Below are 55,834 nucleotides of genomic sequence, written 5' to 3'. Positions count from 1 at the left end.
GCTGACCTCGGCCCTGCAGCGCGGCTCGGTGACCACGGCGACGGCCGGCATGGTCATCGGGGAGACGATCGGCCCGGCCGCGGTGGGGGTGGTGTGGCTCGGGGACCGCACCCGGGAGGGGCTGGCCTGGCTCGCGGTGCTCGGGTTCGCGGTGGCCGTGGCGGGGGCGCTGGCGCTGGGACGGTTCGGGGAGGCGCCGGTCACCGCCGAGGAGGAGTGAGCGGCCGACGCGGTTGTCGAGGCGGGCGTCTCCGCCGCGTCCCCCATGGAGACGAAGTCCCGTCCCTGCCCGCGCAGACCGCCCGGGCGGGCGACCCGGGCGACCTGGCGGCACGACGGCGACGTGAGGCAGGGCCGGCCGTGCCACCGGGAGGGGCTGCTCCGTCGCCCTGTCCGGTGCCCGGCGTCTACCGGTGCGTGCGGAGTCCGTCGAGGACGAGCGCGAGCATGCGGGGAGCCCGGTCTTCAGGGGTGGACGCAGCGCGCCAGAGGGCGCCGGTCAGTTGGAGAAAGTCGCCGGGATCGGCGTCCTCGCGGATGGTGCCGTCTTCTTTGCCGGCGTCGAGGAGTTGTGTGAGGGCGGCGATGACGGGGCCGTAGCTCTGCTCGGTGATCGCCTGGTGCGCGCCGGCGCTGAGGGCGTCACCGAGGCCGTGCTTTCTGCGCATGGCCTCGACGAGGTCGGTCGTCCAGCGGCGGAGCGCCTCAAGTGGCGGCATCCGGGCCAACAGGTCGGGCACGGTGCCGGTGATGCGCGTCATCTCTTCCTGGTAGACGGCCAGGACCAGCGCCTCGCGGGTGGGGAAGTTGCGGTACAGGGTGCCCGCGCCGACGCCTGCGCGCTGGGCGACCCGGTTCATCGAGACACCGCCGTCCTCGGCGAACGCCTCGCGGGCGGCCGCGACGATGCGTGCCCGGTTCTCGCGGGCATCTGAACGGACCACAGGACCTCACTTGCTAAGTGGAGAGTTCTCCACTACGTTATCCGGAGAGTTCTCCACTTATTTTAGAGGGGCATCATGCAGTACATCAAGCTCGGCACGACAGGGATGGACGTGTCACCGATCGCGATCGGCGCGATGACCTACGGCGAGCCCGGCCGCGGACACCCCGTCTGGTCGAAGGGCGAACAGGACGCGCGACCGCTCATCCGGCACGCGGTGGAGGCGGGGATCAACTTCTTCGACACCGCGAACATGTACTCGAACGGTTCCAGCGAGGAGATCCTCGGCCGGGCGCTCAGGGACTTCGCCGACCGTGACGCCGTGGTGATCGCGACGAAGCTGCGCCACCCCATGCGGCTGGGACCGAACGGACGGGGGCTGTCGCGCAAGGCGATCATGACGGAGGTCGACCATTCGCTGCGCCGTCTCGGTACCGACTACATCGACCTCTACCAGATCCACCGCAACGACAACTCCACCCCGTGGGAGGAGACGCTTGAGGCGCTCAGCGACCTCGTGAAGGCCGGCAAGGTGCGCTACCTCGGTGCCTCGTCCATGCACGCGTGGGAGTTCGCGAAGGCCCTGCACCTGCAGAGGCACAACGGCTGGGCGCGGTTCGTGTCCATGCAGGACCACTACAACCTCCTCGCCCGCGAGGAGGAGCGCGAGATGATCCCGCTGTGCCTGGACGAGGGCATCGGCACGGTCGTCTGGTCGCCGTTGGCCCGCGGCCGCCTCACCCGCGCGTGGAACGACGCCCGTTCGACGGCGCGCTCCGAGACGGACGGCGCGTATGCGGACCTGCTCTACGCCCCCGAGCAGGAGGCGTCCAACCGCGCGATCATCGACGCGGTCGGGCGGGTGGCGGACGCTCACGGCGTCAGCCGTGCGCAGGTCGCACTCGCCTGGCTGCGACGCCGGCCGGTCGTCACCGCGCCGCTGGTCGGCGCCGGCTCGATCCGGCAGATCGACGAGGCCGTGGCCTCCCTCGATGTCGAACTCACCGACGACGAGATGCGCGCCCTTGAGGCCCCCTACACCCCGCGGCACGACTGGCAGGGCGTCTCGGACGAAGCCGAGATGGAAGCCATCCGCGAGCGCGTTCCCGGAATGGCTCTGGCATGAACCCGGTACTGGTCACCGGAGGGACGGGATTCATCGGGAGCTGGTGCGTCCTCGCCCTGCTCGACGCCGGGCACCCCGTGCGCACCACAGTCCGCGACCTGCGGCGCGAACCGGCACTGCGCTCCTGGCTGCAGGCGGCCGCGCCGTTCGACGACGACCGGCTCACGGTCGTACGCGCCGACCTCGAACGCCCCGACGGCTGGGACGATGCCGTCGCCGGCTGCGACTTCGTCCTTCACGTCGCCTCGCCGACCCTGCGTCACATGCCGGCCGGCGACGAGCTGGTGGTCCCGGCCCGGGAAGGCGTCCTGCGGGTGCTGCGCGCCGCCCACCGCGCCGGCGTGCGGCGGGCCGTCCTGACCAGCGCCTTCGGCGCCATCGGGATCGGGCACCCCCGGCGCACGACCCCTTTCACCGAGGAGGACTGGACCGACCTCGACAGCGACATCCCGCCCTACCAGCGGTCCAAGACGCTCGCCGAGCGCGCCGCCTGGCAGTTCGTCGAAGGCGAAGGCGCTGGTCTGGAACTGGCCGCGGTTCATCCCGTGGGGGTCCTTGGACCACTGCTCGGCCCGGACGACCCCCCATCCCTGCGTCTCGTGCGCAGAATGCTCGAAGGACGGGTTCCCGCGTGCCCTCCCTTCGGGATGGGCTTCGTCGACGTGCGCGACGTCGCGGATCTGCACCTGCGCGCGATGACCGATCCGGCGGCCGCCGGCGAGCGCTTCCTCGCCATCGCCGGGCACAGCCTGCGCGTCGTCGAGATCGCGCGCATTCTGCGGGACCGCCTGGGTGAGCGCGCCGCGAACGCCCCGACCCGTGAACTGCCCGTATGGCTCGCGCGCACGCTGGGCGTCGTCAACCCGGAACTGCGGCTGCTGCGGCACCAGCTCGGCCGGGATCTCGACGCCACCAGCGCCAAGGCGGAACGGCTTCTCGGGTGGCGGGCGCGTCCCGTCGAGGACACCATCGCGGAGACCGCCGAGAGCCTCCTCGCCCACGGCATCGGGACCTGACCGGCTCGTGCCGTCGGTCCCGCGACCACGCCGGCGTCCGGTCCGGGGGCGCCCGCCTGCCCGGCGGGTGAGCGGGACGGGAGGCTCCGGTCCGGCACGGCAACCCGCTCCGCCCTGCGCCGTCGGGCTACCCGGCGCGAGGCGTGGGGGCAGGCCCCCCAGGAGGTGAGGGCGCGCCCCGGCCGCAGCGCTCACCCCATCGCGGTCGTGATCCCGTCCCACAGGCGGGACCTCGCCTCCAGGGCGACCAGGACGGTCTCGGTGGCCTCGTGCCAGCGCCGGTCGTCCGTGCCGCACAGGTCGGCCACCATCTGGAGGGCCATGGGGGTGTGTTCCTCGCCGTCGACCTCGATGTGGCGGGCGAGGTAGTCCCGGAAGAGCGGGAAGCGGTCGGTGCCCTCCTCCCTGATGACCTGGTCGAACATGTCCGGGATCAGGTCCTCGCGGGAGAAGGCGAAGGCGGCGGCCCGGCAGTGCAGCGGGCGGTCGGCGATGATGCCGAAGGTCGTGCGCACGAACGCGGCCGCCGGCACCGGGACCTGGGCCACGCGCAGGGCCGCCGGCACGTCGTGGCCCTCGGCGAGGAGCGCGACGAAGGTGTCGACGGGGGCGGTGTCGGCGGCCGCCTCGGTCATGGCCGCGCGGTACAGCTCGAAGTGGCTGGTGAAGCCGCCGTTCAGCTCGTCGCTCTCCTCGACCAGCGTGATGTCGTTGATGAGTCGGCGGGCGACGGCGGAGCCGCGCGGGACCCAGGGGACGTCCACACAGGTCAGCTCCCGCTGGAGCGACTTCAGCAGGGACATGAAGTCCCAGACGGCGAACACGTGGTGGGCCATGAAAATGGCCAGGTGCTCCCGGTCGGATATCCGCTGGTAAAGCGGGTGTGCAGTCACTTCTTTTCGCGCCGGTTCGATCACGGAACGCGCCTGATCGATTGCCTGTCGACCCTCTTCGGTCAAATTCCAGACGTACCTCGACATGGCGGCCTCCTTCGTTCTTGGACGGCGATCGTGCGCCCTTCGCGACCGACCCGGCAACCACTTTCCGGAATTACGCGCCGGTTACCGGAAGTAGTGGGCGGCAGACCACAGCAAGCGCACAGAAAGCGCTATAAAGAGCCACGATACGGACAACAAAAAAGGTCGTTGAATCTTTGAACGCGAGTTGTGTCCATTCCGTAAAGCACACCGTGACCAGTAATCCCGTCACCGTCACCGTGGCCTATCACGTGATGCCGGGTCGCGAGGCCGACTTCCACTCCTGGGGGTGGGCCATGCTGGGCGCGAGCGCCCGCCGGCCGGGGTTCCTCGGCGGCGGCGTCCTAGTCGACCAGGAGGCGGAATGGCATGTCGTGTATCGGTTCGCCACCGAGAACTCTGCGCTGGACTGGGAGAACTCCCCAGATCGCGGCCAGTGGGAGAGCCGCGCCGACGGCATCGCCCGGCCCACCGGGCGCCGTAGCGTACGGGGGTCGAAGGAGTGGTTCGACTCGCTGGCCGGGCCGCCGCCCGCACCGCCGCCACCCACCCCGCCGGCGAAATGGAAACTGTGGTTCATCAACATGAGCGCGGTGTTTCCGCCGGTCCTGCTCTTCAATATCATCGTGATTCCCCATCTCGGCGGCCTCAATCCGCTTATCCGCACCCTGGTGCTCTGCCTCTGCGTGACAGCGCTTGTCACGTGGATTCTCATGCCGCGACTTCAGCGTTTCTTCAAGAAATGGCTGTATCCCCCGCTCCAGGCCCTGCGCGGGCGGCACAAACGACGGGCCGCGTAGGCCCGGGAACGACCCGAGGGAGGTGGGCGGGTGAAGACCCTGCTCATCGACAATTACGACTCGTACACCTACAACCTGTTCCAGTTGATCTCTGAGGTCAACGGCGAGGAACCGGTGGTGATCCGCAATGACGAGCCGGCGCTGCCCGCTCTCGCGGAGTTCGACAACGTGGTGGTGTCGCCGGGGCCCGGACATCCCGGCGACGGCCGTGACTTCGGCGTCAGCGCCCGCGTGATCGCCGAGGCCACGGTCCCCGTCCTCGGCGTGTGCCTGGGCCACCAGGGCATCGCGCTCGGGGAGCGGGCCCGGGTGGCGCCCGCCCCGCAGCCGAGGCACGGGCACCTGACCAGGGTGCGGCACGACGGGCGGGACCTCTTCGAGGGGCTGACCCAGAACTTCACCGCCGTCCGCTACCACTCCCTCGCGGTGCACGAGCCGCTGCCCGCCGTCCTGGAGGCCACCGCCTGGGCCGAGGACGGCGTTCTGATGGGGCTGCGGCACCGCGAACGGCCGCTGTGGGGCGTGCAGTTCCACCCGGAGTCGGTGCTCACCGAGTTCGGCCACCGCATGCTGGTGAACTTCCGCAACCTCACCGCCCGCCGGGCCCGCAGAGCGCGGAGCAAGAACACCGCGGTCCCGCCGGCCGAGGCGGCGATCCCCCGGCCGAGGGCTGCGGCGAGCGCGGTGGGCACCCCAGGCGCCGCAGGCGCGGCAGGGGCCGAGCTCCCGGCTGTCGCCTCCCGTGCGAGGCACTCTGCCCGGGCGACCATCCCCCGCCCCCGCCACGCCGAAGGGCCCGCCCACCGTCTGCACACCCGGCAGATCGCCGGCGCCGTCGACACGGAGGCCGCCTTCAGCCGCCTCTTCGCCGCCTCGCCCCGCGCGTTCTGGCTGGACAGCTCGCTCGTCGAGGAGGGCCGCTCACGCTTCTCCTTCCTGGGCGACGACAGCGGCCCGCTCGCCGAGTTCGTGCGCTACGACGTCACGGCCGGACGGTGTGTGGTCGAGCGGGCCGGACGGCCGGCACGGAAGGTGTCCGCGAGCGTCTTCGACTACCTGAAGCGGCAGTTGAGCAGCCGCCGGGTGGACGCGGACGGGCTGCCCTTCGACTTCACCGGCGGCTACGTCGGCTACTTCGGCTACGAGGCCAAGGCCGACTGCGGCTCCCCGAACACGCACCGGGCCGAGACACCGGACGCCTGCTGGCTGTTCGCGGACCGGCTGATCGCGGTGGACCACGAGGAGGACGTCACCTACGCGGTCTGCCTCGCGGAGGACACCCCGCAGGCCGCGCAGGCGGCCGAGGAGTGGCTCACGGACACCCTGGCCCAGCTCAGCTTCCTGGCGCCCGCCCCCCGGCCGGCCCCGCCCGCCGCCGGGGAACCGGACCTGGAGGCCGCCGAACCCTGGCTGGTGCGCGACCGGGCCGCCTACCTCGCCGACATCGAGGCCTGCGGGCGGGAGCTGCGGGCCGGCACCAGCTACGAGGTCTGCCTGACCAACGCGGCCCGGCTGCCCGCCCCGCCCGACCCGTACGCCTTCTACCGGGAGCTGCGGCGCGTCAACCCGGCGCCGTACGCGGCCTTCCTGCGCTTCGGCGACCTGGACGTGGCCGGGTCCTCGCCGGAGCGGTTCCTGCGGATCACCCGCGACGGGGTGGCCGAGGCCAAGCCCATCAAGGGGACCGCGCCGCGCGGGGCGACCCCGTTCGAGGACGCGCGGCTGCGGGACGCGCTCGCGGCGGACGCCAAGACCCGCGCCGAGAACCTGATGATCGTCGACCTGCTCCGCAACGACCTGGGGCGGGTCTGCCGTACCGGAACGGTCCGGGTCCCGCGCCTCATGGTCACCGAGTCGTACGCCACCGTGCACCAGCTGGTCTCCACCGTGACCGGACGGCTGCGGGCCGGGACCGACGCCGTGGACTGCGTGCGCGCCTGCTTCCCCGGCGGGTCGATGACCGGCGCCCCGAAGCTGCGCACCATGGAGATCATCGACACGCTGGAGACCGAGGCCCGGGGCGTGTACTCGGGGGCACTCGGCTACCTCGGGTGCAGCGGGGGCGCGGACCTCAGCATCGTCATCCGTACGGCCGTGATGGCGGGCGGCCGGATGCAGCTGGGCGCGGGCGGCGCGATCGTCCTGGACTCCGACCCGGCCGCCGAGTACGACGAGATGCTGCTGAAGACGGCCGCGCAGATGCGGGCGCTGCGGGAGCACACGGCGTCGGCCGCGGCGGACGCCGTGCAGGAGGCCGCCCGATGACGCTGCCGCTGTCCCGCACGGACACCGTGAACCTCGCCGCCCGGCTGGCCGATCTCGCCGACCGGCAGGGCTGGCAGGGTCGCCCCGCCTTCCACCAGGGCCATCGCGCCTGGACCCATGGCGAGGTGCACGACCTCGGGGCGCGGGCCGCCACCGTCCTCGCCGCACAGGGCGTGGCCCCAGGCGACCGGGTGGTGCTCGCGCTGCCCGACTCGATCGCCTGGGTGGTCGCCTTTCTCGCGATCGCCCGGCTGGGGGCCGTGGCCGTCCTGGTCAACCCCGAACTGCCCGCCGCCGACCACGCGTTCATGGCCGCCGACACGCAGGCGGTGCTCTGCCTGACCGGACCCGGCCTGGAGGACCGCTTCGCCCGGCACGCCCGGCTCGGCGCCGACCAGCTCCTCGCGCTCGCCCCGGCCGCCGAACCGGCGCCCGCGCACCCGGTCGACGCGGACGGCCCGCTGTACGTGCAGTACACCTCGGGCACCACGGGCCGCCCCAAGGGTGTCGTCCACACGCACACGCACCCGGCCGCGTACCACGACCTGATCGGGCGGCGGCTGCTCGGCGTCACGCAGGACGACGTCACCCTGTCGGTGTCCAAGCTGTACTTCGCCTACGGCTTCGGGAACGCCTTCGTCTTCCCGCTGTTCTCGGGGTCCAGCGCGGTCCTGGTGGACCGGCGTCCGGCCCCCGCCGCCGTGGACGAGCTGGTCGCCCGGCACCGGGTGACCCTGCTGTACTCGGTGCCGTCCGCGTACGCGGCGCTGGTCGCCGACCGGGGCACCGGGCACCAGGCGTGCTTCGCCTCGGTACGGGCCGCCGTGTCGGCCGGCGAGGGGCTGCCGGCCGGGCTGGGCGACCGGGTCACGGAGCTGCTGGGCGCCCCGCTCCTTGAGCAGATCGGCTCCACCGAGGCCGGGCACGCGTTCTGCGCCAACAGCCTCGGCCACAACCGTCCCGGCACCGTCGGCCGTCCCGTCCCCGGCTTCGAGGTGGAGCTGCGCGACCGCGACGGGCGCCCGGTGCCGGACGGCCACGAGGGCGAGCTGTGGGTACGCGGCCCCACGCTGACGCCCGGCTACCTCAACCGGCCCGAGGAGACCGCGCGGACCCTGGTCGGCGGCTGGCTGGCCACCCACGACCGGGCGGTCCGCGAAGCCGACGGCGCCTACCGGCATCTGGGCCGCACCGACGACATGGAGATGGTCGGCGGGATCACCGTCTCCCCGCTGGAGGTGGAGGCCGTGCTGCGCACCCATCCGGCGGTGCGCGAGGTCGCGGTGGCCGTGGTCCCGGACGGGACCGGCGGCGGACGGCTGCGGGCCTTCGTCGTCCCCGCCGTCGCCCCGGCGCCGGACGGGCTCCAGGAGGAGCTGCTGCGGCTGGCCCGGGAACGGCTGGCGGCCTTCAAGGTCCCGCGCAGCGTCAGCCTCCTGCCCTCGCTGCCCCGCACCCCGACCGGGAAGCTCCGCCGCCATCTGGTCCGCCAGGGCGCCTGGTGACCCGGGCCCCGACTGAAAGGAACGTCCCCATGCAGGAGTCCCTCATCGGCGAGCGCGGGTTCTACCTCGGCCCGCTGTTCCGGCGGGCGGCCGACCGGCACGGCGGGGTGTTCGTCACCCTGGACCGGCCCCTGGACACCCATCCCGGCCTCGGCGTCCGCCTGAGCTACCCGGAACTCGCCGACGCGGTCGAGGAGTTGTCGGCGCGGCTGTGGGCGGCCGGGGTGCGGCCCGCCGAGCAGGTCGTCGTCCACAAGACCGACAACGTCGACATCGTGCTGCTGACCTGCGCGGTCTCCCGGATCGGCGCGGTGCCCGTGCTGCTCTCGCCCACGCTGGCCGCAGACGTGGTCGGCAAGCTGCTCGCCAGACTCCAGCAGCCGTGGCTGGTCACGGACGCGGCGAAACTGGCCGGCCTGGAGGCCAGGGGCCTGGTCCGGCAGACCCTGACCGTCGACAGCGTGCCCGGCGTGGTGTCCCTGGCGGAGCACACCGGCGCCGAGGTGCCGCCGGCGATCCGGCTGCATCCGCGCGAACCCGCCCTGATCACTCACAGTTCCGGCACCACGGGTGTCCCCAAGCTCGCCGTGCACTGCCCGCAGACCATGTGGAACCGGCTGGTCCCGCAGCAGGCGATGGGCTGGCCCACCCGCGGCGAGGTCGCGGCGCTGCACATGTCCTTCGTGCACTCCCGCTTCTACCACCTGCTCGGCGTCCTGCTGCACTACGGCAGCCCGCTGCTCCTGATCACCGACCCGGAGCCGGCGAAGGTCGGCCCGATGCTGGCCCGGCACCGCCCCGGCATCGTCGAGACCCACCCCAACACCTTCGTGCTGTGGGAGGAGCTGGCCGACGCGCCCGGCGCCCCGCTGTCGCGGGTGAAGTCGTACGGCTCGACGTTCGACGCCATCCATCCGCGCACGGTACGACGGCTGCTGGACGCCTCGAAGCGCCGAAGCCCGTGGCTGCTCCAGCTGTACGGGCAGAGCGAGACCGGGCCGGTCGCCTTCCAGTGGTTCACCCGGCGGAGCGTGTCCCGTGCGGACGGGCGGCGGGTCGGGATCGGCATCCCGGGCTTCACCCGCGTCCGTGTCACCGGCCCGGACGGGCAGCCGGCCGCACCCGGCACACCGGGCCGGATCGAGGCCCGCACCCGGGGCCGCATCCTCACCTACCTCGGCGCCCGCGACCAGTACGAGCGGCAGCTGGACGGCGAGTGGTGGCAGATGGGCGACATGGGCTACCGGAGCCGGACGGGCACGCTGCACCTGATCGACCGGGAGATCGACCGGATCGACTCGGTGCACAGCAACCTGGAGGTCGAGGACACCCTGATGGACCGGCTGGAGGAACTGCGTGAGGTGGTCATCGTGCCGGGCGCGGACCGGGAGCCGGTCCCGGTGGTGTGCGTCCGCGGGGAGCGCCCACTGGACCCGGAGCGCTGGCGGGCGGCGACCGCCGACCTGCCGGCGATGGCGGAGCCGAGGCAGTGGCGGTTCGAGGAGCTGCCGATGACGGCGACCTGGAAGGTCAAGCGGGTGGAGATCACCCGGATGCTGGCGGCGGGTGTGCGCGCGTGACCCCGGTCGTGGTGGTCGGCGCCGGGCCGGTGGGCCTGTCGGCGGCGCTCGCGCTGCGCGCGCACGGGCTGCCGGTGATGCTTCTTGAGGCCGACCCCGAGGACCGCGAACGGCCGGGCAGCCGGGCCCTGTTCGTGCACCGTGAGACCCTCGCGCTCCTCGACGGGATGCGGCCGGGGCTGGCCGGGGCGATCACCTCGTACGGCCGTACCTGGCACACCAGACGGACCTTGTACCGGGGCCGGGAGGTGTACTCACGCACCTTCCCGGCCCCGTCCGGCCGGCCGCCCTTCACCAGCCTGCGCCAGGTGGACACCGAACGGTTCCTGCGGGACGCGTGCGCGGAGGCGGGCGTGGAGTTCGTGTGGAACGCGCGCGTGATCGGCGTCCGTACCACCGCCTCGGAGGCCGCGCTGAGCTGTGCGGACGGCCGGGAGCTGACGTGCGGGTACGTGATCGCGGCGGACGGCGCCCGGTCCGCGGTCCGGGCCGGGCTCGGCATCCCCATGGAGGGCACGCACGGCGAGGGCTACCACGTGGTCGTCGACGTGGCGGACCGGCCGGGCGCCGAACTGCCCCTCGAACGGGTCTTCCACTACGAGCACCCCGGTGTCGGCGGCCGCAGCGTCATGCGGGTGCCGTTCACCGGGGGCTTCCAGGTGGACCTCCAGTGCCACGCCGACGACCCGGCCGAGGAGTACGGCACCGAGGAGGCGGTCCGCCGCTGGCTGCCCGGGGTGGTGGGCGAGGGGTACGGGGACCGGATCCTGTGGGTGTCCACCTACCGCTTCCTGCGTAAGGTCGCGGCCTCCTTCACCGACCCGCACCGGCGGGTGCTGCTCGTCGGGGAGGCCGCACATCTCTTCCCGCCGTTCGGGGCACGGGGCATGAACAGCGGGATCGCCGACGCGGCAGCGGCGGCAGAGGCGGTCGCGGCAGCGGCGGCAGAGGCGGTCGCGGCAGCGACGGGAGAGGCGGACGCGGTGGACGGGTTCGCTGAGGTACGGCGGGCCGCCGCGCTCTTCAACAGCGAGGCGGCCGGGGTGGCCCTGGACCATCTGCGGCCCCGGCGCCGGATCGTACGGCTGCGGCAGCGCGCGGCGGCGGCGCTGGCGCCGGTCGTGCCGTCCTGCGGATCCTGGCTGGAGCACGCCCCGTACGGTCCGCGGCACGGGGCACCGGCGCTGGCGGGCCGGAAATACTGAGCCGTGGCGTAGAAGGAGGAGAAAGAGGAGTCATGGCACAGCCGGTGGTGACGGAAGGCGTGCTCGCGTGGTCGCCGGCCGCCGGGCTGCGGCCCGTCGAGGACGCGACGGCCGGTGAGCCGCTGCTCGTGGCGGACTCCTGGCTGGTGCGGGACGGCAGGGTGCGCGGCCTCGACCGGCACCGGGACCGCTTCGTACGGTCGTGTGCCGAGTGCGACGGGCCGCCGGAGCACCGGCTGCTGGAGTTCTGGCGGGACATGACGGCCGCGCTGCCCCGCACCGGCGAGTGGTTCCCCCGCGTCGAACTCACCCCCCACCAGGTCAGGTTGCGGCTGCGGCACGCCCCGCCGCTCGGCTCCGCGGTCGAGGTGTGGGCGGTCGGCCAGCCGGACCCGCGTGCCGTGCCCCGGCGCAAGGGACCCGACCTGGACACCCTGGCCCGGCTGCGCGCCCGGGCGGTCGAGGCGGGGGCCCAGGAAGCGGTGCTGGTGGGACCGTCCGGGGTGGTGCGGGAAGGGGCCACCACGAGCGTGCTCTGGTGGGAGGACGACACGCTGTGCCTGCCGCCGCCCCGGCTGCCGGTGCTGCCCGGCGTGACCCTCGCGCTGATCCAGGAGCGCGCGGAGCGGCTCGGCATCCGCGTCGCCCACCGGGAGCGCACCCTGGCCGAGCTGGCGGACCGGGAGGTGTGGCTGGTGAACGCGCTGCACGGGATCAGACCGGTGACGAGGTGGGTGGGAGGGCCGAGGGGGGTCGGCGCGGCGGTACGGGCACCGGAGTGGCGGGAGTGGCTGGACGAAGAGGCACCTGATCTGCTGGAAGGACTGGAAAGAAGCGGCTGAACAGCGCCCCGTAAGGGGCGCGGGGCTGTATTCGACATGCGGCTCCGCCGCGTGGGTGCGACCAGCCCCCGCCGACCGCAGCCGAAACACACAAAAAACCGGCCCGGCGATAATTCACCGAGCCGGATATCGGGCTGTTTTTTATTCGGCTCGCTTGGGCTGATAAGCCCCCGGCACCATCCGCGTCGCAATGGCGGTCCGGTTGTAGGCGTTGATGACGGTGACCGCCCAGATGAGTGCGGCGAGCTGCGGCTCGTCGAACACCTCGGCGGCCCCGGCGTACACCCCGTCCGGTACATGACCGTCGGCCACCAGGGTGACCGCCTCGGCCAACGCCAGTGCGGCACGCTCCCGTTCGGTGAAGAAGGGGGTCTCCCGCCAGGCGTTCAGCGCGTAGATCCGCTGCTCGGTCTCGCCCTGGGCACGGGCGTCCTTGGTGTGCATGTCGAGGCAGAACGCGCAGCCGTTCAGCTGGGAGGCGCGAATTCTGACCAGTTCGAGGATTTCCGGTTCGACCTTGGCGTCCTGGGCCGCGGCGACGGCGGCGGCATGCAGGGAAGCCATCGCCGACGATACATCCGGAGTGATTTTCTTGAGGGCGACGCGGGAAATCTGATCACCATTGCTCATGCGGGAGACTCTAGCCTCCGGAATTGAATGACGGGGGCCTTTTCCGGGGAATTCAGGCGACGTCGGTCACAGCCGGGTCGGACAGCACCGCGCACAGGATGTCCAGCGCCCCCGACCAGGCGTGGTCGGGCGGAGTGCCGTAGCCGAGGACGAGGGCGTCCGGGGGTGCGGTGGCCGCGTCGGGGTGGCGGTGGCGCGGGGTGAGGCCGTCGAGGGCGAGGCCGCGGGCCGCGGCGGCCCGGATCACCCGGCGCTGGGTGCCGGGCGGCAGCCGCAGCACGACGTGCAGGCCCGCCGCGATCCCGGTGACCCGGATCGCCGGGGCGCGCTCGGCGAGGGCCCGGACCAGGGCGTCCCGGCGCCGCCGGTAGCGGGAGCGGGCCGCGCGGACGTGCCGGTCGTAGCCGCCGGAGGCGATGAACTCGGCCAGCGTCAACTGGTCCGGCGCCCCGCAGGTGTCCACGCCCCCCTTGACCGCCGTCACCTGACGGGCCACGGAGGGCGGAAGCACCATCCAGGCCAGCCGCAGCCCGGGGGCCAGGGACTTGCTCGCGGTGCCCAGGTAGACCACCTCGTCGGGGGCGAGGCCCTGGAGGGCTCCGACGGGCCGGCGGTCGTAGCGGAACTCGCCGTCGTAGTCGTCCTCCAGGACCAGGCCGCCGGTGCGCCGCGCCCAGTCCACCACCGCCGCCCGCCGGTCGTGGTGCAGCGGCATGCCCATCGGGAACTGGTGCGACGGGGTCAGCAGCACCGCGGCCGGGCCTCGGCCCAGCTCCCTGGTGTCCGTGCCGAGTTCGTCGAAGGGCAGCGGGACCTGGCGGAGACCGGCCGCGGTCAGCGACTGCCAGTGCTCGTCGAGGCCGTACGACTCCACGGCGACCGTGTCCGCCCCGCGGGCCCGCAGCATGCGACCGAGCAGGCTCAGGCCGTGTGCGAAGCCCGCGCAGATCACGATCCGTTCCGGGTCGGCGCGCACCCCCCGGGCACGGGCGAGGTAGGCGGCGAGCGCGCCGCGCAGTTCGGCGCGGCCGCGCGGATCGCCGTACCCGAAGGCCTCGTTGGGGGCGGCGGTGAGGGCGCGGCGGGCGGCCTTGAGCCACTCGGCGCGCGGGAACGCGGAGATGTCGGGGAAACCGGCGCGCAGGTCGTAGGCGGGCCGGTCGGCGGCTCTGCCCGCGGGGGTCCGGGCCTGCCGCACCGGCGGCAGGCCCGTCGCGACCTGGGTGCCGGAGCCCTGCCGTGCGGTGAGCCAGCCCTCGGCGACCAGGTCGGCGTAGGCGTCGGCGACGGTGTTGCGGGCGATGGCCAGGTCGGCGGCGAGGGAGCGCGAGGAGGGCAGCCGGGTGCCGGGGAGCAGCCGGCCGCTGCGCACGGCCTCGCGCAGGGCGTCGGTCAGGCCCCGGCGCAGACCCGGACCGGCCGCCGGTTCCAGGTGGAGGTCGATGCCCAGAGCGGGCCGCGCGGGCCGAACCGGTTGAGTGGCCCATGCTTTCTCCATGGAAATGGACCATACTCCTGGGCTGCCTGGCACCTAGTGTCGGCACCATGGCCAATCAGGAAAACGCCGAGTACGCCCCCGAGCACACCCCCCGCCTCTCCTGGGCGCAGCACGCGCCCGAGGTCTACAAGGCGATGGTCAGGCTGGACGGAGCCGCCCGTAAGGGCCTGGACGCCAAGCTGTTCGAGCTGGTGAAGATCCGCGCCTCGCAGCTCAACCACTGTGCGTACTGCCTCGACATGCACACCAAGGACGCGCTCGCGGCGGGCGAGAGCATCGCGCGCATCGTTCAGCTCAGCGCGTGGGAGGAGTCGAAGCACTTCTACACCGAGCAGGAGCTCGCCGCGATCGAGCTGACCGAGGCCGTCACCGTGCTGACCGACGGCTTCGTGCCCGACGAGGTCTACGAGCGGGCCGCGAAGCACTTCGACGAGGTGCAGCTGACGCAGCTGATCGCCTCGATCATCGTGATCAACTCCTGGAACCGGTTCGCCGTGACGACCCGTATGGTCCCCGGGCACTACACGCCGGGACAGCACGGGTGAGCAAGGCCGAGGTCTTCCGGGCGCTGCACCACGGGCGCCCGCCCGGCGACCCCCTGGTCCTGCCCGGTCCGTGGGACGCGGCGAGCGCCCGGGCCCTGGTGGCGGCCGGGTTCCCGGCGCTGGCGACGCCCAGCGCCGGGATCGCGGCGAGTCTGGGGCACGCGGACGGCCAGACCCCGGCGGCGGAGATGTTCGCGGCCCTCGCCCGGATCACCCGGGCCGTGGAGGTGCCGGTGTCGGCGGACGTGGAGGACGGTTATGGGCTGGCACCGAAGGAACTGGTCGAGCGCCTGCTGGAGACCGGTGCGGTCGGCTGCAACCTGGAGGACTCCAGCGGGGGCGCCCTCAAGGACCCGCACCGGCACGCCGAGTGGCTCGCCGAGGTCCGCTCGGCCGCCGGCGACCGGCTGTTCCTCAACGCCCGCGTCGACACCTTCGCACGCGGGGTCACCGACCCCGACCGGGCGATCGAGCGGGCCGCGCTGTACGTCGCGGCCGGCGCCGACTGCGTGTACCCGATCGACGCCCCGACCGCCGTACTCCCCCTCCTGCGCTCCGGCATCGAGGGCCCGCTGAACATGTACGCCCGCGTGGACGGCGACGGCCCCTCGCCCGCCGGACTCGGCGAACTCGGGGCCACCCGCGTCACGTTCGGACCCGGCCTGCTGCGGCTCGCCCTGCGGTCACTGCACGCGACCCCGCGCTGAGCGGGTCCGGCGAGGTCCCGAGCGCCCCCGAAGGGGCGCGGGAACTGCGCGACCAGCCACGACGGCGCCGCGGTCGGCACATCGCGGCCCTCCAGCGGAGCGCTCAGGCGTAGGGCGCGCTGCTCGTCCCGGGGCGGAAGCGCCGGTACAGCACCGCGCCGGCCGCCAGCGAGGCGAGGCTCACGGCGGCCGGTGCCCAGGGGCTGGCCGCGCCGGTGTGGGCGAGCGTCCCGGTCGTCCGCTGCCGCACGACGGTGGTCCGCCTCGGGTGCGCCTTGGCCGGGTGCTGCGGCTCGTGGTGGACCCGCGGCGTGGACGGTCCGGGTGTGTCGGGCTGGTCGTCCGAGCCGTTGCTCGACTCGTTGCCGAAGACGGGGTTGAGGACACCCACCAGGTTCGCGCTGTTGCCGCTGAGGTTCACGGGCACGTCGACCGGGATCTGGACGAGGTCGCCCGAGAGGATTCCCGGCGAGTCGTGGGTGCTTCCGTCGGCCGTGGCCCGGCCCGACGTTGTGGAGCCCGCCTTCCCCGGCGCCTTGTGCCCCTCGTTGGAGCACTTGTTGCCCATCGCGGGGTTGAGCAGCCCGACCACGTCCACGGTGTTCCCGCACACGTTGACCGGGATGTCCACCGGCAACTGGATGGTGTTGCCGGATGCCAGTCCGGGCGAACCGCTCGCGGAGCCGTCCGCAGCGGAGTCGGCATGGGCCGTCCCCGCGACGGCCATCGCGCCAGAGGCGACGGCCATGGCGATCACACTGTTCCGGGTAACCCGTTTCATGGGGTACCTGCCCTTCCAGACGCGTCGCGGGCTGTCACCCGGACTCGGTGAAACTTTGGGAAATGGCTGAGTGGAGAAGCGAAGCGGACTGCCAGGTCACAGGGCCTGGTTGTTGCAGCCCATGTCCGAGCCGAGGTGGCTCTGCTGCGCGCCCGGGTTTCCTTCGCCGTTCAGCAGGTTGCCCGCCAGACCGGTGAGGGCGCTGATGTTGCCGAGCACCTCGATGTTCATGTCGTGCGAGCGGCACTCGGTGCCCTGGGTGACGTCGATGTCGTGGCCCGGCTCACCGTGTGCGAAGGCGGTGCTGGCGCCGATCGAGCCGACGCTGCCGAGGACGGCGGCGCCCACGAGGATCGCTTTGTGGAACTTGCGCATGGGTTCTCCATTGGTCGAGCGGACGGGGATCCGCTACGGAGCGAGTGGACGGTGGCGGGACGGCGTCAGCCGAGGCGGGGAAGCCCCAGTTGGCCGACGGGAGGCGCCGCGACCTGCCCGAGGCCGACCGGTGCGAGCCCCGGCACGGCCGGCGCTCCGAGTACGGGGTTGATGAGCGGGTTCACCTGCGGGTTCACCTGGGGGTTCACCTGCGGGGTGACACGCGTCGGGCCTTCCGGGGCGTAGCCCTGGGGGACGGCCAGCTGCGGGGCGACCTGCGGCATGACCTGGGGCATGACCTGCGGTACGACCTGCGGCGGGGCGGGCTGCGGCTGGGGCTGGGGGTACTGCTGGGGCGCCGGTGCGTACTGCTGCTGCGGGTACGCGGGGGCGGCCTGCGGCTGGGCGTACTGCTGGGGCGGCGGCGCCTGCTGGTACTGCGGCGGCGCGGCCTGCTGCTGCGGGTACACGGGACCCGTGTTGGCCTGGGCCGATCCCTGCGACGTGGCCGAGGCGGCGGCGTAGCCGGTCTGCTGGGGCGGCGGCGCCTGCTGGTACTGCGGCGGCGGGGCCTGCTGCTGGTACTGCGGCGGCGCGGCCTGCTGCTGCGGGTAGGCGGGGACGGTGGCCTGGGCCGAGCCCTGGGTCTGACCGGCGGCGTAGGGGGCCTGCTGGGGGTACTGCTGGGGCGGCGGCGCCTGCTGGTACTGCGGAGGCGGCGGGGCCTGCTGCTGGTACTGCGGCGGCGCGGCCTGCTGCTGCGGGTAGGCGGGGACGGTGGCCTGGGCCGAGCCCTGGGTCTGACCGGCGGCGTAGGGGGCCTGCTGCGGAGCAGGCGCCTGGGGATACGGCTGGTCCGGAGCCGGCACCGGGGCCGCACCGCCGTATCCGACGGGAGCGTCGGCATAGCTGACGCCCGCGCCGATGGCGGACAGACCACCGGCCGCCGCCAGAACGAGCGCGGCCTTGTGAAGCTTGCGCATGAAACCCTCGGCCCTTCGATACCTGGAGATGAGAAAGCCCATTGCGTTCAGTGCGGTCGCGAGCGCATATGGTGCGGTGATGGCACTGCACTTTCAGCAGCGGTACTCCTGAGCGGCACGCGAACTTCGCATCGGAGCCGGCAGCGATTTGCCCATTCTCTTCAGGTCCTCGGCCACCGCCCTCTCCCCACCGGAACGAGGATTACCCGGCCGTGGTCACGGGAGATCTGGGTCGCATCACCCAATTGCCGTCACCGGGCCGGGCATTGCCGCTCATATGCCTTTTGGCAAACGGGTGACGCGGTACCGCGCCCGTATCCGGGTCCGCACGCCTCTCGTTCCCCACGGGGTGAGGGCGAAGGGGCATCCCAGCCGCCCCGGGGCAGTGACAAAGCGATAACCGCGCTGTCTCATCAGTCATTTCATCAGGTTCCGCACACAGATCAAATGAAGGGCCGAGGATTCCATGCGCAAGTTTCGCCAGGTCGCGCTCATCGTCGCAGCAGCCGGCGGTCTGACCGCTGTCGGTGCCGGCCCCAGCTCCGCCGCCCCTGTCTCCTACGGGACCGCGCCGACCCCGGTTTCGCAGCCGGATGCCCAGGCCGCCGCGGCCACCTCCGCCCAGGCGACCGCGCAGACGTACGGCACGCCGGCCCCGCAACAGGCCCCGCAGCGCGGCACCGAGGTCGCCCCGCAGCTCAACCCCCAGCTGAACCCGCAGATCAGCCCTCAGATCTCGCCCCAGGCCCCGCAGTCGGTGCAGGGCGGTCCGGTGGAGCAGAACAACCTGTTCCGCCCGTACCAGGAGTGCAGCCCGCAGTCCCTGCTCGACGCGAACGTCCCGGTCGCCCTGCTCGCGGCCTCCCAGACCCGGGGCGTCGACTGCACGCAGGCCAACAGCCAGTCGAACGCGCTCGCCAGCGCACAGCGCCTGGGCTGACGGCCGGAAGTCGCGGCCCGGCACGGGCCTTTCGGGGACCGCGGGCGACGGACCTCCGCCCGTTCGACCCTTCGGGTGTTTCTGCGGCGTATCGCAGAAAACAGCGCGTCGCTGCCAGATTTGCCCTATTAGGTACTAATCTCCCGTAATTGTAAAAAGTCGATCTACCGCAGATCGCAACCCCCCACTCCACGGAGATGACATGCGCAAGCTTCGCAACGCTGCCGTTCTGGTCGCCGCTCTCAGCAGCATCGGCCTGGTCAGCGGCACGGCCTACGCCGGCGGCGAGGGCGACGGCCACGGGCACGGCGACAAGTTCAACATCACCCAGAGCTCGCACTGCAAGTCGCACGACCTGAACCTCGACGTCCTCGGCGAGGTCGGCCTGCTCAACGGCGTGCTGGGCAGCGCCCTCAACGGTGAGGGCAACCCGGGCGCCCAGGCCACCAATCTCGGTTCGACGATGGGCTGCAACAACAGCGCCTTCTGAGGCCGGTAACAACAGCCTTTCGAGGCCCCGTCCGACGCCACCGCGCCGGGCAGTGAATGGTCCCGGCGCCCGGCGCCGGGACCATTCGTGTGTGTCGGCAGGGTGCCAAGACAGCGAAATACAGCGGTGTTCGGCGCGTCGCACGACCATCTCGGGTATTTCGTATCAGCCTTTATGACACAGATCGCGATTTCCCGCAGATCGCATCCACCTCATTCATCGGAGATGACATGCACAAGCTCCGCACCGCCGCCGTTCTCGTCACCGCATTCGGGAGCTTCGGGCTCCTCGGCGCCGGCGCCGCCCACGCCGACCAGGGCTGGGGCAAGAAGGGCGACGAATTCAACATCCAGCAGAGCAGCAGCTGTAAGTCGCACGACCTGAACCTCGACATTCTCGGCGAGGTCGGCATCCTCAACGGCCTGGGTGGCAACCTGCTGAACGGCGAGGGCAACTCGGGTGCGCAGCAGTCGTCCCTGGGGTCGAGCATGGGCTGCAGCAACAGCGCGTTCGGCAAGTAGGGCAGAAACGACAGTCCCCGGTTTCCCGGCCAACGGCCGGGAAACCGGGGACTGTCGTTTCTGCGGCCCTCAGAACTCGATGTGCGGCCTCTTGAAGCCCTTGGGCAACTCCGCCTTGTTGGAGCAGTCCACGACCTCCCCGGCGCTGGTGGATCCCTCACCGGCCACCTGGTCGTCCGGGAACATCACGCGCGGACGGTCGGAGGTCGAGCAGTCCTGTGCCTGCCTGACGACATGCGTACCGTTCTTGTCGATACGTGACTCGCTCTTGTGAACGCAGACGGTGCCGCCCTGGGCGGTGGTCCTGCAGTCGCCCGGGGCCGGGTCCGCGTACGCGTGCCCGGCGCCGACACAGAGCGCGGCGAGACTTCCGACGAGCCCCGAAACGGCGGCGATCTTCCGTGCATTGAACATGAGTTGTCTTCCTCTGCGAAGGGCGAAACAAAGCAGCCCGGACGCACACCTCGACAGAGTCGGGGGGCGTCCGGGCTGCCTTCGCCATGGTTGTCACTCAGCACACCGGCGAGCGGACAGAAGCGGTGCCGGTGCGAGGTACCGAGTTCCTGCGGGGTGCGTTGTTACTCGCCACCCTGGTTCTCTTCGTAACCGCCCCGCTCGGGGCCGGAGTTCCCCTGCTCCTGCGGCTGCGCCTCGGGCTGCTCCTGCGGCTGGGCCTGCGGAGTGGCGTAGTAGCCCCCACCGACGGCCAGGGCGTTGGCCGTCGAGTTGGCCACGGCGGTGATCTGCGGAGGCGCGTCCTCGCCACCGGCGGCGGAGCTGACCCCGGCGCCGAGGAAGGAGAGCCCCGCAACCGTCGCCGCTACGAGTGCGACGCGCTGAAACTTACGCATGATTGACCCTTTCTGGTCCAGGCGGAACCGCCCGGCTCGACTACTTAATGTGAGCATATACACACAGTCCGTAGCTAACCGAGGATCTACACCCGCCGAGTTGCGCGTCAGCCCCGTCTGCCGTAAAGGCGCTACCGGTCGCCGACCGGAAGGATCCGGCTCATGACACCGAACGGGCCGCCGGGCGAGTCCGGCTCGTCACCCTTCTCCGGAGGCGCCACCCCGACGGTCGCGGGGGAACAGGTCACCTCGGGCCCGAGCCGCTCCGTCCCCTGCCCCAGAACGGCGGGCAGTTGCACGGGCTGCACCGGCTTGCAGGTCTCCTGGTGCGGCATGACACCACCCTCGGGAACCTCGCCCTTGATCCGCTGGGTGCAGGTGAGGTTGCCCATGAGATCGTCGGCGCACGCTCCCGGACCCGCCGCGGCGTACGCCGGGACCAGGCCGGCACAGGCCACGGCGAGGCCGCCGACGAGTCCCGAGACGGCCGCGATCTTCTTCCCGCTGATCTTCCCGATGAACATCCGATGCGCTTTCCTTTGCGAGGACATCCGCCGAACTCAGCCGGTGAAAGCCTGGTTGTACTGGCCGCAGGTGGTATCGAGGGTGTCGGCGAGGCCGAGCACGCCGATCGGGACGTCGTTCTCGGACACCGTCTGCGGGCTGCACTCCTGGTAGGGGCGGTAGTGGTTGGACACCTGCGGCCCACTGTCGTAGGCGTCGGCCACGGCGGGGGAGGCGCCGACGGCGGACAGACCGCCGGCGGCCGCCACTGCTGCGATCACGACCTGCTGAAGCTTGCGCATGGAACCCTCGGTCCTTTGCTCATACAGCGAATTGGTTGCCTAGCGTGATTGCCTGAACACTAGCAGTAGCCGGACAAGGGGTTCCACAACGGACATCCATCTTGAGGGTGACATAGCAACACATAATCACCTTATGGATGGGGCGAGTTGGGTCAGGAGAGCGCCAACTCCGCGGGCCGCGGGCGATCGGGGGCGGGCACGGAGAGGATCAGGTCCCGCAGTCGCTCGACGTACCGCCGCACGTTCTTGTAGGCGATGTCGGTGTCCGGGTAGCGGCAGGCGAACCACAGCCCTTCGTGCAGCCGGTTGACCCAGGCGCACACCTGGTCGCCGTACGACACCCGGAGCAGCCCGTACGCCTTCTGCTCGGCCCAGTCCGCCGCGCCGGGGATGAGACGGGCGTCCACGTACGAGATGATCGAGTACATGTCGGGCGAGGTCGGACGGAAGTCCGAGCCGAGGAGCCGCAGTACGCGGGCGAGCGGGATGCGCGCCAGCGACCGGTTGGCCCGCAGCTCGGCGCGGACCGTGTCGAGCGCGCCCTCCAGGTCCCGCGCCGCGGGCACCTCGATGGGTGCGCCGCCGACGTACCAGCCCACGGAGTCCGACCACGCGGACTTCAGCCGGGTGTGGAAGGGCACGACGGTGCGGTAGACCGGCTGGCCGCCCAGTTCGTGGACGATCAGACTGGTGGCGGCCAGGATGCCCACCAGACTGCCGCCGTAGGGGCGGCAGTACGCCTCGAACGCGGCGGCGGCGTCCGCGTCGACGAGCGGCTCGCACACCAGCTTCTGGGCGGGCAGCACCCCGCCGGGCTCCAGCCCGAGGGCGACGGGGAACTCCGGGAGCCGGCCGCCGCACCGGGCGATGAACTCCCGCCAGCGCGTGACGATCGCGTGGGTGTCGTCGATGCCGTCCGCGTTGGCCCGCTCCTGCTCGCAGAAGTCGACGTAACTCCCCACGGACGGACCGGTGACGGGACTTCCCGCGACGGCCGCCGCGTACAGTCCGTGGATCTCCTCCGGGAGCCGGTGGATCGAGTAGGCGTCGACGTTGGTGTGGTCGAAGGCCACGTACACGCTGGTGGAGTCCTCGCGTACGACCGCCGTGTAGATGAGGTTCGGCCAGCCGAGCGCGTCCGCCGCGGTGTCGAACCGATCCTGCAGGTACCGGGTGAGCGCCCTCGCGTCGGTGAACTCGCCGACCACCTCGCGGTGCAGGGACACGTCGTTCTCGGCGAGCGTGAACCGCTGCATGTCGTCACCGGCCCACCGGAAGCCGCTGCGCAGCGTCTCGTGCCGCAGCGTCCAGCCGCGCAACGCCCCTTCCAGCGCGTCGAGATCGACCGGTCCCGGCAGGTCGAACGCCGCGCCGAGCCAGGTCGGTACGAACAGTCCGTCCTCCCGCACCGACCGGGCTGTTCTGATGTGCGACTCCTGGATGTACGCCGGCGGCCGCGGATCCGGCGGCAGTGCTGCCGCGGCCGCGATGGTCACCGGGCTGAACCTCCACTCGACGAGCCGTCCGGGTCGGATCTCACAGCGCTGGATGTCAGAAATACGCACGGTGGCTCTCCTTCGCAGAAGACACCAGCTTCGTCATCAGCAGCAAGCCGTACGCGCGCGATGATCGCTGTGTCGCCGTGATTTCAGCGGGATGTGCGACATGTCGAACGGACAAGCGCACCGCCTCACTCGTATCTGTAGACCCCGCTCACGTCCTCCAGTTCGGCCGGCGTGACGTTCCACGGCGGCAGTTGCTCGTGCCGGGCCACGATCCGGCCACGCTGCGGGTCGCCCGCGCCGGGGGGCTGAGCGGGAAGGTACGTGTGGCCGGGGTGCCGTTGCTGCCAGCGGGTCCACAGCAGGTCGACGAAGGAGTGATGCAGCCAGAAGACCGGGTCGTTGACGGACGCGGCGCTGACCATCACCCCGCCGACCCAGTGGTGGACCCGGTTGTGGTTCTGCCAGGAGACGCTGCCCCGGCCGCTCCCCCAGCCCTCCAGTTTGTTGCGGTACCCGCGGGTGACGGCCGAGTTCCAGGGCCAGCTGTCGTACACCGGGTCGGCCAGCGCGAACTCGACGTCGCGCCCGGTGGGCAGCTGGATCGGAGCGCGGGCACGGCCGAGATCGCGGGTGAGGAACTGCACGTCGGTCACGTTCTCGGTGATCTTCCAGTGGCCCGCCCGGTAGGCGAACGGGCCCGTCATCACCTGCCGGTCCGAGCGCCGTCCGTTGCCGCCGAGCAGATCATCGGTCCACGGCAGGGAGTTGGGCGCCCGGTCACGGGTCCAGTCCCAGTACGGCACCGTCACCGACGCGTCCACCCTGCGCAGCGCCCGCTCCAGTTCGAGCAGCAGCCTGCGGTGCCAGGGCAGGAAGGAGGGCGCCATGTGGGCGGTGCGCAACCGGTGTTCCCGGTCGGCGGAGTTGTGCGCGATGTGGATCCGTACGAACTCGTCGTACTCACCGCGGCGTTTGACCTCCAGCAGAGCTTCGACGAACCGGCGCCGCTCGGCTCGGGTCAGCTTGTTGACGTTCTTGCGCGTGTAGACCACGTGCGCCTCCCTCGGGCATCGGCCGGAGGGGTAACCTCCGGACATACCTTCGGGTCACCGCCCTACGGCCGGACCGGTGACGGGACACCGCGCCCGGCGACCGGATCAGGACAGCCACCGCTTCCACACCTCGGGGTGGCCGTCCACCCACTTCTTCGCGGCTTCCTCGGGGCTCAGCTTCTGGTCGGCGATCATCAGGGAGACCTGGTCCTGGTCCTCGGTCGTCCACCGGAACTTCTTCAGGAAGGCCGCCGCCCTGCCGCCGCTGTGCGCGAAGTCCGTGTTGAGGTACTTCTGCAGTGGGGTGTGCGGATAGGCGCAGGCGACCTTGGCCGCGTCGGCGTCGCAGCCCTCCTTGTACGCCGGCAGCCGCACCTCGGTCATCGGCACCTTCTTGAACAGCCACTGCGGCGCGTACCAGTACGTGAGGAAGGGCTTCTTCTCCTTGGCGAACTGCTTGATCTGGGTGATCTGGGCGGCCTCGGAACCGGCGAAGACGACCTGGTAGTCCAGCTTCAGGTTGCTCACCAGCGCCTTGTCGTTGGTGACGTACGACGGTGAGCCGTCCAGCAGCTGCCCCTTCCCGCCGCTCTCCGCGGTGCGGAAGAGGGAGGCGTACTTGTTCAGGTTCTTCCAGTTCGTGATGTCCGGATGCTGCTTGACGAGATAGGTCGGCACGAACCACCCGATGTGCCCGGTGACCCCGAGGCCCCCGCCCCGGCTGATGGTCCTCTTCTCCTCCACATACCGCTTCTCCTGATCCGGGTGCCCCCAGTCCTCCAGGATCGCGTCGACGCGTCCCTGGCTGAGCGCGTCCCAGGCCGGAACCTCGTCGACCTGCACGGTGTCGACCCGGTATCCCAGCTCGTGCTCCAGCAGGTACTGGGCGACGGCGACGTTGGACTGCGCGCCGACCCAGGACTGCACGGACAGGGTCACGGTCTTGGCCCCCTGCGCGTCGGCGAACGGCGAGGCCTGCTTGGTCATGTCGGCGGCACCGCAGCCGGTGGCGAGGACGAGCATGGAGGCGGCGGCGACGAGTGTCGTACGGCGCATGGTCACGCTCCCTCCCGCGTGCGGCGTTCCGTGGGCTGGGTGACCCGGTCGAGCATCAGCCCCAGGCAGACGATCGCGGCGCCGGCGACCAGCCCGGTGGCCAGGTCGCCCTGGGCGAGGCCGAAGGCGACGTCGTAGCCGAGGGCGCCACCGCCCACCAGTCCGCCGATGATGACGACGGCGAGGACGAGGACCACGCCCTGGTTGAGGGCGAGCAGCAGCGCGGGCCGGGCGAGCGGGAGCTGGACCTGCCACAGCTGCTGGCGCCCGGTCGCACCGAGCGAGCGAGCGGACTCCAGGGCGGCCGGGTCCACCTGGCGCAGCCCCTGCGCGGTGATCCGCACGACGGCCGGCAGCGCGTAGACCACGGCGGCGGCGACGGCGGGTGCGCGGCCCACGCCGAACAGGGCGACCACCGGGATCAGGTACACGAACTGCGGCATGGTCTGGAAGACGTCCAGCACGGGACGCAGGGCGCGCTCGACCCGGTCGCTGCGGGCGGCGGCGACACCGGTCGCGAAGCCCAGCACGAGGGTGACGGCGACGGCCGCCAGCACCTGGGACAGCGTGTCCAGCGACGGCTCCCACACCCCCAGCACCCCGATCGCGGCCATCGCGAGAACGGCGGTGAGCGCGGTGCGCCAGGTGCCGATCAGCCAGGCCAGGGCGGCGACCACGAGCAGCACCGCCCACCAGGGCAGCCACTGCAGGCCGTCCCGGAGCGGGTCGAGGACCCAGGTGGTGAAGTGCCCCGCCCAGTCCGCCGTGCCGCCGACCACCGGCACACCCGAGTACAGATGGGCGGTCATCCAGTCCACGGCGCGGTTGACCGGTTCGGCGAAGTTCAGCGTCCAGGCGGTGGGCCAGTCGAGGTGGCCGAGGAGACGGGCGGCGAGCGCGACGGCGACGGTGGCGCCGAGGCCGTACAGGAGGCCGACGGGGGGCTTCCGGGTGTCGCCGCGCTCGCCCGCCGCCGCGGTGATGCGGTCCAGGACGACCGCGAGGAGCACGATCGGGATACCGGCGGCGAGGGCCGCGCCGACATCCACCGAGGCGAGCGCCTGGTAGACGCGGTCGCCGAGGCCGCCGGCGCCGATGACGGACGCGATGACCGCCATCGACAGCGCCATCATGATCGTCTGGTTGAGGCCGAGGAGGAGCTCCCTGCGGGCCAGCGGGATCCGCGCGGTCAGCAGCCGCTGCCGACCAGTGGCTCCGAGCGACTGCACGGCCTCCAGGACTTCGGGGTCGGCGCCGCGCAGGCCGAGGGCGGTGAGCCGGGCCATGGGCGGGGCGGCGTAGACGACGGTGGCGAGGACGGCCGCGGGGACGCCGATGCCGAAGACCAGGACGACGGGGAGGAGGTAGGCGAAGGCGGGCAGCACCTGCATGGTGTCCAGGACCGGGCGCAGGGCGCGGTGCAGCCGGTCGGAGAGTCCGGCTCCCAGGCCGAGGACGAGTCCGACGGCGACGGACGTGAGGACGGCCACGACCATCAGCGCGAGGGTCTGCATCGTCGGCACCCACATCCCGAGGGCGCCGCAGGCGAGGAACGCGACGGCCGTACCGGCGGCGAGCCTGACCCCGGCGACGCGGTGGGCGACGGCGGCGGCGAGCACGGTGACGCCGGGCCAGCCGGCGGCGAGGAGGGTGAGGTAGACGGCGCGGACGGTGAGGACGACGGCGTTGCTGATGTAGCCGAAGAAGTACAGGAAGAGGGGGTGGGTGTCGCGGTTGTCGATGACCCAGTTACTGGCGGAGGTGAGGGGCCCGGAGAGACTGACGGTGAGGTCGTGCGGCCAGGCGGCGGACGCCCAGTGGGAGTGGGCGAGGGGGGCGAGGACGGCGGCGATCACTGCCAGGACCAGGAGCTTGCGTACGGCTCGGCCGGCAGGGAGGCCCACTCGGCGAGGACTCGGGACACTGATCGTCGCCATCAGACGCCCTCCGGGTCGGTGCGGGGCGCAGGGGGTGTCACTCGCCCGCGCTCACGGGGCTCCGCCGCGCCCACCTGTGCCGCCCCAGCGGCAGGACTGCCCGCGGCAGAGGAGGCAGCGCCGCCATCGGCCGCGGCGCGCGCGGCGGGCTGGGCGGAGCCGTCATCGGCCGCGGCTGGGGCGTCCTGGCTGCCTGCGGCCGGGGGGCGTTCCAGCAGGGGCTGCGGGTCCCCACCCAGGGGCGCGGGGCGAGACATGGTGCGGCTCCGCCGCGTGGGCACGACCGGCCCCGGCTCGGCCGCAGCCGAAGTACTGCCCGCAGCGGAACCCTCAACTCCGGAACTGGCCGAGTGAGGCTGCGCATCCCCACCCAGGGGCGCGGGGAACGGCGCGACCGGCCCACCACCGGCCGCAGCCGAAGAACTGCCCGCACCCGCCTTCGCCACGACGCCGAGCAACGTGTCGGCGTCGACCACGCCGAGACAGCGGCCTTCCTCCACGACCCGTGCCGGGACACCGGTGCCCGCGACGACGTCGATCGCCTCGGCGACCGTCGCCTCCGGCCCGACCGCGGGGCCGTCGCCCTCCCCGGTCTCCCCCGCCTCAGCGGCCCGCATCGCCGTGCGGACCGTCATCACCTGTTCGCGCGGCACGTCCCGGACGAACTCGCGGACGTAGTCGTCGGCCGGGGAGCCGACGATCTCCTCCGGGGTGCCCAGCTGGACCACCCGGCCGTCGCGCATGAGGGCGATGCGGTCGCCCAGCTTCAGCGCCTCGCTCAGGTCGTGCGTGATGAAGACCATCGTGCGGCCCTCCTCCCGGTGCAGGCGGATCACCTCCTCCTGCATGTCCCGCCGGATCAGCGGGTCGAGCGCGCTGAACGGCTCGTCGAACAGGAGCACCTCGGGGTCGACGGCCAACGCCCGGGCGAGGCCGACCCGTTGCCGCTGCCCACCCGACAGCTGGCCGGGCCGGCGCTGCTCCATGCCGTCGAGGCCGACCTTGGCGACGACCTCGGCGGCCCGCTCGCGCCGCTCGGGCCTGCCGACGCCCTGGATCTCCAGGCCGTACGCCACGTTGTCGAGGACGGTCCGGTGCGGAAGGAGCCCGAAGTGCTGGAAGACCATCGCGGCGCGGTGCCGGCGCAGTTCCCGCAGCCGGCCCCTGTCCATCGCACGGACGTCCTCGCCGTCGATGGCGATCCGGCCGGCCGTCGGCTCGATGAGCCGGGTCAGGCAGCGCACCAGGGTGGACTTCCCGGAGCCGGACAGTCCCATCACCACGAAGACCTCGCCCTTGCGCACGTCGAAGGAGACGTCACGGACGGCGGCGGTGCAGCCGGTGCGGGCGCGGAGTTCGGCCGGGGAGAGACCGGTCAGCTCGGGGTCGGCCGGGACGCGGTCGGCCTTGGGGCCGAAGACCTTCCACAGGCCGTCGACGGAGAAGACAGGGGTCGTACCGCTCATCACGCACCGCCCTTCAGCAGGTCCACGGCTTTCTCGCCGACCATCAGCACCCCGATCATCGGGTTCACGGCCGGCATGGCCGGGAAGACGGAGGCGTCCGCGATGCGGATGCCGTCGAGGCCGCGGATACGCAACTCGGGGTCGACGACGGCCAGTCGGTCGTCGACCGCGCCCATCCTGCAGGTGCCGGCCGGGTGGTAGACCGTGTGGGCGGCCTTACGGGCGTACTCGCTCAGCTCGGCGTCGCCGACGATCTCCGGGCCGGGGCACACCTCGCGCTTCAGCCAGCCCGCCAGCGGCTCGGTCCGTGCGATCTCGCGGGCGAGGCGGATGCCGTCGACGAGGGTGCGGCCGTCGTAGTCGTCCTCGTCGGTGAAGTAGCGGAAGTCGAGCGCGGGCTTCACGGACGGGTCGGCGCTGGTCAGGTAGAGGCGGCCGCGGCTGCGGGGCTTGGGGATGTTCGGGGTCATCGAGACGCCGTGCGCGGGCCGTTCGTAGCCCAGTCGCTCGGGGTTGTCGGTGAACGGGACCTGGTAGAAGTGGAACATCAGGTCCGGGCCCGCGTGTCCGGGGTCGCGGCGGACGAACAGGCCGGCGTCGGAGTCCATCGCGGAGTTCTCCGGGATGGGGCCGTTCGTCTCCCAGACGATCACCGACTCGGGGTGGTCGAGGAGGTTCTCGCCGACGCCCGGGAGGTCGTGCACGACCGGGATGCCGAGCGCTTCGAGGTCCTCGGCCGGGCCGATGCCGGAGTGCAGGAGCAGCCGCGGGGAGTCGACGGCGCCCGCGCACAGGACGACCTCGGCGCGGGCCCGTATCAGCAGCTCCTCGCCGTCCTTGGTGCGGACGTGCACCCCTTCGGCGCGGCCGCCGTTCAGTTCCAGCCGGTACGCCCAGGTCTCAAGGAGGACGCGGAGGTTGGGGCGCTCGTCCAGCACCGGGTGGAGGTAGGCCACCGACGCGCTGGACCGCTTGTTGGTCTCGGGGTGGTAGGCGAGGTCGAAGAAGCCGACGCCCTCGGTGAACGGCCGGCGGTTGAAGCCCTCCACGCGCGGGACGCCCAGCGCCTCCTGGGCCGCGTCGACGAAGTCGCGGGCGATGGCGTTCCGGTCCTTCTCGTCGACCGGGACGATGTTGTTGAGGAGGCGGGCGTAGTAGGCCTCCATCGGCACCGCGCCCCAGCCCTTGGCTCCCGCCTCCTCCCACTCGTCCCAGTCGGAGGGCAGCGGCTTGAAGGCGATGAGGGTGTTGTGGCTGGAACAGCCGCCCAGCACCCGGGCGCGGCTGTGCCGGATGTGGGAGTTGCCGCGCGGCTGCTCGGTGGTCGGGTAGTCGTAGTCCAGTTCGCCGCCGAGCAGGCCCATCCAGCGGCGCAGCGTGAGGACGTCGTCGCGGCCTACGTCGCTGGGGCCGCCCTCGATGACGGCGACCGTGACGTCCGGGTTCTCGGTGAGGCGGGAGGCGATGACGGAACCGGCGGTTCCGCCGCCTATGACGACGTAGTCGAATTCCTGGGGATGCGGGGTGTGATCGGCCATGAGGTGGTTACTCCTGGGGATGGGAGAACGGGGGAGCCGGTTCGCCGGCCGGGCGTTGTGGGAGCTCAGCCGGCGAACCAGCGCATCGGCTTCGGCGCGAGGTTCTGGTAGACGTGCTTGGTCTCGCGGTACTCGGCGAGCCCGGCGGGCCCCAGCTCGCGGCCGGTCCCGCTCCTTCCGAAGCCGCCCCACTCCGCCTGCGGGAGGTAGGGGTGGTAGTCGTTGATCCAGACGGTGCCGTGCCGCAGCCGCCCCGCGACCCGGCGGGCCTTCCCGGCGTCGGTGCTCCACACGGCGCCCGCGAGGCCGTACTCGGTGTCGTTGGCGAGGGCCACCGCCTCGTCCTCGGTACGGAACGTCTCGACGGTGAGGACCGGCCCGAAGACCTCCTCGCGTACGACCCTCATCTCGCGGTGGCACTGGTCGAGGACGGTGGGCTCGTAGAAGTAGCCGGAGGCGGGGCGGTCGGCGGACGGTTCGGGGCGCTTGCCGCCCGCGCGCAGCACCGCGCCCTCCGCCAGCGCCGACGCCACGTACGCCTCGACCTTGGCGCGCTGCTGCTCGGAGACGAGGGGGCCGCACTCGACGCCGTCCGCGGTGCCGCGGCCGAGCCGGATCCGGTCGGCGCGGCGGGCGAGTTCGGCGACGAACCGCTCCCGGAGCGACTCCTCGACGATCAGCCGGGCGCCGGCCGAGCAGACCTGGCCGCTGTGGATGAACGCGGCGTTGAGGGCCTGGTCGACGGCGGTGTCGAAGCCTTCCTGCGTGGCGCAGGCGTCGGCGAAGACGACGTTGGGGTTCTTGCCGCCCAGTTCGAGGGCGACCTTCTTGACGGTGGGCGCGGCGGCCTGGGCGACCTTGGTGCCGCTGGCCAGGCCGCCGGTGAAGGAGACCAGGTCGACGTCGGGGTGCTCGGCGAGGCGGGCGCCGACGGTATGGCCGGGCCCGGTGACGAGCCCCGCGACCCCGGCGGGAAGCCCGGCCTCGGCCAGCAGCCCGATCAGCGCGATCGTCGTCAGCGGGGTGAGCTCGCTGGGCTTGACCACGAACGTGTTGCCGGCCGCGAGCGCCGGAGCGATCTTCCAGCTCGCCTGGAGCAGCGGGTAGTTCCAGGGCGTGATCAACACGCACACGCCCACCGGTTCGGAGACGACGACGCTGTGGACGTCGGGCGAGCCGGCGTCGACCACCCGGCCCGCGCCCTCCGCCGTCACCAGGTCGGCGAAGTAGCGGAAGGCGTCGGCGACGCAGTCGATGTCGACACGGCCCTCCTCGACGGTCTTGCCCGCGTCCCGGCTCTCCAGCAGTCCGAGCTGTTCGCGGTCGCGTACGAGGAGGTCGGCCACCCGGCGGAGCAGGGCGGCGCGCTCGGCGACGGGGGTCCGGGGCCAGTCGCCGGTGTCGAAGGCGCGCCGGGCGGCGGCCACCGCCGCCTCCGCGTCCTTCTCGTCGCCCTCGGCGACCACGGTGAAGGGCAGGCCGTCCGCCGGGTCGATGATCTCGCGCGTCGCGCCGGAGACGGCTGCCAGCCACTCGCCTCCGACATGGATGGTCGCTCGGTCCGTGCTGTCCGCCATGATCGGTATTGCCTTCCGTTCCTGTTCGGTGCCCCTGCGTGACATTCAGGTCACACTCGGGGACCGCCAGCACCTGCCCTCGGCCTCCGATTGCATGCGCAATCGTCGGCCGAAAGTGTGCGGCGTCACTGAACAGTCGGACAGAACGGGACAGACCGGTCGGGCGAGAGGGGGCGGCACCCCTCGGGTTCAGCTCGTGGCGCTCGCCGACGCGGCGGGCGTGGCATGCCGGGGCCGGCTCTTGGTCGAGATCTGGCCCACGAGCTCCCAGAAACAGACCAGGGCGGTGACGGGCGGAATCCCGAAGATCACTAAGGACAGCAGCGCATGGGAGGAGTGGCTGATGCACAGAGCAACGGCCACGACGGAGGCGGCCAGCACGACGCACCAGGACCGCCGCGCGCTCCGGCGCTGCGCGGTGGCCCGCAGGACGGACAGCGCCGCCACGAACCACGGGCCGTAGACGGTCAGCGGCCAGTACCGGGCCAGCCCTCCCGGGAGCACCGACGAGGCGATGCCGCGCAGTTGCGCGTAGGAGTAGCAGACGGACCAGGCCAGCATGAACACCGCGCACAGCGAGACCGCCACGATCAGGAGCGTGATGTGCGTGAAGCTCCGGCCGCCGTCGAGCAGGTGGGAGTCGTGGCGGACGCGCCGGCGGCTGCCCCGGCGCTGGGCCGGCACGTCCAGCAGGGTGGGGGCCGCGGTCACGCCGGTCGGTGCGGACAGTATCTGCGCCAGTTCCTCGACCGGGTCCCAGTCATTCGGCGCGACGTCCGGCTCCGGGGCACCCCAGGCGTGGTCGTAGAGACCGGTTTGATCATAGAAGCCGGTTTGATCATAGAAGCCGGTGTGGTCGTAGAGCCCCGGACCTGAGTCGTGCTGAATCCCGTCCATCGAATTATCCTCCGAACCCTGTCCTCAGAACGCCCCGTACAGATCCGCCAGGGTCCGCCGATACTCGTTTTCCATCGCATTGATTCTCTTCAGGAAATCATCGAGCAGGTCCGAGCATGAGGTGATATCCATACCACCGGGCCAGCGGAGCACGGTTGTCGGATGATCTTCGGCTGCGCACCAGTCCAATCGCGTCACGGTCACCTAACGACCGTCGTGTGGGGCGGGATTTGGAGCGTTCGGGGGAATTCAGTCACCCGGAAGAGAAGCTATTGAATACCTGTCACCTCACAATTAAAGAAATTGTGGACATGCAGGTGATTACACTCCGTGAAATACGAAATCAAATGAACGACGATGTGACCGGTGCGGAGAGCAGGGCGCACGCCCCGCTCAGAGGCCGGGCCTGCGAGGGCGGAGGACCCGAGCCGGCTGCCGAGCGCCGCCCTTCTGAACCCCGTCCTCGACCTGCTGACCCTGCGCGGCACCGTCACCGAGGCCGAACAGACCACCGCCCGCATGCGCCGGCTGCGCATCGACGGCGACCGGCTCGCCGGCCTCGACGTCCGGCCCGGCCGGCAGGTCCGGGTCCTGGTCGCCGGCCTGACCCTGCGGACGTACTCGGTCTGGCGCCACGACCCGTCCGGCGTCGTCGACCTGTGCGTCCTCGACCACTCCGAGGGCGGCCCGGGCGCCCGTTGGGGCCGGACCGTGTGGGCGGGCGATCAGGTACGGCTGCGCAGGCCCGAGGGCGCCTTCACGCTGCGCCCGACGCCGCCCACCACGTCTTCGTCGGCGACGAGACGGCCGCGGTCGCCTTGGGGTGCTCCGCACCGAGACCTCACTGCCGGAGGTGGTGCGGCGGCTCGCTCCCGAGCCCGGCGGGGTGGAGTATGTCGCCGGGGAGGCGCGGGCCGCGCGGGCGGTGCGGAAGGTGCTGGTCCAGGAGGCCGGGTGGGACCGGCGCGCGGTCCTCACCAAGCCGTTCTGGACGCCGGGGAAGCGGGGAACGGAGTGACGCCGGGAGCACGGGAACGGGCCCCGTTCCGGTGGAGACCGGAGCGGGGCCCGTGCTGTGCGGGAGGCTCAGATTCAGATGAGGCCGAGGGCGCGGACCGCGTCGCGCTCCTCCGCCAGCTCCTGCACCGACGCGTCGATGCGGGCGCGGGAGAAGTCGCTGATCTCCAGGCCCTGGACGATCTCGTACCTGCCGTCCTTGGTGGTGACCGGGAAGGAGGAGATCAGGCCCTCGGGGACGCCGTAGGAGCCGTCCGACGGGATGCCCATGGAGGTCCAGTCGCCGTCGGCGGTGCCGTTGACCCAGGTGTGGACGTGGTCGACGGCGGCGTTGGCGGCGGAGGCCGCGGAGGAGGCGCCGCGGGCCTCGATGATGGCCGCGCCGCGCTTGGCGACGGTCGGGATGAACTCCTCGGCCAGCCACTTCTCGTCGTTCACGACCTCGGCCGCGTTCTTGCCGGCGACCGTGGCGTGGAAGATGTCGGGGTACTGGGTGGCGGAGTGGTTGCCCCAGATGGTGAGCCGCTTGATGTCGGCGACCGTCGAGCCCGTCTTCTTCGCGAGCTGGGTCAGCGCGCGGTTGTGGTCGAGGCGGGTCATCGCGGTGAAGCGCTCCGCCGGTACGTCCGGGGCGGCGGCCTGCGCGATGAGCGCGTTCGTGTTGGCCGGGTTGCCGACGACCAGGACCTTGATGTCGTCCGCGGCGTGGTCGTTGATGGCCTTGCCCTGCGGCTTGAAGATGCCGCCGTTGGCCTCCAGGAGGTCACCGCGCTCCATGCCCTTGGTGCGGGGGCGGGCACCGACCAGGAGGGCGACGTTGGCGCCGTCGAACGCGACGTTCGGGTCGTCCGAGATGTCGATGCCCTGGAGAAGCGGGAAGGCGCAGTCGTCGAGCTCCATGGCGGTGCCCTCGGCGGCCTTGAGCGCCGGGGTGATCTCCAGGAGGCGGAGCCGGACCGGCACGTCCGCGCCGAGCAGCTGGCCGGAGGCGATGCGGAAGAGCAGGGCGTAACCGATCTGGCCGGCCGCGCCGGTGACGGTGACGTTCACGGGAGTGCGGGTCATGGCGTTCTCCGTATGACAGCTGGCGGTGGGCGTCCTTGCCCTGGGTGCCCTGGGGTGCGGACGTACAAATGATCGATCTCTTGGTATCAAGAGATCCACCGGTCAGGCTATCGCGCATCAAGGATGCCGCAGAGCGAGGGGTCGGTGTGGCTCACCCCACAAAAGAGGCGGCCGCCTGCCGGGAGAGGTGAGGCAGGACGGCCGCCACTTCGGGGGTACCGGTTTCCGGACTCCCGTGGGGGATACGTCTCGCGTGCCCAGGAAGGAGGCCGGCATTCCTGTCTGCCGCCGGTTTCTCCCCCCGGACTTCCGCTGTCGGCCTTCGGCCTCGTCCTCACGCGCCGGACAGGCCGATGTTCAGACGTCTGTCACGCCGTGCACCCTTGCTGCCCCGACGCCAGCGTGGCGCAGGCCTTCGCCGCCGCCGCGTCCCGCACCGCCACCATCGGCGTGTAGGCGATCGAGTCGCCGGTCGCCGTGATGGAGCCGCGCTCCGTGGTGGTGCCGGCCGTGACCCGGACCGAGTCGCCCTGAGCGGCGCCGGTGATCCGGCCCCACGCGGCGCCGCAGGTCCTGCTGTAGCGGACCTCCAGGGTGGTCGCGCCGACCGTGACGGTCTTGGCGGTGGTCACGAGGTCGCCGCTGCACCCCATGGCCTCCGCGTCCTTGCCGGTGCAGCCGGCGCCCGCGCACCTCACCCCGGCCGGGAGGTGGCCGCTGGTGCCGGTGGACGGGGTGGCCGAGGCGCCGCCGCCCTGGTTCTTCTTCCCGCCGCCGTCGCCCCCGGTGAGGAAGAGGACCGCGGCGATGACCACGACCACGCCGACGACCCCGGCGAGGAACATCGTCAGCCGCCGCCTGCCGCCGCCCGGCGCGGCCGGCGGCGGGGGCACGGCCGGGCCGCGGGAGCCGGTGCCCTCGCGGCGGTTCGCGTCGGGGGCCGTCGGCTGGGGCGGGATGGTGGGCGAGACCCCCGCCGGCCCGGCGATCCCCGGCATCGCCACGGAACCGGCCGCCCGGCGCGGCGCCTTGCCGCCACCGGCGGTCGCGGCCGCGGGCGCGGAGGTGGCCGGCGGCGCACCGAACTCCCCCAGCGCGGCCCGCGCCTGGGAGATCCGGATCGCCTCCATGGTCATGTCGTGGCGCATCTCCGAACGGCTCCAGGCCCGTTCGGCCAGCTCCCACATGGTCGTGAGGTGGACGGGATCGGTGCCGGTGACCTCGGCGAGCGCGACCACCGCGCCCTTGGGCGCCAGCAGACGGCCGTTGAGGTAGCGCTCCCAGGACGTCCTGGCGTAGCCGGTGCGGTCGGACAGCGCCGCGACACTCAGCCCGCCGCGGTCCACGAGCCGCCGCAGCTGGGTCGCGAACTCCTTGACCTGCGGATCGAGTTCATCCGGCAGAGCTTTCCAACGAGGCATTGCTTTCCCCCCTCTTTCCCCGGTCCTCTTCCCCCGGTCCCGCCGCGTCTCCCGTACGCGCGGTGCCCCGCGGCGGTCCCCGTTCTGGCTACCCACCGGAATGCGGCAGCCCCGGAAGACAGTCCCCGGTCAGGGGGCGCACAGGAGCACCGGCTCGCCCAGCAGCACCGTCGCACGCCGGCCGCCGTGCGGTCCAACGGGCCTCCGGCTCGTCCCAGTTGGACACGTTAGCCCTGCTGTGAGTCGGCTTCGGGAGATATCCGTGAACTTGTCAACACATCGACACACCGGTCATCCAGCCGTGACCTCGCAGATCACAGGGGGCACGACTCACCCGAGAGTCACGGCGCCGACGACCGCCACCAGGAGCAGCGCGAGCAGCAGCAGGACCGCGGACAGCAGGAGACGGCCGTGCGGGCGGGGCGCCTGGTCCTGCTCCGGCCGGTCCCACCACGGGAGCGTCGGATCGTCCTCGTACCCCTCCACCTCTTCCGCGCCCGGCGGGCGGTCCGGCGCGGTCGCCGGGCGCGGCCAGGCCTCGACGGCGAGTTCCCAGCGCACGGCGTGCCGTTCGGCGTCGGCGCCGGCCAGGCCCGCGACCCGGCACAGCGCGACGACGGCCTGGCGGGGCGGTGGCTGCACGCCGTTGAGATAGCGCTGCCAGGAGGACTTGCTGTACGCGGTGCTGGCTCCCAGCGAGACCAGGCTGAGGCCGGTGTCGTCCTTGAGGAGCCGCAACTGCTCCACGAAGTGCCGTACCTCGGGCGGGAGTCCCTCCGGCAGCGGCTGCCAGCCGCCCATCACGCACCTCCACGGCATGCCTCGTCGCCAGTTCGTTACCAGTTCAGAGCGGGTGACGACGGGGGCCGCCGGACGGTTCCCGCAGGCTGTGGCAGTACGGGCGGCCCGTAGCGGAACTGTCACCTCTCTGCCACAGCCGACGGACAGCCGTTGAACAGCCGCCGCCCGGTGGGAAGGCTGATTCCGGACGGCGGTCCGTCCTGCTCGGGGGAGGGGACGGGCCGCCTTTCGGACAGATCCCGGGGACGGCTCCCGGCGGACGGGTCGCGTGGGGCGAGTCGCGTGGGGCGAGTCGCGTGGGGCGAGTCGCGTCGGAGGGGCGCCGGTCAGTTCGCCGGGCCGCCCGGTGTCACCAGGCCCGTCTCGTAGGCCACCACCACCGCCTGCGCCCGGCTGCCCAGGTCGAGCTTGGTCATGGTGCGGTTGAGGTGGGTCTTCACGGTCGCCTCGCTGATGTAGAGGCGGTCGGCGATCTCCAGGTTGGACAGCCCGCGCGCGGTGAGCTTGAGGACCTCGATCTCGCGGGAGGTCAGCACGGCGAGGTCGGGCGGCGGTACGGCGTCGGGACCGGGACCGTGCCGGCGGGCGAAGGCCTCGACCAGGCGCCGGGTGACGCTCGGCGCGAACAGGGCGTCCCCGCCGTCCACCGCGGTGACGGCGGCCAGCAGCCGCTCAGGGCCGGAGTCCTTGAGGAGGAACCCGGAGGCGCCCGCGCGCAGCGCGCCGTACACGTACTCGTCGAGGTCGAAGGTGGTGAGCACGAGGATGCGGGGCGCGGGTCCGGCCGCCTGGGCGAGGATGCGCTCGGTGGCCTCGATGCCGTTGACCCCCGGCATCCGGATGTCCATGAGGACGACATCGGGCCGGGTCTCGGCGGCCAGCCGCACCGCCTCCGCGCCGTCCCCCGCCTCGCCGGCCACCTCGAACCCGGGGGCGGCCTCCAGCAGGCCCACCAGGCCGGCGCGGATGAGGAACTGGTCGTCGACCACGAGCACTCTGGTCATCCGGTACGGTCGTCCCCCCGCCGTGCGAGTGCGGCCGAGGTCGGCAGGGTCAGCTCGACCGCGAAGCCGCCCTCGGAGCGTGGGCCGACACTGATCGTCCCGCCGTAGAGCTTGGCCCGCTCACGCATACCGATCAAGCCATGTCCGGCACCTGTTCGCATTCTGTCCGGATTCACCCCCTCCCCGTCGTCGAGGACGGAGACGGTCAGCTCGCTGGGCGCATACCGGAGCAGCACGCGCGCGTGGGCACGGCCGGCGTGCTTGAGGACGTTGGTGAGCGCCTCCTGGACCACGCGGTAGGCGCACAGCTCGACGCCGGGCGGCAGCGGCCGGGGCGCGCCCTCGACCACGAAGTCGACGGGCAGTCCGCCCGCCCGCACCCTCTCGACGAGTTCGGCCAGCCGCTCCAGCGTGGGCATGGGAGCGCGCTCGGCGGCCCGTGGGTCCTCGTCCCTGAGTACGTGCAGCATGCGCCGCAGCTCGTCCAGGGCCTCCCCGCTGGTGTCGGCGATGGTGCCGAGGGCTCCGCGCGCCTTTCCGGGGTCGGACTCGAAGACGAACCGGGCGAGCCCCGCCTGCACGGAGATCACCGACATGTGATGGGCGACGACGTCGTGCAACTCCCGTGCGATCCGCCCACGTTCCTCGACGACCGCCCGCCGCGCCCGCTCGGCCTGCTCGGCCCGCAGATGCCGGGTGAGCGCGGCCGACCGCTGCGCGAGATGCCCGAACCAGACCAGCACCGAGGAGTACAGCACCGCCTGGGCGACGACGGACGGCATCGAGGAGTCGGCGGTGACGATCCCCGCGTACAGCCACATGCCCGTCATGCAGAGAGCGCAGCCGACGGCGACCCGGACCGGCCGTACCGACGCGACCGTGTAGAGCGCCAGCATGGAGCCGAAGGTGCACACCACGGGCCAGAAGCCGAGGCTGACGTAGACGACCGAGGCGGTCTGCATGACGGCGAAGACCGCGACCGGCCACCGTCCGCGCAGGGCGACGGGCAGTTGCGCGAGCCCGATCAGCGCGTACGCCCGCGCGTCGAGCTGCGGCCAGCCCTGGGTGGGCGACTCCCGCCCGAGAAACACGGCCATCACGACCGTCATGCACGCGATGAGCGTGTCGACGGCGAGTGGGGGCGGGTTCCGCGGTCGCATCGGCGCAGCGTAACGCGGGGGCCGACGGGGGCGAGTCAATCGCCCGACGTACCGCGGAAGTTGTAGGAGATTCAACCGGGGGTGGGATTCGCGGACGGAGTCGGATCCCTACCTTCGAACCCGGGGGGAGGAGGCCCGCACCCACCGGGGGAGGTGCGGGCCGCTTCTCACGCGGAGGGCTAGCTCCTCATCGTGAAGTGCAGCGTGTCCTTCAGATAGGGGATCACCAGCCACGGCTTCGGCTGCGCCATCAGCGCCAGCAGCACGATCGCCAGCCCCAGCACCCCGTACGTCGCGATGTCCGTGAACCGCGACCGGACCGCCAGCATCCCCACGCTCGGCAGTATCCACCGCATCACGGCACCGGCCAGCAGCGCCGCCCCGATCAGCAGCGCGCCCACCCGGAACTGGTCCAGCGAGGTCAGCAGCAGCCCCACCCCGACGGTCGCCAGAACGACAAGCATCGGCCACTGCCGGGCGGGCGCCGGCAGATCCCCCGAGGCGGCCCGGCCGCCGCCCTCGGGCCGCGCGGTGTCCCGCGTGAACAGCGGGAAGCGGCGCGTGGCCCGCCGGGGCCGCCCCTGCGCGTCCGGGGCGCTGATCGCGTCGCGGACGGTCGGCTCGTCGTCGTGCGCCTGCTCAGCCGGCACTGCGCTCCGCCGCCTCGACCACATTGACGAGCAGCTGCGCCCTGGTCATCGGCCCGACACCGCCGGGGTTCGGGGAGAGCCACCCGGCGACCTCGGCGACTCCGGGGTGCACATCGCCGACGATCTTCCCGTCGGCGTTGCGGGAGACACCGACGTCGAGGACGGCGGCGCCCGGCTTGACGTCCTCGGGGCGGATCAGGTGCGGGGAGCCGGCGGCGGCGATGATGATGTCGGCGCGCTTCAGATGCGACGCGAGGTCCCGGGTGCCGGTGTGGCACTGGGTCACCGTGGCGTTCTCGCTGCGGCGGGTGAGCAGCAGCGGCATCGGGCGGCCGATGGTCACGCCCCGGCCCACGACCACGACCTCGGCGCCCTTGATCTCGACGCCGTACCGGCGCAGCAGGGTGAGCACGCCGTTGGGGGTGCAGGGCAGCGGTGCGGGCTCGCCGAGCACCAGCCGGCCGAGGTTCATGGGGTGCAGGCCGTCCGCGTCCTTGTGCGGGTCCATCAGTTCCAGGATGCGGTTCTCGTCGATGCCCTTGGGCAGCGGCAGCTGGACGATGTAGCCGGTGCAGGCGGGGTCGTCGTTGAGCTCGCGGACGACCGCCTCGATCTCCTCCTGGGTCGCGGTGGCCGGGAGTTCACGCTGGATGGAGGCGATGCCCACCTGCGCGCAGTCGCGGTGCTTGCCGGCGACGTACTTCTGGCTGCCGGGGTCGTCCCCGACGAGGATCGTGCCGAGGCCGGGCGTGACGCCCTTCTCCCTCAGGGCCGCCACGCGGGCGGTCAGATCGGACTTGATCGCGGCTGCGGTGGCCTTGCCATCGAGAATCTGGGCGGTCATGGCTCCATCCTCGCGGATGCCGGTCTCCCGGTTCCAGTCGGGTGTGCGGTCATGATCAATGATGTTGCACTTGCACAACACATCGCTAATCGGACTGGACAACAACCCGCACGTACTCAACGATGAGCGGCGCAGTATCGCGGTCCGGTGGGGGGCAAAACCGCTCAGTTCATGACGTACCTCCGTCCTTGTCCGCGTCGTCCCCGCAGGTCAAACGGAGGAACCCCGTCATGAGTTTCGGCGCGCCCAACAACCCCTACGGTCAGCCGCAGGACCCGCAGCAGGGTCAGCCCGGCTACGGCTACCCGCAGCAGCCCGGCTACCAGCAGGCCCCGCAGGGCGTGCCGCCGCAGCAGGGCTACGGATACCCCCAGCAGCCCGGCTACCCGCAGCAGGGCGGTTACGGCTACCCGCAGCAGGGTTACGGCGCCACGCCGCCGTACGCGAACTGGGGTCAGCGCTTCGGCGGCACGATCGTCGATGGCCTGGTCTTCCTGGTGCCGTACATCCTGGTGCTCTTCAGCAGCAAGGCCGCGGTGCTGGGCATCATCGGCGGGCTCGCGATCCTCGGCATCGCGATCTGGCAGCTGATCATGGAGGGCCGCACCGGCCAGACCATCGGCAAGAAGGCGCTGGGCATCCGCCTGGTCAAGGAGGCCACCGGTCAGCCGATCGGCGTCGGCATGGCCTTCGTCCGCCGTATCGCGCACATTCTGGACAGCCTCGCCTGCTACCTGGGCTGGCTGTGGCCAGCCTGGGACTCCAAGCGCCAGACGTTCGCCGACAAGGTCTGCGGCACGATCGTGATCCGCAGCAACTGAGCGCTCGCCGGTACCCCAAGGGCCGTGTCCCCGCGCAGGGGGGCACGGCCCTGGTGTTTGCGCTTCTCGTGCGGCGGCTCAGTGGAAGAAGTGCCGCGTCCCGGTGAAGTACATCGTCACGCCCGCCTTCTTCGCGGCCTCGACGACGAGTTCGTCACGGACCGAACCGCCCGGCTGCGCCACGGCCTTGACGCCGGCCGCGGTGAGGATCTCCAGGCCGTCGGGGAAGGGGAAGAAGGCGTCGGAGGCGGCGTACGAGCCGCGCGCCCGCTCCTCACCGGCCCGCTCGACGGCGAGCTTCGCGGAGTCGACGCGGTTGACCTGCCCCATGCCGACGCCGACCGAGGCGCCGTCCTTGGCGAGCAGGATGGCGTTGGACTTCACGGCCCGGCAGGCCTTCCAGGCGAAGGCGAGCTCGGCCAGCTCCCGCGGGCTGAGCGCCTCGCCGGTCGCGAGGGTCCAGTTGGCCGGGTCGTCGCCGTCGGCCTGGAGGCGGTCGGTGACCTGGAGCAGCACTCCGCCGTCGACGGGCTTGACCTCGACGGGGCTTGCGGGGGCACCCGGCGCCTTCAGGACGCGGATGTTCTTCTTCCTGGCGAGGGCTTCGAGCGCGCCGTCCTCGTAGTCGGGCGCGACGATGACCTCGGTGAAGATCTCGGCGACCTGCTCGGCCATCTCCCGGCTCACCGGCCGGTTGACCGCGATGACCCCGCCGAACGCGGACAGCGGGTCGCAGGCGTGGGCCTTGCGGTGCGCCTCCGCGACGTCCGAACCGACGGCGATGCCACAGGGGTTGGCGTGCTTGATGATCGCGACGCACGGCTCGTCGTGGTCGTACGCGGCACGGCGCGCGGCGTCCGTGTCCGTGTAGTTGTTGTACGACATCTCCTTGCCGTGCAGCTGCTCGGCCTTGGCGAGGCCGCCACCGCTCGCGTCGACGTACAGGGCGGCGGGCTGGTGCGGGTTCTCGCCGTAGCGCAGGGTGTTCTCGCGCTCCCAGGTGGCGCCGAGGAAGTCGGGGAACCGCGACTCGTCGACGGGCGCGTACTCGGAGGCGAACCAGCTCGCGACCGCCACGTCGTACGACGCCGTGTGCTGGAAGGCCTCCGCGGCGAGCCGCTTGCGGGTGGCCAGGTCGAAACCGCCGCCGGCGACCGCGGCGAGGACGTCGGCGTAGCGGGCGGGGCTGGTGACGACGGCGACCGAGGGGTGGTTCTTGGCGGCGGCGCGCACCATCGACGGACCGCCGATGTCGATCTGCTCCACGCACTCGTCGGGCGAGGCACCGGAGGCGACGGTCTCCCGGAACGGGTAGAGGTTGACGACCACGAGGTCGAACGGCTCGACACCCAGCTCTTCGAGCTGGCGCCGGTGGTCCTCCAGGCGCAGGTCGGCGAGGATGCCGGCGTGCACCCTGGGGTGCAGGGTCTTGACCCGGCCGTCCAGGCACTCCGGGAAGCCGGTGAGCTCCTCGACCTTGGTGACGGGGACGCCGGCGGCGGCGATACGGGAGGCGGTGGAGCCGGTGGAGACGAGCGCGACACCGGCGTCGTGCAGCCCGCGGGCGAGCTCTTCGAGCCCGGTCTTGTCGTAGACGCTGACGAGCGCGCGACGGATGGCCCGCTTGCCGCTCTCGGCCGTGACAGTGCTCTCGGCGGTCACTGGATAACTACCTTTCGTCCCTCAATGCGATAGCCGTTGCGGGCGATCCGCCCCACGACCTCGACGAGCAGCCTTCGCTCGACTTCCTTGATGCGCTCATGGAGAGCGCTCTCGTCGTCCTCGTCCCGGATCTCCACCACGCCCTGAGCGATGATCGGTCCGGTGTCGACGCCGTCGTCGACGAAGTGGACGGTGCAGCCGGTGACCCTGGCGCCGTACGCGAGCGCGTCCCGTACGCCGTGGGCCCCGGGGAAACTGGGCAGCAGGGCGGGGTGCGTGTTGACGGTGCGCCCGCCGAACCGCGCCAGGAACTCCTTCCCGACGATCTTCATGAACCCGGCGGAGACCACGAGGTCGGGCTCGTGCGCGGCCACGGCACCGGCCAGCGCGCGGTCCCACTCCTCCCGGGTCCCGAAGTCCTTCACCCTGGTCACGAAGGTCGGGATCCCGGCCCGCTCGGCACGCGCGAGCCCCTCGATGCCGGCACGGTCGGCACCCACGGCGACGACCTCGGCGCCGTAGGCCTCGGCGCCGTTCTCCGCGATCGCGTCGAGGAGCGCCTGGAGGTTGGTGCCGGATCCGGAGACCAGCACGACGAGGCGCTTGGCCACGGGCTTGGCGGCCACGGTGGGGCCCTTTCTCGGGGGAGCGTCGGTACGGCGGCCGGACTCGCATCCGCTTTGTACATTCGTACGAGTGCTTCACGCCCCGGGATACGGGGAAGTCTACGAAGCGGCCGACCGTCAGCAACGATACCGGCACACCGGGCGGCCCCCACGGGACGGGGGCGTGGCCGGAAGGTAGCGTCTGGGAGGTACCGAGACGGGAACGCGTCCGGGACACGGTGCGTTCACGAGGTAGGCGGCCGTCTCGGCCGCCGTGCCGATCAGCCGCAGCCGGTCCGCCGTGTCCGGCCGCATCCGCCCGTACCCGCCCGTATCCGTGTCCAGCCGCTCCATCAGCTCTGTTCTGTTCATCTCGATCTAGGGGAAGACGCTCATTTGATGCCGGACCGCAGCCTGGGACTTCACGTGCTCCCCCCGCAGTCGGTACAGGAGGGGACGCGTCCCGCCGTGCTGTTGCGGGAGCGGCCGGCCTCGCCGCCGGACGCGCCCTCGGACCGGCCGAAGGGCGACCAGCAGGACGACAACCCCTTCGCCCCGCCGCCGGAGGGCACGCCGGACACGCCCTGGCGGCCGCGCCGCCCGGCCGGTGACGACGATCAGCGGGCGCCCTGGGGCAGTCAGTGGAGCGACCGCCAGCCCGGCCGGCAGTCCGGCGGCTTCGGCGACCGCCCCGACGGCGGCCCTGGCGGCGGCCCTGGCGGCGGCCAGAACGGCCCCGGCGGCCCCGGCATGCGCTTCGACCCCACCGACCCGGCCCAGCGGCGGGCCCGGTACGCCCTGCTGTGCGGCATGTGGGCCTTCCTCTTCGCGCTCTTCAGCTGGCCGTACGTGGCGCTGCTGCTCGGCGCCCTGGCCCTCTACTGGGGCGTCAGCGCGCTCCGCGCCAAGCCCCGCACCCCCGAGGAGGCGACCACCGGCCGTCCCCAGACGACGGCGGCGGTCAGCGGCCTGGTCACGGCGGCCCTGGCGCTGGCGCTGGTGGCGGCCAACTTCACGGCCCAGATGGTCTACCGCGACTACTACACCTGCGTCACGGACGCCCTCACCAGCGAGGCCAAGCAGTCCTGCGACCACCTGCTGCCGCAGGAGCTGCGGGGGGTCCTGGGGAGCGGCAACAGCTGACGGAAGGGGGCCGCGCCGGGAGGTTCAGGGGCCGTCGGTGTCCTCGGCCGGCTCGGACAGCTTCCGCAACGCGGTCCAGCGGGCCTGGTGCGCCGCCTCGTCCTCCCAGGAGCCGGGCAGCGCCTCGTGCGGCTCGGCCGGCAGCGCCTCGTAGCGCTCGGAGGTGTCGCCGTCGGCGGGATCGGGGAGCAGCCCGGCCACGATGATCGAGGCCGGGGCGGAGGGGGGCGCCCAGGCGGAATCCGCAACCGAGGCCGAGACCGACGGCGAGTCCGAGGCCGAGGCCGAGGCCGACGGCGTATGGCTTCCCTGCTCCTTCCCTCTCTCCTTCTCCGCCGCCTGGGACTCCCCCGGCTTGCTTGTGGCGAACCCGAGCCATGCGGCGAGCGAGGCGGCGCCCTCCTTTCGCCATGCCCGCAGCCCGACGGCCCCCGGCACGCCCACCGCGAGGAGCCAGGCGCCGGTCGCCATGCCCGTCTGCCACCAGACCGGGCCGAAGCGGGTGAGCGCGGCGACGCCCAGCGGGCCGCCGGCCAGCCCGGCCAGCGTCGCGAGCAGCAGGGCGCACAGCAGCGCCGCCAGTGCCGCCACCCCGGCCGTGCGCCCGGCCGGCCAGTCCCGCCGGGCCGCCCGCGCCGCCACGAACCACGCCACCGTCACCCCGGCGGCCACCGGCACCACCCCGGCCAGCCAGTGCGCCGGCGTTCCGGGGCCGTGCTGCGGCACGGCCGCCAGCAGCGGGAAGGGCGGGAGCAGCGGTGCCGGATCCGAGGCCAGAGGGTTCACGAGATGCCCGGCGCCGAGCGCGAAGCCGGGGCCCACGGCGTACGACGCCGACCACACCGCCGCGTTCGGGATCAGCGAGAGACAGAGGAACAGGACCGCGCACCGGCCCGACCAGCCCTCCGTCAGCTGCAGGAACGACGCCCGCGCCGCGTCGCCGTGGCCCACCAGCGACACCGCGAGCAGCAGCGTGCCGCCCCCGAAGAACACGGCCGTCCCGGCCAGGGACGCGCGCAGGGCCGTACCCCACCGCCCCCGGGTGTCGCGTCCGAGCGGCCGCCGTACCGAGCCCGGCAGCAGCGCCACCAGGTTCAGCAGTGGTTCGCGCGGACGGCCGTACGCCGTCCACACGCCCGCGCCCGCCGCGCACGCCGCGAGCAGGGGCAGACACACCGCCGCCGACGGCCACTGGGGCCGCAGTTCGCCGCCGGACGCGTACAGCGCGGCGCAGCCGCCGACGCCGAGGTAGCCGGCGACGACGCCGGTCCAGGCGGTGCGGGCGCGGACCGGCGGCGGTGCCTCGGCGTCGGCGTCGTCCGGCGCGTCCACCGCGTCCCGGGCGCCCCGGTACACCAGCAGCGCCGGCACCACGAGCAGCAGCAACGGCGTCACCCCGATTGGTGCCGGAACCCCGGACAGCGTGTCGGTGCGGACCAGTCCGACGCCGTGGGCGAGCAGCCACAGCGCCGCCGCGATGTGCATGGCGCCGCCCGGACCGCTGTCGGGGTACGGCGAGCTGACCCACAGCGCGATCGTCAGTACGGCGAAGGAGCCCAGGCCGAGCCCGGCCGCGAGCGCACCGGCCGCCAGGCTCGCGGCCAGCCCCGGGGAACGGTCGCGCACCCGGCTGAGCAGCCGCGACAACGACGATCGGCGGGACATCAGCGACGGTCGGCGGGACGGCGACGACGGTCGGCGGGCGGTCATCCGAATCACGACCGTCATGTTCCCAACGACACGCGCTTTCTCGTCGTAACCGACGAACAGCCGAAGTGTCGCCCAATATATGTTTATGTGCTTTTTCGAAGGGAGGTGCGCCCGATGACACAGAGCCCTGCCCTGACGCCCGCTCAGGCCTTCGACGCGCTCTACGCGTTCTGCGCCCCGGCCCTGGTACGGCAGGCCTACCTGCTCAGCGGCAGCCGGGAGCTGGCGCAGGAGGCGGTCGAACGGGCCTTCCAACTCGCCTGGCAGAACTGGCCGCAGGTGGCCCGGGACCGGGACCCGGCCGGCTGGGTGCGGGCGGTGGCGCACGAGTGCGCGCTCTCCCCCTGGCACCGCTTCCGGCTGCGCCACCGCCACCCCGAACCCCCGTCGACCGACGCGGCCGACCGCGCCCTGCTGGACGCGCTGCTGAAACTGCCGCCCACCTACCGGCGCACGCTCCTGCTGTACGACGGCATCGGCCTCGACCTGCCGGAGACCGCGGCGGAGACGGAGGCGAGCACGCCGGCGGCGGCCGGCCGGCTGACCCGCGCGCGGCGGCTGGTCGCCGACCGGGTGCCGGAACTCGCCGACCCCGCCGCGCTGCACCGGCGGCTCGCCGAACTGGCCTCGACGGAGCGGCTGCGGGCGGCCCAGCCGCCCACCGTGCGGACGTACGCCGAACGGCGGACCCGTTTCTGGACCCGGTCCGCGCTCGCCTTCACGGCGACGATCATCGCGGCGACGACGCTCACGCTGCGGACGGCGCCGACGCACTACGAGGCACCGATCGGCCCGGCCCAGGCGATCAGCGGGGTACCGGCGGAGGTGGGGATGGGGCCGTTGTCGGCGGGGGAGCGGGCGTTGCAGACGAAACTTCGCGGGGCGGCCGAGAACGGGCCGGAGAGGCTGGTGCCGGTGGCGAGGTAAACCGTCGGGATCGGAACCGGTGACGAGGCAGGCCGTCGGGTGCGGGACGGTGGGGGCTGATCGCGCAGTTCCCCGCGCCCCTGACGGGGCGCTTCGCTCGCCGCTTCTTTCCAGCCGCGGGCAGTCGTGCCGCTGGGGCGGCACGAGTGGGCGCGGGCGGCGCTCGTTCAGCGTAGCCGGCGCAAACGCCGGGAGGCCCGCCCCCACCCCGGGGAACGGGCCTACCGGCGTTCAGTCGACCGGCGTCGAGAACGACGCTCAGCCGGCGAGGATCTCGCGCGCCAGCTTCGCCGTCTCCGTCGGGGTCTTGCCGACCTTGACGCCCGCGGCCTCCAGGGCCTCCTTCTTCGCCTGGGCGGTGCCCGACGAACCGGAGACGATGGCGCCGGCGTGGCCCATGGTCTTGCCCTCGGGCGCGGTGAAGCCCGCGACGTAACCGACGACCGGCTTGGTCACGTTCTTCGCGATGAAGTCCGCGGCCCGCTCCTCGGCGTCGCCGCCGATCTCACCGATCATGACGATCAGGTCGGTGTCGGGGTCGGCCTCGAACGCGGCGAGCGCGTCGATGTGCGTGGTGCCGATGATCGGGTCGCCACCGATGCCGACGGCGGTCGAGAAGCCGATGTCACGCAGCTCGTACATCATCTGGTACGTCAGCGTGCCGGACTTCGAGACCAGGCCGATACGGCCCGGCTTGGTGATGTCGCCCGGGATGATGCCGACGTTGGACTGACCGACGGTGATGATGCCGGGGCAGTTCGGGCCGATGATCCGGGTCTTGTTGCCCTTCTTGCCGGCGTACGCCCAGAACGACGCCGAGTCGTGCACGGCGATGCCCTCGGTGATCACGACGGCCAGCGGGATCTCGGCGTCGATGGCCTCGACGACCGCGTCCTTGGTGAACTTCTCCGGCACGAAGATGACGGAGACGTTGGCGCCGGTGGCCTCGACGGCCTCCTTGACGGTGCCGAAGACCGGTACCTCGGTGCCGTCGAAGTCGACCTTCTGACCGGCCTTGCGCGGGTTCACGCCGCCCACGACGTTGGTGCCGTCACCCAGCATGAGCTTGGTGTGCTTCATGCCAGTGGCGCCGGTCATGCCCTGGACGATGACCTTGCTGTCCTTGTTGAGCCAGATAGCCATGGTGTGTTGTGTCCTCGTCCTGAGTGCTTACTTTGCGGCGTGGGCCAGCTCGGCGGCCTTGTCGGCCGCGCCGTCCATGGTGTCGACGCGCTGCACCAGCGGGTGGTTGGCGTCGGTGAGGATCTTGCGGCCCAGCTCGGCGTTGTTGCCGTCGAGGCGGACGACGAGCGGCTTGGAGACGTCCTCGCCACGGTCCTCCAGGAGCTTCAGGGCCTGCACGATGCCGTTGGCGACCTCGTCGCAGGCGGTGATGCCACCGAAGACGTTCACGAACACGGACTTGACGTCCGGGTCGCCCAGGATGATCTCCAGGCCGTTCGCCATGACCTGGGCGGAGGCGCCACCGCCGATGTCCAGGAAGTTGGCCGGCTTCACGCCACCGTGGTTCTCACCGGCGTACGCGACGACGTCCAGGGTGCTCATGACGAGACCGGCGCCGTTGCCGATGATGCCGACCTCACCGTCGAGCTTGACGTAGTTGAGGTTCTTCTCCTTGGCGGCGGCCTCAAGGGGGTTGGCCGCGGCCTTGTCGTGCAGCTCGTCCCAGTCGTGACGGAACTCGGCGTTGTCGTCGAGCGACACCTTGCCGTCCAGGGCGATGACGTCACCGGAGGCGACCTTCGCGAGCGGGTTGACCTCGACGAGGAGGGCGTCCTCCTTGATGAAGGTGTCCCACAGCGTGACGAGGACGTTCGCGACCTGGTCCGCGACCTCGGCCGGGAACTTCGCCGCGGCGACGATCTCCTTGGCCTTGGCCAGGTCCACACCGTCGATCGCGTCGATCGGCGTCTGGGCGACGGCCTCGGGGCGGGTGGCCGCCACCTCCTCGATCTCCATGCCGCCCTCGACGGAGGCGATGGAGAGGAAGGTGCGGTTGGCACGGTCGAGGAGGAAGGAGACGTAGTACTCCTCGACGATCTCCGGGGCGGTCTCGGCGATCATCACCTTGTGGACCGTGTGGCCCTTGATGTCCATGCCGAGGATGTCCGTCGCACGGGCGACGGCCTCGTCCGCGGAGGCGGCCAGCTTGACGCCACCGGCCTTGCCGCGACCACCGACCTTCACCTGCGCCTTGACGACGGACTTGCCGCCCAGCCGCTCGGTGATCTCGCGCGCCGCCTCAGGCGTGTCGATGACTTCACCGGCCAGCACCGGTACATCGTGCTTGGCGAAGAGGTCCCTCGCCTGGTACTCGAACAGGTCCACGCGCTTCCGTCCCTATCAGTGATCTCGCGGTTCGTTGGATGCGTGGGCGTGCCGCGAAGGGCAACGTGACGTCCGCATGTGTCACAAGGGGGGCGCACACGGTGTCCGAGCGCGCGGCATGTCCGTCTCGCAGATTATCGCCGCTCGCTGGGGGTCTCTAAATCGGGAGTCACACCTGAGCGGTGATACCTGTCACATGATGCCGGTTGTCCAGGGTTTTCGTGGCACGGCGTGCCGCCTTGCGGGCGAAGTGCGAGGCCTCACCGGGCTGGGGTTGGCCCGGTGAGGCCTCAGGCCCCTCTCGGGGTGGGCGGCCGGTCCCCGTCCCATGGGGGACCGGCCGGCCCGTACCGGGGAGTGGCAGTCCGGCCGGACCGACGGCGTTCGGCCGTCCGGGCGCCACCCCCCGGAGTCAGACGGAGCAGGCCCTGGCGTCCTCAGGACCGCCGGCGCACTCCATACCCACGGCACCGTCGGCGACCGGCCCGGCACCCTGCGCGACCGTCGGCGCGAAGGAGGCGAGGGGGCCGAAGAGGTGGTCGACGTCGTCCCGGGGGACGACCGGGAAGGTGCTGCCCGTGGCGGTGGTCGTGGTGGTCGCGGTGGTGGTGGCGCTCGCGGTGACCTCGTCGACCGCGCGGGGGACGGCGTGCGCGGTCCACGCGACGGGGGCCGCGGGAGCGCCGTGGGCGCCGTGGCTCGCCGCCTCCTCCCCGGCCCTGCCGCTCTCCCTCGCCTTTGCGGCCCGGGCCGCCTGGGCGCCCCTGATGGCCTCGGCGGCCCTGATCCTGGTGGCGATGCGGCCCGTCCGGCCGGTGACGGCCTCCGGCGCGGCGGCGGGCGTGAAAACGGATCGGCGGATGTTCTTCTTCATGCGTACGTCAGTCCTTCGAGGCTCCGGCGCGTGCGGGACACGGACGCGGACGCGGAACCGGGAGGCTTCCGGGGGGGGTGCCGGAAGCGCGGCTGGGGACATGCGGGCGGACCTGTTCCGCCCCCGCGCGGCAGGTCTGTGGCGGGGAAGGTGGTCGCCGGTCCTAGCCGGGGAAGAGGGGGATGTCCCGGTACCTGTCCCGGGTCCCGGCCGCGTCGAGGCGCGCGGCGGCACCGGGCACGAGCCTGAGCGGCGCCCGGTCGGCGAAGGTCACGGCATGCGCGTCACCGTGCCGGAAGGGGCCGCCGTCGACGGCCGGCTTGCCCAGCGCGCCGTCCGGGTCTCCGCTGGGCGCGGGGTGGGCGGGAGCGTCCACGGCACGGGCGGCGGCACGGCGGCCGTCGCTGTGCGTCGCCTTGCCGGGCGTGAAGGGTACGACGGTGATCCGCGGCCCGTACGACACGGCGGTGGCCGCCACCGCTTCCGCTCGTGCTTGCGTACGGGGCTTCTCGTGACCGGCGTCGTGCGTGACCGGCGTCCGCGGCTGGGCGGGGCTGGGCGCCGGCGTCACCGGGGCCGGTGCCGACTCGACCGGCGGCTCGGAGACGACGGGAAGCTCCGGCACCTGCACCACCGGCACGGCGGGCAGTTCCGTCACCTGCCGTACCGTCTCGGTGAGCGTCTCGGTCAGGGCCGTGGTGACGGGAGAGGTCACGGTCGCGGTCGCGGTCACCGTGTCGCTCAGTGTGCCGGTCACCGTGTCGGTCACGGACCGGACGACGCTGTGGACGCTGTCCACGACATGCGCCGCCGGCACGGCCGCGGTGACGGGCTTTCGCGCCACCCCCGGCACCCGGTGGGGCGTCACCACGTCCCGCAGCGGCACCTTCTGGGCCACGACCGATGTCAACGACCCGGTCGCGGGCACCCCCTCGGCCGCCTGCGCCCGCGGCCCGCAGAGGAAGCCGAGCGCGAGCAGTCCGCCGACCAGCAGCGCCAGTTGCAGCGCACGCCGTCGCGGCGCCGTACGCAAGACGCGCACGGCCGCACCGGACAGAACTGCTGGCGAGGTCAAGACGGGGAGGATCCTCCCGTGCGGCGGAACAGAGCAGAGGTGGCTCAACGGCGTGAAGGCCGGTGAAAGACCAGTGGAGACTTCGATCCTTGCACGGCACTCCCGAGGGTGCGCAAGCCCCCCGTTACCGATGGGTAGTCATGTCCCTTTTGACGGCCGTGCCGGACATCGCCGAGTCGACAAGTCGCCCTCCGGCCGCGGTCGTCACACGGTGTCCGGCACCGGGATCGGCCGCTTCTCGATCGCCGCCGCCATCACCTCGGGGAAGAGGTCCGGTGTGCACGCGAACGCCGGTGCGCCCAGCGCGGCGAGCGCCGCCGCGTGCTCCCGGTCGTACGCCGGCGCCCCCTCGTCCGACAACGCGAGCAGCGCCACGAACTGCACTCCCGCCGCCTTCATCGCCGCGACCCGCTTCAGCATCTCGTTGCGTATCCCGCCCTCGTACAGGTCGCTGATGAGGACGACGACGGTCTCCGCAGGCCGGGTGATCTGCGACTGGCAGTACGCCAGCGCCCGGTTGATGTCCGTACCGCCGCCGAGCTGGGTGCCGAACAGGACGTCCACCGGGTCGTCGAGCTGGTCGGTGAGGTCGACCACCGCGGTGTCGAAGACGACGAGCCGGGTGTCGATCGACCGCATGGACGCCAGCACCGCACCGAACACCGAGGCGTACACCACCGACGCGGCCATCGAACCGGACTGGTCGATGCAGAGCACCACCTCCTTCTTCACCGACTGCGACGCCCGCCCGTAGCCGACGAGCCGCTCCGGCACGATCGTCCGGTACTCGGGCAGGTAGTGCTTGAGGTTGGCCGCGATGGTGCGGTTCCAGTCGATGTCGTGGTGGCGCGGCCGGCTGACGCGGGCGCTGCGGTCGAGGGCGCCGGTGAGGGTGGCCCGGGTGCGGGTGGCCAGCCGCTTCTCCAGGTCCTCCACGACCTTGCGGACGACCGCCCGTGCCGTCTCCTTCGTCGTCTCCGGCATCGCCTTGTTGAGGGAGAGCAGGGTGCCGACCAGGTGCACGTCCGCCTCCACCGCCTCCAGCATCTCCGGTTCGAGCAGCAGCGAGGCGAGCCCGAGCCGGTCGATGGCGTCCCGCTGCATGACCTGGACGACGGAGGACGGGAAGTACGTCCGGATGTCGCCGAGCCAGCGTGCCACCGACGGCGCCGACGCCCCGAGCCCCGCCGAACGCTCCCGCCCCGACTGGGGTCTGTCCCCCTTCCCGTACAGCGCGGCCAGCGTGCCGTCCATCGCCGCGTCCCGCCCCGACAGCGCGCACCCGGTGCCGTCGGCGCCGTCGCCCCCCAGCACCAGCCGCCACCGCCGCAGCCGCTCCAGCGCGGGCTCGCCGCTGCCGGCACCGGTGTCCGTCGCGTCCGTGGCCGTCGTGGTCATCTTCCCGCCCCCACAAGGTCGTTGTCCGGTTCCCTCTCATCGAGGCCGAGCAGCAGGCGCAGTACGGGCAGTACGGCGTCGCCGCGCTCGGTGTCCGCCTCGGTGCCGAAACCCGGTGTCCCGTCGGCCTGTCCGGCCCCCTGGGGCCGCTCCCCCGGGCCACGGCGCACGAGTTCGCCGATCGTCCGGCGCACCCCCGGCTCGTACACCGAGAACGTCCGCCGCAGCAACGGCAGCACGTCCGTGAACGCCTCCGCCGGTACCCCGGTCAGCCAGGCGTCGACCAGGCCGAGCAGCCGTTCGTCGTGCACCAGCAGCATCCCGCCCCCGCCGCTCCCGCCGACGAACCCCTCGATCCAGGCGGCCGCGTCCGCCGGTGGGGTTCCCGGCGAGAGCACCAGCCCCATCAGCCGGGCCGCCTCCTGGGGCCCCAGCTCTCCCTCGTCCAGCAGGATCCGCACGGCCCGCCCCCGCAGCACCCCGGGCACGCTGTCCCGCCCGGCCAGCGTGCGCAGCACGGCCCGCCAGCGATGACGGAGGTCACGGTGAGCGGGGTCGCCCTCCGTCGCCGTCCCACCCAGCAGCCCCACCGCCGTGTGCACCGCGTCCACATGGCCGCGCATCTCCTCCGCGGCGTCCGCGTCGAGGGCGGTGCAGGCCGGCGGGAGTCCGACGAAGACCCGCTCGGCGAGGCCCGCGGCGACCTCTGCGAGCGCCCGGGTGTCGGTGCCCCGGACGTCGCCGTAGCGCAGGGAGCGGACCAGGGCCGGCAGAGCCTGGGCGAGATGGCCGACGTCCGTGTCCAGCGCGGCCCGGTCGGCGAGTGCCCGCATCACCACCGGCAGCGCGTCCGGCAGTCCGGCGAGCAGGCAGTGCTCGGCGAGTCCGGTGACCTCGGCGAGGGCGCTCGCGTGCACCGCGTCGGCCTCGGCCCTGGCCGTCGCCGCGCCCTCGACGGTCGTCCCCCACACCCCGGCCTCGGCCACCCGCACCGACAGCTCCGGCTCCCAGCACAGCCGCCACGTCTCCCGGAACGTGCCCGTGCTCCCCCGCGCCCGCCCCGGCTCGCCCCAGCCGACGCCGAGCAGCCGCAACCGGTGCAGCAGCCGGCTGCGCCCGGCGTCGGTCTCCTTGCGCAGGTCGAGCTCCAGCTCCCGCTCCAGCGCCTCCGGCCTGAGCCTGAGCCGGCGCTGCTCCCGGGCCAGGTCCCGCTGCAACGGCACCGCGGGCGCCGCCTCCGGCACCTCCCCCAGCACGTCTCCGACCACCAGCCGGTCGTGCACCAGCGCCAGCGGAACGTCCGAGCCCTCGCACAGCACCGCCCGCACCGCGTCGGTCGTCTCGCCGAGACCGGGCAGTGGGCGGCCGCGCATCACGGCCAGCGTCTCGGCCAGCCGTACCGCCTCGATGACATGGGCCGAGGAGACGATCCGGTCCTCCTCGCGCAGCAGTCCGGCCACCTTGGTGAGCCACCGCTCCACCGGCCGGTCCGGGGCACGGAACAGATGCCCGTACCAGCCCGGCGAGTCGATGCCGGCGCCGTATCCGCTCGCCCGGGCCAGCCGGCGGTTCGTCCACGGCACCCAGGTCATGTCCGTCCTGACCTTGGGCAGCCCTTTCAGCAGTTCCCGGTCGGCGGCGACGGTGGTCTTCGCGCGCAGCGCCGGCACGTGCCACGCCCCGCACACCACCGCGACCTGCTCCCCGAACTCCCGCTGCGCGGCCCGCAGCCGGAGCCGCATGTGCGCCTCCCGCACGGGATCCCGGTCGCGGCCGCCGCTCCCGTACGTCTCCCGCAGTGCCGCCATCGCCTCCGCCACCGCGGCGAACGGCGCGAACACGTCTCGCTCCCCGGCCCCGCCCCGGTGCTCGACCACGTCCTCCCACCAGCGCTCGGGATCGTCGTGCCCGGCGGCCTCGGCGAGGGCGGCGAGAGGGTCGACGCGCATCCGCTGCCCGGCGGCGGATTCGTCAGCCGTGGTGCCGGGGGCCGTGGCCGCTTCCTCCTCCTCTTTCTCCTCCGCTTCCTCCTCCTCTTTCTCCTCCGTTTTCTCCCAGGCCAGCGTGTGTGTGGCCGGCAGGTCGATGAAGCGGGCCGGGACCTCGTGCTCCAGGGCCCAGCGGACCGCCACCCACTCGGGGCTGAAGTCGGCCAGCGGCCAGAACGCCGAGCGGCCGGGCTCGTCCACGGCATGGGCGAGGAGCGCGACCGGCGGCCGCATCTCCGGGTCCGCGGCCAGCGGGATCAGCGTGTCGGCCTCGGGCGGCCCCTCGATCAGCACCACCCGTGGCCGGGCGGCCTCCAGCGCGGCCCGCACCGCCCGCGCGGAGCCGGGTCCGTGGTGCCGTACCCCCAGCAGCAGCGGCCCCGGGCCGGGCGACCGCCGCCACTCGGTGTCGTCGCTCATGCGCTCACCTCGCGGCAGGCCCGGTAGAAGTCCTTCCAGCCGTCCCGCTCGCGCACGACCGTCTCCAGGTACTCCTGCCAGATGACCCGGTCGGCGGCCGGGTCACGGACGACCGCCCCGAGGATGCCGGCCGCGACGTCGCCGGCCCGCAGCACGCCGTCCCCGAAGTGGGCCGCCAGGGCGAGGCCGCCCGTGACGACGGAGATCGCCTCGGCCGTGGAGAGCGTGCCGCTCGGCGACTTGAGCTTGGTGCGGCCGTCGGCGGTGACACCGTCGCGCAGCTCGCGGAAGACGGTGACGACACGGCGGATCTCCTCGATGCCGTCCGGCACGGCCGGCAGGTCCAGGGAGCGGCCGAGCTGGTCGACGCGGCGCGCCACGATGTCGACCTCGGCGTCCGGGCTCTCCGGCAGTGGCAGGACCACCGTGTTGAAGCGGCGGCGCAGGGCGCTGGAGAGCTCGTTGACGCCCCGGTCGCGGTCGTTG

Annotated in this window: 53 protein-coding genes and 2 pseudogenes (2 of these 55 only partly in view); 18 read left to right on the top strand and 37 right to left on the bottom strand. The window is 72.2% G+C overall.

The window, feature by feature from the left end; genetic code table 11:
- Window positions 1-220, top strand: the end of a protein-coding gene (locus OHB00_RS31535; RefSeq protein WP_406446069.1) for a DMT family transporter. Its footprint begins 608 nt before the window's first position; the window shows 220 of its 828 coding nt (coding positions 609-828); its start codon lies beyond the left edge, outside the window; it ends in the stop codon at window positions 218-220.
- Window positions 221-407: 187 nt separating this feature from the next.
- Here the strand turns inward: OHB00_RS31535 and OHB00_RS31530 are convergent, their stop codons facing one another.
- Window positions 408-944 (bottom strand): TetR/AcrR family transcriptional regulator, encoded by a 537-nt coding sequence (locus OHB00_RS31530; protein WP_406439717.1) that lies wholly within the window; start codon window positions 942-944, stop codon window positions 408-410.
- A gap of 75 nt (window positions 945-1,019) precedes the next feature.
- Between OHB00_RS31530 and OHB00_RS31525 the strand changes: the two genes are divergently transcribed.
- Both OHB00_RS31525 and OHB00_RS31520 read left to right on the top strand, forming a co-directional pair.
- Complete coding sequence (locus tag OHB00_RS31525; protein WP_406439715.1) at window positions 1,020-2,069, top strand: aldo/keto reductase; 1,050 nt, start codon at window positions 1,020-1,022, stop codon at window positions 2,067-2,069.
- Window positions 2,066-3,085 (top strand): SDR family oxidoreductase, encoded by a 1,020-nt coding sequence (locus OHB00_RS31520; RefSeq protein ID WP_406439714.1) that lies wholly within the window; start codon window positions 2,066-2,068, stop codon window positions 3,083-3,085. Before OHB00_RS31525 ends, OHB00_RS31520 begins: the two co-directional genes overlap by 4 nt.
- A 191-nt stretch (window positions 3,086-3,276) precedes the next feature.
- On the opposite strand, the gene OHB00_RS31515 is transcribed toward OHB00_RS31520, so the two are convergent.
- Window positions 3,277-3,978, bottom strand: coding sequence for a DUF3050 domain-containing protein (locus OHB00_RS31515; protein WP_406439712.1), 702 nt, complete (start codon window positions 3,976-3,978; stop codon window positions 3,277-3,279).
- A 296-nt stretch (window positions 3,979-4,274) separates the two neighbouring features.
- On the opposite strand from OHB00_RS31515, the gene OHB00_RS31510 reads away from it, so the two are divergent.
- The 6 genes from OHB00_RS31510 to OHB00_RS31485 are packed head-to-tail and all read left to right on the top strand — an operon-like array spanning window position 4,275 to window position 12,259.
- Window positions 4,275-4,862 (top strand): hypothetical protein, encoded by a 588-nt coding sequence (locus OHB00_RS31510; protein WP_406439711.1) that lies wholly within the window; start codon window positions 4,275-4,277, stop codon window positions 4,860-4,862.
- 30 nt (window positions 4,863-4,892) lie between these two features.
- Entirely contained in the window at window positions 4,893-7,127 is a 2,235-nt protein-coding gene (gene pabB / locus OHB00_RS31505; protein ID WP_406439710.1) for an aminodeoxychorismate synthase component I, read from the top strand.
- Window positions 7,124-8,632, top strand: a complete 1,509-nt coding sequence (locus OHB00_RS31500; protein WP_406439709.1) for a benzoate-CoA ligase family protein — start codon at window positions 7,124-7,126, stop codon at window positions 8,630-8,632. Before pabB ends, OHB00_RS31500 begins: the two co-directional genes overlap by 4 nt.
- Window positions 8,633-8,661: 29 nt before the next feature.
- Window positions 8,662-10,212 (top strand): class I adenylate-forming enzyme family protein, encoded by a 1,551-nt coding sequence (locus OHB00_RS31495; protein WP_406439708.1) that lies wholly within the window; start codon window positions 8,662-8,664, stop codon window positions 10,210-10,212.
- Entirely contained in the window at window positions 10,209-11,417 is a 1,209-nt protein-coding gene (locus OHB00_RS31490) for an FAD-dependent monooxygenase (RefSeq protein WP_406439707.1), read from the top strand. The genes OHB00_RS31495 and OHB00_RS31490 overlap by 4 nt, the downstream gene beginning before the upstream one ends.
- A gap of 32 nt (window positions 11,418-11,449) precedes the next feature.
- Window positions 11,450-12,259 (top strand): aminotransferase class IV, encoded by an 810-nt coding sequence (locus OHB00_RS31485; protein WP_406439705.1) that lies wholly within the window; start codon window positions 11,450-11,452, stop codon window positions 12,257-12,259.
- Window positions 12,260-12,400: 141 nt separating this feature from the next.
- Here OHB00_RS31485 and OHB00_RS31480 read toward each other — a convergent pair whose 3' ends face one another.
- Both OHB00_RS31480 and OHB00_RS31475 read right to left on the bottom strand, forming a co-directional pair.
- On the bottom strand, window positions 12,401-12,889 hold the full coding sequence (locus OHB00_RS31480) for a carboxymuconolactone decarboxylase family protein (RefSeq protein WP_406439703.1): 489 nt from the start codon (window positions 12,887-12,889) through the stop codon (window positions 12,401-12,403).
- A 52-nt stretch (window positions 12,890-12,941) separates the two neighbouring features.
- On the bottom strand, window positions 12,942-14,387 hold the full coding sequence (locus OHB00_RS31475; RefSeq protein ID WP_406439701.1) for a PLP-dependent aminotransferase family protein: 1,446 nt from the start codon (window positions 14,385-14,387) through the stop codon (window positions 12,942-12,944).
- Window positions 14,388-14,434: 47 nt separating this feature from the next.
- Between OHB00_RS31475 and OHB00_RS31470 the strand changes: the two genes are divergently transcribed.
- Window positions 14,435-14,932, top strand: a complete 498-nt coding sequence (locus OHB00_RS31470) for a carboxymuconolactone decarboxylase family protein (protein WP_406439699.1) — start codon at window positions 14,435-14,437, stop codon at window positions 14,930-14,932.
- A complete protein-coding gene (locus OHB00_RS31465; protein ID WP_406439697.1) occupies window positions 14,929-15,639 on the top strand; it encodes an isocitrate lyase/phosphoenolpyruvate mutase family protein in 711 nt (236 codons plus the stop codon). Before OHB00_RS31470 ends, OHB00_RS31465 begins: the two co-directional genes overlap by 4 nt.
- A 103-nt stretch (window positions 15,640-15,742) precedes the next feature.
- On the opposite strand, the gene OHB00_RS31460 is transcribed toward OHB00_RS31465, so the two are convergent.
- From OHB00_RS31460 to OHB00_RS31450, 3 genes are all read right to left on the bottom strand, one after another.
- A complete protein-coding gene (locus OHB00_RS31460; RefSeq protein ID WP_406439696.1) occupies window positions 15,743-16,387 on the bottom strand; it encodes a chaplin in 645 nt (214 codons plus the stop codon).
- Between the two features lie 129 nt (window positions 16,388-16,516).
- Window positions 16,517-16,795: a hypothetical protein gene (locus OHB00_RS31455; RefSeq protein ID WP_406439694.1), complete on the bottom strand. Its 279-nt coding sequence runs from the start codon at window positions 16,793-16,795 to the stop codon at window positions 16,517-16,519.
- A gap of 65 nt (window positions 16,796-16,860) precedes the next feature.
- Window positions 16,861-17,778 carry a hypothetical protein gene (locus OHB00_RS31450; protein WP_406439692.1) on the bottom strand — a complete coding sequence of 306 codons (918 nt, stop codon included), beginning with the start codon at window positions 17,776-17,778 and terminating at the stop codon, window positions 16,861-16,863.
- A 466-nt stretch (window positions 17,779-18,244) separates the two neighbouring features.
- On the opposite strand from OHB00_RS31450, the gene OHB00_RS31445 reads away from it, so the two are divergent.
- The 3 genes from OHB00_RS31445 (at window position 18,245) to OHB00_RS31435 (ending at window position 19,729) form a co-directional block, all read left to right on the top strand.
- A complete protein-coding gene (locus OHB00_RS31445; protein ID WP_406439690.1) occupies window positions 18,245-18,718 on the top strand; it encodes a hypothetical protein in 474 nt (157 codons plus the stop codon).
- Window positions 18,719-18,920: 202 nt separating this feature from the next.
- Window positions 18,921-19,208 carry a hypothetical protein gene (locus tag OHB00_RS31440; protein WP_406439689.1) on the top strand — a complete coding sequence of 96 codons (288 nt, stop codon included), beginning with the start codon at window positions 18,921-18,923 and terminating at the stop codon, window positions 19,206-19,208.
- A gap of 230 nt (window positions 19,209-19,438) precedes the next feature.
- The gene (locus OHB00_RS31435) at window positions 19,439-19,729 is read left to right on the top strand and encodes a hypothetical protein (RefSeq protein WP_093499533.1); all 291 of its coding nucleotides are present in this window, start codon (window positions 19,439-19,441) and stop codon (window positions 19,727-19,729) included.
- A 69-nt stretch (window positions 19,730-19,798) separates the two neighbouring features.
- On the opposite strand, the gene OHB00_RS31430 is transcribed toward OHB00_RS31435, so the two are convergent.
- The 13 genes and pseudogenes from OHB00_RS31430 to OHB00_RS31370 form a co-directional block, all read right to left on the bottom strand.
- Window positions 19,799-20,143, bottom strand: coding sequence for a hypothetical protein (locus OHB00_RS31430; RefSeq protein WP_406439687.1), 345 nt, complete (start codon window positions 20,141-20,143; stop codon window positions 19,799-19,801).
- Window positions 20,144-20,307: 164 nt separating this feature from the next.
- Window positions 20,308-20,580, bottom strand: a complete 273-nt coding sequence (locus tag OHB00_RS31425) for a hypothetical protein (RefSeq protein WP_406439685.1) — start codon at window positions 20,578-20,580, stop codon at window positions 20,308-20,310.
- Between the two features lie 131 nt (window positions 20,581-20,711).
- Entirely contained in the window at window positions 20,712-21,104 is a 393-nt protein-coding gene (locus OHB00_RS31420) for a hypothetical protein (protein ID WP_406439684.1), read from the bottom strand.
- 36 nt (window positions 21,105-21,140) lie between these two features.
- Window positions 21,141-21,386 carry a hypothetical protein gene (locus OHB00_RS31415; RefSeq protein WP_406439682.1) on the bottom strand — a complete coding sequence of 82 codons (246 nt, stop codon included), beginning with the start codon at window positions 21,384-21,386 and terminating at the stop codon, window positions 21,141-21,143.
- Between the two features lie 152 nt (window positions 21,387-21,538).
- A complete protein-coding gene (locus OHB00_RS31410; protein WP_406439680.1) occupies window positions 21,539-22,951 on the bottom strand; it encodes a condensation domain-containing protein in 1,413 nt (470 codons plus the stop codon).
- 125 nt (window positions 22,952-23,076) lie between these two features.
- Window positions 23,077-23,943, bottom strand: coding sequence for a tyrosinase family protein (locus tag OHB00_RS31405; protein ID WP_406439678.1), 867 nt, complete (start codon window positions 23,941-23,943; stop codon window positions 23,077-23,079).
- Between the two features lie 105 nt (window positions 23,944-24,048).
- Window positions 24,049-24,999 (bottom strand): ABC transporter substrate-binding protein, encoded by a 951-nt coding sequence (locus tag OHB00_RS31400; RefSeq protein WP_406439677.1) that lies wholly within the window; start codon window positions 24,997-24,999, stop codon window positions 24,049-24,051.
- A 2-nt stretch (window positions 25,000-25,001) separates the two neighbouring features.
- Entirely contained in the window at window positions 25,002-26,936 is a 1,935-nt protein-coding gene (locus OHB00_RS31395; RefSeq protein WP_406439675.1) for an ABC transporter permease, read from the bottom strand.
- A 427-nt stretch (window positions 26,937-27,363) separates the two neighbouring features.
- Window positions 27,364-28,402: pseudogene (locus tag OHB00_RS31390) on the bottom strand (glycine betaine/L-proline ABC transporter ATP-binding protein); the annotation flags it as partial.
- Window positions 28,402-29,940 carry a GMC family oxidoreductase gene (locus OHB00_RS31385; RefSeq protein ID WP_406439674.1) on the bottom strand — a complete coding sequence of 513 codons (1,539 nt, stop codon included), beginning with the start codon at window positions 29,938-29,940 and terminating at the stop codon, window positions 28,402-28,404. The gene OHB00_RS31385 and the pseudogene OHB00_RS31390, both read right to left, overlap by 1 nt.
- Before the next feature lie 65 nt (window positions 29,941-30,005).
- Window positions 30,006-31,517: an aldehyde dehydrogenase family protein gene (locus tag OHB00_RS31380; protein WP_406439672.1), complete on the bottom strand. Its 1,512-nt coding sequence runs from the start codon at window positions 31,515-31,517 to the stop codon at window positions 30,006-30,008.
- Between the two features lie 189 nt (window positions 31,518-31,706).
- Window positions 31,707-32,414: a DUF2637 domain-containing protein gene (locus OHB00_RS31375; RefSeq protein ID WP_406439670.1), complete on the bottom strand. Its 708-nt coding sequence runs from the start codon at window positions 32,412-32,414 to the stop codon at window positions 31,707-31,709.
- A gap of 24 nt (window positions 32,415-32,438) precedes the next feature.
- Window positions 32,439-32,618 carry a hypothetical protein gene (locus OHB00_RS31370; protein ID WP_406439668.1) on the bottom strand — a complete coding sequence of 60 codons (180 nt, stop codon included), beginning with the start codon at window positions 32,616-32,618 and terminating at the stop codon, window positions 32,439-32,441.
- A gap of 228 nt (window positions 32,619-32,846) precedes the next feature.
- Here OHB00_RS31370 and OHB00_RS31365 point away from each other — a divergent pair.
- A pseudogene (locus OHB00_RS31365) lies at window positions 32,847-33,432 on the top strand (siderophore-interacting protein).
- A 74-nt stretch (window positions 33,433-33,506) separates the two neighbouring features.
- Here the strand turns inward: OHB00_RS31365 and OHB00_RS31360 are convergent.
- From OHB00_RS31360 to OHB00_RS31330, 7 genes are all read right to left on the bottom strand, one after another.
- Window positions 33,507-34,496, bottom strand: coding sequence for a malate dehydrogenase (locus OHB00_RS31360; RefSeq protein WP_406439667.1), 990 nt, complete (start codon window positions 34,494-34,496; stop codon window positions 33,507-33,509).
- A gap of 368 nt (window positions 34,497-34,864) precedes the next feature.
- Window positions 34,865-35,917: a DUF2690 domain-containing protein gene (locus OHB00_RS31355; RefSeq protein WP_406439666.1), complete on the bottom strand. Its 1,053-nt coding sequence runs from the start codon at window positions 35,915-35,917 to the stop codon at window positions 34,865-34,867.
- Window positions 35,918-36,247: 330 nt separating this feature from the next.
- The gene (locus OHB00_RS31350) at window positions 36,248-36,718 is read right to left on the bottom strand and encodes a helix-turn-helix domain-containing protein (RefSeq protein WP_406439664.1); all 471 of its coding nucleotides are present in this window, start codon (window positions 36,716-36,718) and stop codon (window positions 36,248-36,250) included.
- Between the two features lie 326 nt (window positions 36,719-37,044).
- Window positions 37,045-37,722: a response regulator gene (locus OHB00_RS31345; RefSeq protein WP_406439663.1), complete on the bottom strand. Its 678-nt coding sequence runs from the start codon at window positions 37,720-37,722 to the stop codon at window positions 37,045-37,047.
- Window positions 37,719-38,882, bottom strand: coding sequence for a sensor histidine kinase (locus OHB00_RS31340; protein ID WP_406439661.1), 1,164 nt, complete (start codon window positions 38,880-38,882; stop codon window positions 37,719-37,721). The genes OHB00_RS31345 and OHB00_RS31340 overlap by 4 nt, the downstream gene beginning before the upstream one ends.
- Window positions 38,883-39,061: 179 nt before the next feature.
- Entirely contained in the window at window positions 39,062-39,556 is a 495-nt protein-coding gene (locus OHB00_RS31335) for a DUF3017 domain-containing protein (protein ID WP_406439659.1), read from the bottom strand.
- On the bottom strand, window positions 39,522-40,376 hold the full coding sequence (locus OHB00_RS31330; RefSeq protein WP_406439658.1) for a bifunctional methylenetetrahydrofolate dehydrogenase/methenyltetrahydrofolate cyclohydrolase: 855 nt from the start codon (window positions 40,374-40,376) through the stop codon (window positions 39,522-39,524). Before OHB00_RS31330 ends, OHB00_RS31335 begins: the two co-directional genes overlap by 35 nt.
- A gap of 230 nt (window positions 40,377-40,606) precedes the next feature.
- On the opposite strand from OHB00_RS31330, the gene OHB00_RS31325 reads away from it, so the two are divergent.
- Window positions 40,607-41,197, top strand: a complete 591-nt coding sequence (locus OHB00_RS31325) for an RDD family protein (RefSeq protein ID WP_366363766.1) — start codon at window positions 40,607-40,609, stop codon at window positions 41,195-41,197.
- Between the two features lie 78 nt (window positions 41,198-41,275).
- Here the strand turns inward: OHB00_RS31325 and purH are convergent, their stop codons facing one another.
- On the bottom strand, window positions 41,276-42,859 hold the full coding sequence (purH, locus tag OHB00_RS31320) for a bifunctional phosphoribosylaminoimidazolecarboxamide formyltransferase/IMP cyclohydrolase (RefSeq protein WP_406439657.1): 1,584 nt from the start codon (window positions 42,857-42,859) through the stop codon (window positions 41,276-41,278).
- A complete protein-coding gene (gene purN, locus OHB00_RS31315; protein WP_406439656.1) occupies window positions 42,856-43,485 on the bottom strand; it encodes a phosphoribosylglycinamide formyltransferase in 630 nt (209 codons plus the stop codon). The genes purH and purN overlap by 4 nt, the downstream gene beginning before the upstream one ends.
- 378 nt (window positions 43,486-43,863) lie before the next feature.
- Between purN and OHB00_RS31310 the strand changes: the two genes are divergently transcribed.
- Window positions 43,864-44,607 (top strand): hypothetical protein, encoded by a 744-nt coding sequence (locus OHB00_RS31310; protein WP_406439654.1) that lies wholly within the window; start codon window positions 43,864-43,866, stop codon window positions 44,605-44,607.
- Between the two features lie 24 nt (window positions 44,608-44,631).
- On the opposite strand, the gene OHB00_RS31305 is transcribed toward OHB00_RS31310, so the two are convergent.
- Window positions 44,632-46,335 carry a DUF6350 family protein gene (locus OHB00_RS31305; RefSeq protein WP_406439652.1) on the bottom strand — a complete coding sequence of 568 codons (1,704 nt, stop codon included), beginning with the start codon at window positions 46,333-46,335 and terminating at the stop codon, window positions 44,632-44,634.
- A gap of 57 nt (window positions 46,336-46,392) precedes the next feature.
- On the opposite strand from OHB00_RS31305, the gene OHB00_RS31300 reads away from it, so the two are divergent.
- Window positions 46,393-47,244, top strand: a complete 852-nt coding sequence (locus OHB00_RS31300) for an RNA polymerase sigma factor (RefSeq protein ID WP_406446067.1) — start codon at window positions 46,393-46,395, stop codon at window positions 47,242-47,244.
- A gap of 258 nt (window positions 47,245-47,502) precedes the next feature.
- On the opposite strand, the gene sucD is transcribed toward OHB00_RS31300, so the two are convergent.
- The 7 genes from sucD to OHB00_RS31265 form a co-directional block, all read right to left on the bottom strand.
- On the bottom strand, window positions 47,503-48,387 hold the full coding sequence (gene sucD, locus OHB00_RS31295; protein WP_406439651.1) for a succinate--CoA ligase subunit alpha: 885 nt from the start codon (window positions 48,385-48,387) through the stop codon (window positions 47,503-47,505).
- Between the two features lie 27 nt (window positions 48,388-48,414).
- Entirely contained in the window at window positions 48,415-49,593 is a 1,179-nt protein-coding gene (gene sucC / locus OHB00_RS31290; protein ID WP_406439649.1) for an ADP-forming succinate--CoA ligase subunit beta, read from the bottom strand.
- Between the two features lie 412 nt (window positions 49,594-50,005).
- Window positions 50,006-50,467 (bottom strand): hypothetical protein, encoded by a 462-nt coding sequence (locus tag OHB00_RS31285; protein ID WP_406439647.1) that lies wholly within the window; start codon window positions 50,465-50,467, stop codon window positions 50,006-50,008.
- A 163-nt stretch (window positions 50,468-50,630) separates the two neighbouring features.
- Window positions 50,631-51,509, bottom strand: a complete 879-nt coding sequence (locus tag OHB00_RS31280; RefSeq protein WP_406439645.1) for a hypothetical protein — start codon at window positions 51,507-51,509, stop codon at window positions 50,631-50,633.
- Between the two features lie 237 nt (window positions 51,510-51,746).
- Window positions 51,747-52,940 (bottom strand): VWA domain-containing protein, encoded by a 1,194-nt coding sequence (locus tag OHB00_RS31275; protein WP_406439643.1) that lies wholly within the window; start codon window positions 52,938-52,940, stop codon window positions 51,747-51,749.
- Window positions 52,937-55,348, bottom strand: coding sequence for a DUF5682 family protein (locus OHB00_RS31270; RefSeq protein WP_406439642.1), 2,412 nt, complete (start codon window positions 55,346-55,348; stop codon window positions 52,937-52,939). The genes OHB00_RS31275 and OHB00_RS31270 overlap by 4 nt, the downstream gene beginning before the upstream one ends.
- A protein-coding gene (locus OHB00_RS31265; protein WP_406439640.1) for an AAA family ATPase crosses the window boundary here: on the bottom strand, window positions 55,345-55,834 show its end. The gene runs 629 nt beyond the window's last position; the window shows 490 of its 1,119 coding nt (coding positions 630-1,119); the start codon falls outside the window, past its right edge — the gene reads right to left on this strand; it ends in the stop codon at window positions 55,345-55,347. The genes OHB00_RS31270 and OHB00_RS31265 overlap by 4 nt, the downstream gene beginning before the upstream one ends.

Source organism: Streptomyces sp. NBC_00631, from assembly GCF_045206895.1.
GTDB lineage: Bacteria > Actinomycetota > Actinomycetes > Streptomycetales > Streptomycetaceae > Streptomyces.
The sequence above is the reverse complement of the archived record's forward strand: the minus strand, read 5'-3'. Positions and strand labels throughout refer to the sequence as shown.

Coding starts and splice junctions, on each gene's coding strand:
- OHB00_RS31275 (WP_406439643.1), bottom strand. CDS start 52,940: ATGACCACGACGGCCACGGACGCGACGGACACCGGTGCCGGCAGCGGC.
- OHB00_RS31415 (WP_406439682.1), bottom strand. CDS start 21,386: ATGCGCAAGCTTCAGCAGGTCGTGATCGCAGCAGTGGCGGCCGCCGGC.
- OHB00_RS31335 (WP_406439659.1), bottom strand. CDS start 39,556: ATGTGGTCGAGGCGGCGGAGCGCAGTGCCGGCTGAGCAGGCGCACGAC.
- OHB00_RS31345 (WP_406439663.1), bottom strand. CDS start 37,722: ATGACCAGAGTGCTCGTGGTCGACGACCAGTTCCTCATCCGCGCCGGC.
- OHB00_RS31420 (WP_406439684.1), bottom strand. CDS start 21,104: ATGTTCATCGGGAAGATCAGCGGGAAGAAGATCGCGGCCGTCTCGGGA.
- OHB00_RS31310 (WP_406439654.1), top strand. CDS start 43,864: ATGCCGGACCGCAGCCTGGGACTTCACGTGCTCCCCCCGCAGTCGGTA.
- OHB00_RS31455 (WP_406439694.1), bottom strand. CDS start 16,795: ATGCGCAAGTTCCACAAAGCGATCCTCGTGGGCGCCGCCGTCCTCGGC.
- OHB00_RS31440 (WP_406439689.1), top strand. CDS start 18,921: ATGCGCAAGCTTCGCAACGCTGCCGTTCTGGTCGCCGCTCTCAGCAGC.
- OHB00_RS31385 (WP_406439674.1), bottom strand. CDS start 29,940: ATGGCCGATCACACCCCGCATCCCCAGGAATTCGACTACGTCGTCATA.
- OHB00_RS31495 (WP_406439708.1), top strand. CDS start 8,662: ATGCAGGAGTCCCTCATCGGCGAGCGCGGGTTCTACCTCGGCCCGCTG.
- OHB00_RS31450 (WP_406439692.1), bottom strand. CDS start 17,778: ATGCGCAAGCTTCACAAGGCCGCGCTCGTTCTGGCGGCGGCCGGTGGT.
- OHB00_RS31435 (WP_093499533.1), top strand. CDS start 19,439: ATGCACAAGCTCCGCACCGCCGCCGTTCTCGTCACCGCATTCGGGAGC.
- OHB00_RS31305 (WP_406439652.1), bottom strand. CDS start 46,335: ATGACGGTCGTGATTCGGATGACCGCCCGCCGACCGTCGTCGCCGTCC.
- OHB00_RS31380 (WP_406439672.1), bottom strand. CDS start 31,517: ATGGCGGACAGCACGGACCGAGCGACCATCCATGTCGGAGGCGAGTGG.
- OHB00_RS31395 (WP_406439675.1), bottom strand. CDS start 26,936: ATGGCGACGATCAGTGTCCCGAGTCCTCGCCGAGTGGGCCTCCCTGCC.
- OHB00_RS31500 (WP_406439709.1), top strand. CDS start 7,124: ATGACGCTGCCGCTGTCCCGCACGGACACCGTGAACCTCGCCGCCCGG.
- OHB00_RS31520 (WP_406439714.1), top strand. CDS start 2,066: ATGAACCCGGTACTGGTCACCGGAGGGACGGGATTCATCGGGAGCTGG.
- OHB00_RS31340 (WP_406439661.1), bottom strand. CDS start 38,882: ATGCGACCGCGGAACCCGCCCCCACTCGCCGTCGACACGCTCATCGCG.
- OHB00_RS31430 (WP_406439687.1), bottom strand. CDS start 20,143: ATGTTCAATGCACGGAAGATCGCCGCCGTTTCGGGGCTCGTCGGAAGT.
- OHB00_RS31350 (WP_406439664.1), bottom strand. CDS start 36,718: ATGGGCGGCTGGCAGCCGCTGCCGGAGGGACTCCCGCCCGAGGTACGG.
- OHB00_RS31485 (WP_406439705.1), top strand. CDS start 11,450: ATGGCACAGCCGGTGGTGACGGAAGGCGTGCTCGCGTGGTCGCCGGCC.
- OHB00_RS31445 (WP_406439690.1), top strand. CDS start 18,245: ATGCGCAAGTTTCGCCAGGTCGCGCTCATCGTCGCAGCAGCCGGCGGT.
- sucD (WP_406439651.1), bottom strand. CDS start 48,387: ATGGCTATCTGGCTCAACAAGGACAGCAAGGTCATCGTCCAGGGCATG.
- OHB00_RS31285 (WP_406439647.1), bottom strand. CDS start 50,467: ATGAAGAAGAACATCCGCCGATCCGTTTTCACGCCCGCCGCCGCGCCG.
- OHB00_RS31475 (WP_406439701.1), bottom strand. CDS start 14,387: ATGGAGAAAGCATGGGCCACTCAACCGGTTCGGCCCGCGCGGCCCGCT.
- OHB00_RS31480 (WP_406439703.1), bottom strand. CDS start 12,889: ATGAGCAATGGTGATCAGATTTCCCGCGTCGCCCTCAAGAAAATCACT.
- OHB00_RS31525 (WP_406439715.1), top strand. CDS start 1,020: ATGCAGTACATCAAGCTCGGCACGACAGGGATGGACGTGTCACCGATC.
- OHB00_RS31425 (WP_406439685.1), bottom strand. CDS start 20,580: ATGCGTAAGTTTCAGCGCGTCGCACTCGTAGCGGCGACGGTTGCGGGG.
- OHB00_RS31470 (WP_406439699.1), top strand. CDS start 14,435: ATGGCCAATCAGGAAAACGCCGAGTACGCCCCCGAGCACACCCCCCGC.
- OHB00_RS31460 (WP_406439696.1), bottom strand. CDS start 16,387: ATGGCCGTCGCCTCTGGCGCGATGGCCGTCGCGGGGACGGCCCATGCC.
- OHB00_RS31330 (WP_406439658.1), bottom strand. CDS start 40,376: ATGACCGCCCAGATTCTCGATGGCAAGGCCACCGCAGCCGCGATCAAG.
- OHB00_RS31355 (WP_406439666.1), bottom strand. CDS start 35,917: ATGCCTCGTTGGAAAGCTCTGCCGGATGAACTCGATCCGCAGGTCAAG.
- OHB00_RS31400 (WP_406439677.1), bottom strand. CDS start 24,999: ATGCGCCGTACGACACTCGTCGCCGCCGCCTCCATGCTCGTCCTCGCC.
- OHB00_RS31270 (WP_406439642.1), bottom strand. CDS start 55,348: ATGAGCGACGACACCGAGTGGCGGCGGTCGCCCGGCCCGGGGCCGCTG.
- OHB00_RS31375 (WP_406439670.1), bottom strand. CDS start 32,414: ATGGACGGGATTCAGCACGACTCAGGTCCGGGGCTCTACGACCACACC.
- OHB00_RS31325 (WP_366363766.1), top strand. CDS start 40,607: ATGAGTTTCGGCGCGCCCAACAACCCCTACGGTCAGCCGCAGGACCCG.
- OHB00_RS31360 (WP_406439667.1), bottom strand. CDS start 34,496: ATGACCCGCACTCCCGTGAACGTCACCGTCACCGGCGCGGCCGGCCAG.